This window comes from Aeromonas sp. R6-1 (assembly GCF_040908165.1).
In the GTDB taxonomy this organism is placed as follows: Bacteria; Pseudomonadota; Gammaproteobacteria; order Enterobacterales; family Aeromonadaceae; genus Aeromonas; species Aeromonas caviae.
In genome coordinates, this window is record NZ_JBFODF010000046.1 from 113821 (window position 1) to 171166 (window position 57346).

The 57346-nt window shown below is 62.1% G+C and carries 53 protein-coding genes and 1 other RNA gene (2 of these 54 running past the window's edge); 12 read left to right on the plus strand and 42 right to left on the minus strand.

Translation table 11 applies throughout. The features are described 5' to 3' along the window. The 9 genes from fdx to AB5Y68_RS15585 form a co-directional block, all read right to left on the minus strand. On the minus strand, positions 1-298 hold the 5' portion of the coding sequence (gene fdx, locus AB5Y68_RS15545; protein WP_005299781.1) for an ISC system 2Fe-2S type ferredoxin. Its footprint begins 41 nt before the window's first position; the window shows 298 of its 339 coding nt (coding positions 1-298); its start codon is at positions 296-298; its stop codon lies off the left edge, out of view. Between the two features lies 1 nt (position 299). Then, positions 300-2147: a Fe-S protein assembly chaperone HscA gene (gene hscA / locus AB5Y68_RS15550; RefSeq protein ID WP_039038728.1), complete on the minus strand. Its 1848-nt coding sequence runs from the start codon at positions 2145-2147 to the stop codon at positions 300-302. A 28-nt stretch (positions 2148-2175) separates the two neighbouring features. Further along, positions 2176-2694: a co-chaperone HscB gene (hscB, locus tag AB5Y68_RS15555; RefSeq protein ID WP_039038729.1), complete on the minus strand. Its 519-nt coding sequence runs from the start codon at positions 2692-2694 to the stop codon at positions 2176-2178. Positions 2695-2884: 190 nt separating this feature from the next. After that, on the minus strand, positions 2885-3208 hold the full coding sequence (gene iscA / locus AB5Y68_RS15560; RefSeq protein WP_039038730.1) for an iron-sulfur cluster assembly protein IscA: 324 nt from the start codon (positions 3206-3208) through the stop codon (positions 2885-2887). A gap of 15 nt (positions 3209-3223) precedes the next feature. Beyond that, entirely contained in the window at positions 3224-3607 is a 384-nt protein-coding gene (iscU, locus tag AB5Y68_RS15565; RefSeq protein ID WP_010675059.1) for a Fe-S cluster assembly scaffold IscU, read from the minus strand. Between the two features lie 54 nt (positions 3608-3661). Further along, on the minus strand, positions 3662-4876 hold the full coding sequence (locus AB5Y68_RS15570) for an IscS subfamily cysteine desulfurase (protein WP_010675060.1): 1215 nt from the start codon (positions 4874-4876) through the stop codon (positions 3662-3664). Between the two features lie 52 nt (positions 4877-4928). Beyond that, the gene (gene iscR, locus AB5Y68_RS15575; RefSeq protein ID WP_025327241.1) at positions 4929-5432 is read right to left on the minus strand and encodes a Fe-S cluster assembly transcriptional regulator IscR; all 504 of its coding nucleotides are present in this window, start codon (positions 5430-5432) and stop codon (positions 4929-4931) included. 94 nt (positions 5433-5526) lie between these two features. Further along, on the minus strand, positions 5527-6252 hold the full coding sequence (gene trmJ / locus AB5Y68_RS15580) for a tRNA (cytosine(32)/uridine(32)-2'-O)-methyltransferase TrmJ (protein WP_039038731.1): 726 nt from the start codon (positions 6250-6252) through the stop codon (positions 5527-5529). Positions 6253-6442: 190 nt separating this feature from the next. Continuing rightward, positions 6443-6955: an SCP2 domain-containing protein gene (locus tag AB5Y68_RS15585; RefSeq protein WP_039038815.1), complete on the minus strand. Its 513-nt coding sequence runs from the start codon at positions 6953-6955 to the stop codon at positions 6443-6445. 189 nt (positions 6956-7144) lie between these two features. Between AB5Y68_RS15585 and AB5Y68_RS15590 the strand changes: the two genes are divergently transcribed. Then, positions 7145-8140: a peptidase U32 family protein gene (locus AB5Y68_RS15590; protein ID WP_039038732.1), complete on the plus strand. Its 996-nt coding sequence runs from the start codon at positions 7145-7147 to the stop codon at positions 8138-8140. 12 nt (positions 8141-8152) lie between these two features. Then, entirely contained in the window at positions 8153-9025 is an 873-nt protein-coding gene (locus tag AB5Y68_RS15595) for a U32 family peptidase (RefSeq protein ID WP_039038733.1), read from the plus strand. Positions 9026-9100: 75 nt separating this feature from the next. On the opposite strand, the gene nlpI is transcribed toward AB5Y68_RS15595, so the two are convergent. The 7 genes from nlpI to queA form a co-directional block, all read right to left on the minus strand. Next, positions 9101-10033 (minus strand): lipoprotein NlpI, encoded by a 933-nt coding sequence (gene nlpI / locus AB5Y68_RS15600; protein WP_280520777.1) that lies wholly within the window; start codon positions 10031-10033, stop codon positions 9101-9103. Between the two features lie 90 nt (positions 10034-10123). Then, positions 10124-10492: a rhodanese-like domain-containing protein gene (locus AB5Y68_RS15605; RefSeq protein ID WP_368207328.1), complete on the minus strand. Its 369-nt coding sequence runs from the start codon at positions 10490-10492 to the stop codon at positions 10124-10126. 100 nt (positions 10493-10592) lie between these two features. After that, on the minus strand, positions 10593-11540 hold the full coding sequence (gene secF, locus AB5Y68_RS15610; RefSeq protein ID WP_039038736.1) for a protein translocase subunit SecF: 948 nt from the start codon (positions 11538-11540) through the stop codon (positions 10593-10595). A 9-nt stretch (positions 11541-11549) separates the two neighbouring features. Next, positions 11550-13403 (minus strand): protein translocase subunit SecD, encoded by a 1854-nt coding sequence (secD, locus tag AB5Y68_RS15615; protein WP_039038737.1) that lies wholly within the window; start codon positions 13401-13403, stop codon positions 11550-11552. 18 nt (positions 13404-13421) lie between these two features. Then, positions 13422-13757 carry a preprotein translocase subunit YajC gene (gene yajC / locus AB5Y68_RS15620; protein WP_010675070.1) on the minus strand — a complete coding sequence of 112 codons (336 nt, stop codon included), beginning with the start codon at positions 13755-13757 and terminating at the stop codon, positions 13422-13424. Positions 13758-13807: 50 nt separating this feature from the next. Beyond that, on the minus strand, positions 13808-14944 hold the full coding sequence (gene tgt / locus AB5Y68_RS15625; protein WP_010675071.1) for a tRNA guanosine(34) transglycosylase Tgt: 1137 nt from the start codon (positions 14942-14944) through the stop codon (positions 13808-13810). Between the two features lie 118 nt (positions 14945-15062). Continuing rightward, positions 15063-16130 (minus strand): tRNA preQ1(34) S-adenosylmethionine ribosyltransferase-isomerase QueA, encoded by a 1068-nt coding sequence (gene queA, locus AB5Y68_RS15630; protein WP_039038738.1) that lies wholly within the window; start codon positions 16128-16130, stop codon positions 15063-15065. A 211-nt stretch (positions 16131-16341) separates the two neighbouring features. Between queA and AB5Y68_RS15635 the strand changes: the two genes are divergently transcribed. From AB5Y68_RS15635 to ahpF, 3 genes are all read left to right on the plus strand, one after another. Beyond that, the gene (locus tag AB5Y68_RS15635; protein WP_010675073.1) at positions 16342-16788 is read left to right on the plus strand and encodes a CBS domain-containing protein; all 447 of its coding nucleotides are present in this window, start codon (positions 16342-16344) and stop codon (positions 16786-16788) included. Positions 16789-17417: 629 nt separating this feature from the next. Continuing rightward, a complete protein-coding gene (gene ahpC, locus AB5Y68_RS15640) occupies positions 17418-17984 on the plus strand; it encodes an alkyl hydroperoxide reductase subunit C (protein ID WP_010675074.1) in 567 nt (188 codons plus the stop codon). 142 nt (positions 17985-18126) lie between these two features. Further along, positions 18127-19713 carry an alkyl hydroperoxide reductase subunit F gene (gene ahpF, locus AB5Y68_RS15645; protein ID WP_039038739.1) on the plus strand — a complete coding sequence of 529 codons (1587 nt, stop codon included), beginning with the start codon at positions 18127-18129 and terminating at the stop codon, positions 19711-19713. A 68-nt stretch (positions 19714-19781) separates the two neighbouring features. Here the strand turns inward: ahpF and AB5Y68_RS15650 are convergent, their stop codons facing one another. Further along, positions 19782-21101, minus strand: coding sequence for an MFS transporter (locus tag AB5Y68_RS15650; protein ID WP_039038740.1), 1320 nt, complete (start codon positions 21099-21101; stop codon positions 19782-19784). Between the two features lie 115 nt (positions 21102-21216). On the opposite strand from AB5Y68_RS15650, the gene AB5Y68_RS15655 reads away from it, so the two are divergent. Further along, on the plus strand, positions 21217-21462 hold the full coding sequence (locus AB5Y68_RS15655) for a hypothetical protein (RefSeq protein WP_039038816.1): 246 nt from the start codon (positions 21217-21219) through the stop codon (positions 21460-21462). 124 nt (positions 21463-21586) lie between these two features. Here the strand turns inward: AB5Y68_RS15655 and AB5Y68_RS15660 are convergent, their stop codons facing one another. Next, positions 21587-22336 carry a class I SAM-dependent methyltransferase gene (locus tag AB5Y68_RS15660; protein WP_010675078.1) on the minus strand — a complete coding sequence of 250 codons (750 nt, stop codon included), beginning with the start codon at positions 22334-22336 and terminating at the stop codon, positions 21587-21589. 228 nt (positions 22337-22564) lie between these two features. On the opposite strand from AB5Y68_RS15660, the gene AB5Y68_RS15665 reads away from it, so the two are divergent. Then, complete coding sequence (locus AB5Y68_RS15665; RefSeq protein WP_039038741.1) at positions 22565-23050, plus strand: VOC family protein; 486 nt, start codon at positions 22565-22567, stop codon at positions 23048-23050. 87 nt (positions 23051-23137) lie between these two features. Here AB5Y68_RS15665 and gcvP read toward each other — a convergent pair whose 3' ends face one another. From gcvP to AB5Y68_RS15695, 6 genes are all read right to left on the minus strand, one after another. Next, complete coding sequence (gcvP, locus tag AB5Y68_RS15670; protein WP_039038742.1) at positions 23138-26014, minus strand: aminomethyl-transferring glycine dehydrogenase; 2877 nt, start codon at positions 26012-26014, stop codon at positions 23138-23140. A gap of 232 nt (positions 26015-26246) precedes the next feature. Next, entirely contained in the window at positions 26247-26636 is a 390-nt protein-coding gene (gene gcvH / locus AB5Y68_RS15675; RefSeq protein WP_010675081.1) for a glycine cleavage system protein GcvH, read from the minus strand. Between the two features lie 76 nt (positions 26637-26712). Continuing rightward, positions 26713-27810 carry a glycine cleavage system aminomethyltransferase GcvT gene (gene gcvT / locus AB5Y68_RS15680; RefSeq protein WP_010675082.1) on the minus strand — a complete coding sequence of 366 codons (1098 nt, stop codon included), beginning with the start codon at positions 27808-27810 and terminating at the stop codon, positions 26713-26715. A gap of 381 nt (positions 27811-28191) precedes the next feature. Beyond that, positions 28192-29412, minus strand: coding sequence for an FAD-dependent 2-octaprenylphenol hydroxylase (locus AB5Y68_RS15685; RefSeq protein ID WP_039038743.1), 1221 nt, complete (start codon positions 29410-29412; stop codon positions 28192-28194). A 100-nt stretch (positions 29413-29512) separates the two neighbouring features. Continuing rightward, positions 29513-30736: a 2-octaprenyl-6-methoxyphenyl hydroxylase gene (gene ubiH / locus AB5Y68_RS15690; RefSeq protein ID WP_039038744.1), complete on the minus strand. Its 1224-nt coding sequence runs from the start codon at positions 30734-30736 to the stop codon at positions 29513-29515. Positions 30737-30923: 187 nt separating this feature from the next. Next, positions 30924-31493: a UPF0149 family protein gene (locus AB5Y68_RS15695; RefSeq protein ID WP_039038745.1), complete on the minus strand. Its 570-nt coding sequence runs from the start codon at positions 31491-31493 to the stop codon at positions 30924-30926. Between the two features lie 173 nt (positions 31494-31666). Between AB5Y68_RS15695 and zapA the strand changes: the two genes are divergently transcribed. After that, the gene (zapA, locus tag AB5Y68_RS15700) at positions 31667-31999 is read left to right on the plus strand and encodes a cell division protein ZapA (RefSeq protein WP_010675086.1); all 333 of its coding nucleotides are present in this window, start codon (positions 31667-31669) and stop codon (positions 31997-31999) included. Between the two features lie 16 nt (positions 32000-32015). Further along, positions 32016-32198, plus strand: a non-coding RNA gene (gene ssrS / locus AB5Y68_RS15705) — 6S RNA. A 134-nt stretch (positions 32199-32332) separates the two neighbouring features. Here ssrS and emrD read toward each other — a convergent pair. The 8 genes from emrD to AB5Y68_RS15745 all read right to left on the minus strand — a co-directional run bounded on the left by emrD (position 32333) and on the right by AB5Y68_RS15745 (position 40598). Continuing rightward, a complete protein-coding gene (emrD, locus tag AB5Y68_RS15710; protein ID WP_039038746.1) occupies positions 32333-33532 on the minus strand; it encodes a multidrug efflux MFS transporter EmrD in 1200 nt (399 codons plus the stop codon). Positions 33533-33802: 270 nt separating this feature from the next. Continuing rightward, positions 33803-35233 carry an ABC transporter ATP-binding protein gene (locus AB5Y68_RS15715; RefSeq protein WP_368207332.1) on the minus strand — a complete coding sequence of 477 codons (1431 nt, stop codon included), beginning with the start codon at positions 35231-35233 and terminating at the stop codon, positions 33803-33805. Beyond that, positions 35230-36036: an ABC transporter permease gene (locus AB5Y68_RS15720; RefSeq protein ID WP_039038748.1), complete on the minus strand. Its 807-nt coding sequence runs from the start codon at positions 36034-36036 to the stop codon at positions 35230-35232. The genes AB5Y68_RS15715 and AB5Y68_RS15720 overlap by 4 nt, the downstream gene beginning before the upstream one ends. 2 nt (positions 36037-36038) lie before the next feature. Then, positions 36039-37001: an ABC transporter permease gene (locus AB5Y68_RS15725; protein ID WP_039038749.1), complete on the minus strand. Its 963-nt coding sequence runs from the start codon at positions 36999-37001 to the stop codon at positions 36039-36041. After that, a complete protein-coding gene (locus AB5Y68_RS15730; protein WP_039038750.1) occupies positions 36998-38524 on the minus strand; it encodes an ABC transporter substrate-binding protein in 1527 nt (508 codons plus the stop codon). The genes AB5Y68_RS15725 and AB5Y68_RS15730 overlap by 4 nt, the downstream gene beginning before the upstream one ends. A 195-nt stretch (positions 38525-38719) precedes the next feature. Further along, the gene (locus AB5Y68_RS15735; protein WP_039038751.1) at positions 38720-39382 is read right to left on the minus strand and encodes a glutathione S-transferase family protein; all 663 of its coding nucleotides are present in this window, start codon (positions 39380-39382) and stop codon (positions 38720-38722) included. A gap of 31 nt (positions 39383-39413) precedes the next feature. Then, a complete protein-coding gene (locus tag AB5Y68_RS15740; RefSeq protein WP_039038752.1) occupies positions 39414-40022 on the minus strand; it encodes a glutathione S-transferase family protein in 609 nt (202 codons plus the stop codon). Between the two features lie 120 nt (positions 40023-40142). Beyond that, a complete protein-coding gene (locus AB5Y68_RS15745) occupies positions 40143-40598 on the minus strand; it encodes a hypothetical protein (RefSeq protein WP_039038753.1) in 456 nt (151 codons plus the stop codon). Positions 40599-40798: 200 nt separating this feature from the next. Here AB5Y68_RS15745 and suhB point away from each other — a divergent pair, with 200 nt between their 5' ends. Further along, complete coding sequence (suhB, locus tag AB5Y68_RS15750) at positions 40799-41602, plus strand: inositol-1-monophosphatase (protein ID WP_039038754.1); 804 nt, start codon at positions 40799-40801, stop codon at positions 41600-41602. Positions 41603-41702: 100 nt separating this feature from the next. Here suhB and AB5Y68_RS15755 read toward each other — a convergent pair whose 3' ends face one another. Continuing rightward, positions 41703-42578, minus strand: a complete 876-nt coding sequence (locus tag AB5Y68_RS15755) for an OmpA family protein (protein ID WP_039038755.1) — start codon at positions 42576-42578, stop codon at positions 41703-41705. A 68-nt stretch (positions 42579-42646) separates the two neighbouring features. Continuing rightward, complete coding sequence (locus AB5Y68_RS15760; protein ID WP_039038756.1) at positions 42647-44620, minus strand: methyl-accepting chemotaxis protein; 1974 nt, start codon at positions 44618-44620, stop codon at positions 42647-42649. Positions 44621-44765: 145 nt separating this feature from the next. On the opposite strand from AB5Y68_RS15760, the gene rnt reads away from it, so the two are divergent. Both rnt and AB5Y68_RS15770 read left to right on the plus strand, forming a co-directional pair. After that, complete coding sequence (gene rnt / locus AB5Y68_RS15765) at positions 44766-45428, plus strand: ribonuclease T (RefSeq protein ID WP_010675098.1); 663 nt, start codon at positions 44766-44768, stop codon at positions 45426-45428. A gap of 226 nt (positions 45429-45654) precedes the next feature. Beyond that, positions 45655-46977 (plus strand): Na+/H+ antiporter family protein, encoded by a 1323-nt coding sequence (locus AB5Y68_RS15770; RefSeq protein WP_039038758.1) that lies wholly within the window; start codon positions 45655-45657, stop codon positions 46975-46977. Positions 46978-47040: 63 nt separating this feature from the next. Here AB5Y68_RS15770 and AB5Y68_RS15775 read toward each other — a convergent pair whose 3' ends face one another. The 8 genes from AB5Y68_RS15775 to AB5Y68_RS15810 form a co-directional block, all read right to left on the minus strand. Beyond that, positions 47041-48234 carry an MFS transporter gene (locus tag AB5Y68_RS15775; protein ID WP_039038817.1) on the minus strand — a complete coding sequence of 398 codons (1194 nt, stop codon included), beginning with the start codon at positions 48232-48234 and terminating at the stop codon, positions 47041-47043. Between the two features lie 104 nt (positions 48235-48338). Beyond that, positions 48339-49244 (minus strand): LysR family transcriptional regulator, encoded by a 906-nt coding sequence (locus AB5Y68_RS15780; protein WP_039038759.1) that lies wholly within the window; start codon positions 49242-49244, stop codon positions 48339-48341. Between the two features lie 208 nt (positions 49245-49452). Then, positions 49453-51369: a bifunctional diguanylate cyclase/phosphodiesterase gene (locus AB5Y68_RS15785; RefSeq protein WP_039038760.1), complete on the minus strand. Its 1917-nt coding sequence runs from the start codon at positions 51367-51369 to the stop codon at positions 49453-49455. Between the two features lies 1 nt (position 51370). Further along, positions 51371-51853 (minus strand): molybdopterin-binding oxidoreductase, encoded by a 483-nt coding sequence (locus AB5Y68_RS15790; RefSeq protein ID WP_039038761.1) that lies wholly within the window; start codon positions 51851-51853, stop codon positions 51371-51373. A gap of 329 nt (positions 51854-52182) precedes the next feature. Further along, complete coding sequence (locus AB5Y68_RS15795) at positions 52183-54081, minus strand: DEAD/DEAH box helicase (protein WP_029314717.1); 1899 nt, start codon at positions 54079-54081, stop codon at positions 52183-52185. A 180-nt stretch (positions 54082-54261) separates the two neighbouring features. Beyond that, positions 54262-54723 (minus strand): hotdog fold thioesterase, encoded by a 462-nt coding sequence (locus tag AB5Y68_RS15800; RefSeq protein ID WP_039038762.1) that lies wholly within the window; start codon positions 54721-54723, stop codon positions 54262-54264. Positions 54724-54849: 126 nt separating this feature from the next. Further along, positions 54850-55338 (minus strand): hypothetical protein, encoded by a 489-nt coding sequence (locus AB5Y68_RS15805; RefSeq protein WP_039038763.1) that lies wholly within the window; start codon positions 55336-55338, stop codon positions 54850-54852. Continuing rightward, positions 55338-57346: the 3' portion of an FAD-binding and (Fe-S)-binding domain-containing protein gene (locus AB5Y68_RS15810; protein WP_039038764.1), read on the minus strand. It continues 1048 nt past the right edge of the window; only the last 2009 of its 3057 coding nucleotides appear in the window; the start codon falls outside the window, past its right edge; the stop codon is at positions 55338-55340. The genes AB5Y68_RS15805 and AB5Y68_RS15810 overlap by 1 nt, the downstream gene beginning before the upstream one ends.

The window sequence follows — 57346 nt, forward strand, 5'->3', positions numbered from 1 at the left end:
GTTCCACCACCAGATCCTCGTCCGCCAGTCTGGCCTGGCAGCTGAGACGGGATTCCGGCTCCAGCCCCCACGCCTTGTCCAGCATGTCGTCTTCCAGCTCGTCGCTCGGCTCGAGGGAGTCGAACCCTTCCCGCACCACGCAGTGGCAGGTAGTACAAGCACAGGACTTCTCGCAGGCGTGCTCGATCTCGATGCCGTTGCGCAGCGCGATGTCCAGAATGGTTTCACCGGTCGCACCTTCGAGGGCCGCGCCGTCCGGACAGAGCTCGGGATGGGGCAGAATAATCAGTTTTGGCATATCACACCTTGTTGACGTTTTGTCCGGTCAGCACCTTGCGGATGGAGGCATCCATCCGGCGGGCTGCAAATTCGCCACTGGCAGCGTCCGCCGCCTCGATGGCCTCTTTGATCTGGTTGGTGGTGCCCGTGCTGCGCATGGTCAGCAGATGGGCGATGGCGGCATCCAGCTCGGCCCGCTCGGTGGGGCTCAATAAGGCCTCGCCATCGGCGGCCAGGGCGGCGTTGAGACTCTCGACCACCCGGTCGGCCTCGACCTGTTGCTCCGCCAACATGCGGGCGTCCATGTCCTGCTGGGCATTGGCGATGGAGGCGCTCAGCATGTTGAGGATGTCATCTTCCCTCAGCCCGTAGGAGGGCTTGACCTGGATCTCGGCCTGCACGCCGGAGGATTTCTCCATGGCGCTGACCGACAGCAGACCGTCCGCATCCACCTGGAAGGTGACGCGAATGTGGGCGGCGCCGGCCGCCATGGGCGGAATGCCGGTCAGGGTGAAGCGGGCCAGGGAGCGGCAATCCGCCACCAGCTCGCGCTCCCCCTGCACCACGTGGATGGCCATCGCGGTCTGGCCATCCTTGAAGGTGGTGAACTCCTGGGCGCGGGCCACCGGAATGGTGGTATTGCGCGGGATCACCTTCTCGGCGAGGCCGCCCATGGTCTCAAGACCGAGGGAAAGCGGGATGACGTCCAGCAGCAGCATCTCGGCGTCGGGCTTGTTGCCCACCAGGATGTCGGCCTGGATGGCGGCACCGATGGCCACCACCTTGTCAGGGTCAATGCTGGTCAAGGGGGTGCGGCCGAAGAACTCGCCCACCCGCTCGCGCACCAGCGGCACCCGGGTCGAGCCACCGACCATCACCACTTCCAGTACCTCTTCCTGCTCGAGACCCGCATCGCGCAGGGCGCGCCGACAGGCCTGCAGGGTGCGCTTGACCAGGGGCTGGATCAGCTCGTCAAACTGGCTGCGGGTGACGGTACCCTGCCAGCCGGCAAAGGTGCAGGCAACGGCATCGGCATCGGTGAGGCCGTGCTTGATGCTGGCCGCCGCATCCAGCAACTCGCGCTGGGTACGGGCATCGAGCTGACCGGACAACCCGGCTTGCTCTTTGAGCCAGTCCGCCAGCAGATGGTCGAAATCGTCACCACCGAGTGCCGAGTCGCCGCCGGTGGCCATCACCTCAAACACCCCGCGATGCAGGCGCAGGATGGAGATATCGAAGGTTCCGCCACCCAGGTCATAGACGGCGATCACCCCTTCCTGACCGGAGTCGAGGCCATAGGCGATCGCGGCCGCCGTGGGTTCGTTGAGCAACCGCAGCACATGCAGACCGGCCAGTCTGGCCGCGTCCTTGGTGCCCTGACGCTGGGCATCGTCAAAATAGGCGGGCACCGTGATGACCACGCCGTCGAGGTCTCCCCCGAGGGACGCGGCACCGCGCTCGGCCAGTTTTTTCAGGATCTCGGCCGAGACCTGCACCGGATTGACCAGCCCCTGGCGGGTCCGCAACTGAGGCATGCCGTTGTCGGCCGCCACGAATTGATAGGGTTGCTGGCGGGTATCGATGTCGGCCAGCGCCTTGCCCATCATCCGCTTGACCGAGACGATGGTGTTGTGGGGATCGAGGGCCGCCTCACGCTTGGCATCGAAGCCAACCCGGATGGTATCGGCCTGGTAATGGACCACGGAAGGCAGCAGATCACGCCCCTGCTCGTCACAGAGGGTGTCGGCCTGGCCGCTGCGCACGGCGGCGACCAGGGAGTTGGTGGTGCCAAGATCGATGCCGACGGCACGTTTATGCTGGTGAGGCGCGGCGCTCTGGCCTGGCTCGGCAATTTGCAGTAATGCCATGGGTAATCACAATTCCTGCGTTAGAGGGTCAAGACTCGAACAGCGAGTCTTCGAATCGTTCCAGCTCCTCGAGGAGCTTGTCGACAAATTTGAGCTTGCGAACGCAATCCGCCGCCTGCAGATCCTCACCCCTGGTGAGATAGTCGGTCAGCCGTTGCATCAACGCCTGGTGATCATGCCTGATCTCCTGGCGAAAATCCTTGATGGCCCCCTCAGGGTCGGCGTCGCCCTTGAGATCAGCCAGCCGCTCTCGCCACTCCAGCTGTTGCATCAGAAAGGCAGGATCTTGCAGTGTCTGCTGCTCGCCGCGAATATCGGTGCCCCGCAAGGAGAGCAGGTACTCGGCTCGGCGCAAGGGGGACTTGAGGGTGGTAAACGCATCGTTGATCTGGGCAGCACGCTGCACTGCAGCCAGCTGCTCCCGCTCGGGGGCAGTCGCAAAACGATCGGGATGGAACTGGGTCTGCAGCTGACGATAGGTGTCAGCCAGTTGGCGAGTATCGAGCTCGAAGCCCTCAGCCAGCCCGAACAGCTCGAAATGATTCATCCTTCGTCCTCAGACAATAGCGCTGGGAGTGCAACCACACTCGTCTTGAACTTGAAAGCAGCGGCATGGACTGGCGTCCACACCACTGTGTTGATGAGCAAGGTGTTGATCACAAGAAACTCGCCGCAACAGGGCTCACCCTTGGGGCTGCGAGGCGTTGCAAACATGGGCGATCGGTCAATCGAACCACTTACACGCTGAAGCTTTCGCCACAACCACATTCGCCCTTGGCATTCGGGTTGTTGAACTGGAAGCCCTCGTTGAGGCCTTCCTTCACGAAGTCCAGCTCGGTGCCATCCAGGTGGATCAGGCTCTTGGCATCCACGATGATCTTGACGCCTTTCTGCTCGAACACCTGATCCTCGGCAGCCAGCTCATCCACGAACTCGAGCACATAGGCAAGGCCAGAACAGCCGGTCGTCTTGACGCCGAGGCGCAGGCCGATGCCCTTGCCCCGGTTGTTCATGAAGGAGGAAACCCGCGCCGCTGCGGCATCTGTCATGGTTATGGCCATACTGCTCTCCAGACCTTAAAGACCTTTCTTCTGCTTGTAATCGGCGATGGCGGCCTTGATGGCATCCTCCGCCAGAATGGAGCAGTGGATCTTCACCGGCGGCAGCGCCAGCTCTTCGGCGATGTCGGTGTTCTTGATACCGGCCGCTTCGTCCAGGGTCTTGCCCTTGACCCATTCGGTCACCAGGGAGCTGGAGGCGATGGCGGAACCACAGCCGTAGGTCTTGAACTTGGCATCTTCGATGATGCCATCGTCGCTGATCTTCAGTTGCAGCTTCATGACGTCACCACAGGCCGGTGCACCGACCATGCCGGTGGCGACGCTGGGATCGTTCTTGTCAAAACCACCGACGTTGCGGGGATTCTCGTAGTGGTCGATTACTTTTTCACTGTAAGCCATATCTAACTCCTGCTAATTCCGTTGTTCACCAAACCCTTGCCATGCTGGCAAGGATCAGTGATGTGCCCATTCGACCGTGTTCAGATCGACGCCATCCTTGAACATCTCCCACAGGGGGGACATCTCGCGCAGACGACCGATGGAGTCGCAGATGAGCTTGATTGCGTAGTCGATCTCTTCTTCGGTGGTGAAGCGACCGATGCTGAAACGGATGGAGCTGTGTGCCAGCTCGTCGTTCAGGCCCAGGGCGCGCAGCACGTAGGAAGGTTCCAGGCTGGCCGAGGTACAGGCAGAACCGGAAGAGACCGCCAGATCCTTCAGTGCCATGATGAGGGATTCCCCTTCCACATAGGCGAAGCTGACGTTCAGGTTGCCCGGTACACGCTGGTCCAGATCCCCGTTGATATAGACTTCTTCGATGTTCTTAATGCCATCCCACAGACGCTGGCGCAGGGCCATGATGTGCTGGCTCTCACTCGCCATCTCTTCCTTGGCGATGCGGAAGGCTTCACCCATGCCGACGATCTGGTGGGTTGCCAGGGTGCCGGAGCGCATGCCGCGCTCGTGACCACCGCCGTGCATCTGGGCTTCCAGACGAACACGAGGCTTGCGGCGCACATACAGGGCGCCAATGCCTTTCGGGCCGTATACCTTGTGGGCGGACATGGAGAGCAGATCAACCTTGAGTGCTTCCACGTCGACCGGGATCTTGCCCACGCTCTGGACGGCGTCCACGTGCAGCAGGATCTTGCGGGAACGGCACAGCTCGCCGATGGCAGCGATGTCTTGCACCACCCCGATCTCGTTGTTGGCGTGCATGATGCTGACCAGGATGGTGTCATCACGCAGGGCGCCTTCGATCTGCTCAAGAGTGAACAGGCCGTTGGGCATGGGCTCGAGGTAGGTCACCTCATAGCCTTCACGCTCCAGTTGGCGGCAGGTATCCAGCACGGCTTTGTGCTCGGTCTTGGAGGTGACGATGTGCTTGCCCTTGCCGGCGTAGAAATGGGCAATGCCCTTGATGGCCAGGTTGTTGGACTCGGTCGCACCGGAGGTAAAGACGATCTCGCGCGGGTCCGCGCCGATCAGCTCTGCCACTTGATTACGGGCCAGATCCACCGCCTCTTCGGCCTGCCAGCCGAAACGGTGGGAACGGGAGGCTGGGTTGCCGAACAGGCCGTCCATGGTGAGGCACTGCATCATTTTTTCTGCGACACGCGGGTCCACCGGACAGGTTGCCGAATAATCAAGGTAAATAGGCAGTTTCATCTTTTTCTCCGTTACGACGGGGTCACACAGCGACTCGTCGTGGAAAGCACGTTTATAGTTGGACTTTCAAGCTCACATCACCGCGTTCGGCCCGATCAACCAGGGACAACACGGTCTTCATTTGTTCATCTTGCTTGCCGGCGATACGGCGCACATCGGCCTGACCAACCAGCTCGGCCAAGGTGATATCCCCCAGGAAGCTGGAGATTCGTTCGCTCAGATCCCGCCACAAGGAGTGGGTCAGGCACTGGGTACCACCGTGGCAGCCCCCTTTGCCGAGGCACTTGGTCGCATCGACCGATTCATCGACCGCGGTGATCACCTGACCGACCGAGATCTCGCCAGGGGCCAGACCGAGGCGATAACCGCCACCGGGGCCACGTACGCTGCTCACCAGACCATGCTTGCGCAGACGGGCAAACAGTTGTTCCAGATAGGACAAGGAGATGCCCTGGCGCTCTGAAATATCAGCCAGGGGCACGGGCCCCTGCTCTGCATGCAACGCCACGTCGAGCATGGCTGTCACCGCGTAACGTCCTTTTGAGGTCAGTCTCATATGCCTTACCGTCTTGCGAACCAATCAATATGTGGCATATGGTCACATACCCGACTAAATCAGTCAAGTATATGCTTGAGTAAATCAGTCGGGATTAATCCTGTGCCCTGGACTTCTGGACAGAGGTGAGAATGCCCCGCAAGATGTTCAACTCCACCGCTTCGGGTCTGGCCCGATTGAATAGACGACGCAGCTTGCTCATCACATGGCCTGGGTGGTCATCGGCAATGAATCCCGTCTTTTGCAACGTCTGCTCCAGATGCTGATAAAACCCTTCCAGTTGCTGGGCGCTGGGGTACTCGACCCGCTCATCCTCCGGCTCCTGGTTCTGTACTTCCAGCCAGCGCATCCGCACCTCGTAACAAAGGGTCTGCACTGCCATGGCCAGATTGAGGGAGCTGTATTCTGGATTGGCGGGAATGGCCACATGGAAGTGGCATTTTTGCAGTTCGTCATTGGTGAGGCCGGTACGTTCACGGCCAAACACCAACGCGACCGGGTGCTTCATGCCCTCGGCAACCAGCTTCTCGCCCGCTTCACGGGGATCCAGCATGGGCCAGCTCAAGGTGCGGGAACGGGCACTGGTGCCGATGACCAGACCACAGTCGGCAATGGCTTCATCCAGGGTCGGCACGATTCGGGCGCGAGCCAGGATATCGCTGGCCCCCGCCGCCAGGGCGACGGCCTCCTCATCCGGCTGGGCCTGGGGATCGACCAGCACCAGTTGAGTCAGTCCCATGGTCTTCATGGCCCGCGCCGCGGATCCCATGTTGCCGGTGTGAGAGGTGTTTACCAACACGATACGAATCTGATCCAACATGCCCAGTCAATCTTCAGTCAAAAATGGCGCGCAATTGTAACATAACCAATCGCTATTTTGGCACCGCTTCCGACCAGGCATTTCTGCACAAACAGACAGATGACGCCTCCCCACCCAGCGTGGTCACGCTGACAGTGGGGTACTGCGGCTCAAGTTCACCTGTTCCGCAGCACTCGGGCAAGAAAACGGCTCAGCTCATTGTCGCGGCAGTGGGCACGTGCGTCTCGCGGGCCCGCTCGATAAAGGTCGCCAGATCCATCAGGGGGTATTTCATCAATCCCAGCCCGTCCAGATCCAGGCTGTCCATCAGATTTTTCACCTCCAGGCCCAACTCTGTATCCCCCTCTATCTTCAGCCGGCGCTGGAAGAAGAGGGAATCCGGGTCTTCACGGCGCCCGGCGATCAGAACAAGATCCTGGCTATTGCCGCTGAAACAGACATCGGCGTGCTCACACTCCCTCGCCACTACCAATTTGCCCTCCTGCTCGCTGATAAACCAGCATAACCCCAGATCGCTGACTTCCACTTTCAGCCACTTGCCCGCAAGAAACGCAAATTCCCCCTCTTCGATGGCCTCCCGGAATACCCTGCCCAGCAGGGCCTCCATCAGGTTTTGTTGCAGCGGGAAGGGCACCAGCTTGAGGGGGTGGCGCAAGAGACGGGGTGCCTGTTCGACCAGGCGACGTTGCAGATGTTGAAACACGATAAACTCCCAGTTTTTTGCGCATTCAAGCACAGCCCCTTCGGCAAGATCCTGTTGAAAATCAAACTTGTGCCCACTTACCTCAAGAAGGGTAAAGCCACCTAAAGCTGCCTCAGGTCAAAAAGCGGGAGGGCAAGCATGCATACAATCGGGCCACTTTTGCATTTTTGCCCTCTCGGAGCGTACCCGATGGAATTACTCTGCCCGGCAGGCAGCCTGCCGGCACTGAAGACAGCCGTGGATAACGGGGCCGATGCGGTCTACATCGGCTTCAAGGATGACACCAATGCCCGCCACTTCGCCGGGCTCAACTTCACCGACAGCAAGCTGGAAAGAGCGGTTGACTATGTCCACCAGCATGGCCGCAAGCTGCACATCGCCATCAATACCTTTGCCCACCCGGGCTCCGATGCCCGCTGGAAGCAGGCCGTGGACAAAGGGGTGGCGCTCGGTGCCGATGCCCTGATCATCGCCGATCTCGCCGTGCTCGATTATGCAAGCCGTCGTCATCCCGACATGGAGCTGCATGTCTCGGTCCAGGCCAGCGCCACCAACGCCGCAGCCATCCGCTTCTACCAGCAGCACTTCAACGTCGGCCGGGTGGTGCTGCCGCGGGTGCTCTCCATGCATCAGGTCAGGCAGCTGGCCCGCGAGACTGACGTCGGCCTCGAGGTGTTCGCCTTCGGCAGCCTCTGCATCATGGCGGAGGGGCGCTGCTACCTCTCCTCCTACATGACCGGCGAGAGCCCCAACACCGTCGGCGCCTGCTCACCGGCCAAGTTCGTGCGCTGGGAAGAGACCCCGAGCGGCCTCGAATCCCGACTCAACGAGGTGCTGATCGATCGTTACGGCCCGGGGGAAAACGCCGGCTACCCGACCCTGTGCAAGGGGCGCTTCGAGGTGGATGGCCAGACCTATCACGCGCTGGAGGAGCCCACCAGCCTCAACACCCTCGGCCTCCTGCCCGAGCTGTTCCAGACCGGCATCCAGTCAGTCAAGATCGAGGGGCGCCAGCGCAGCCCCGCCTATGTGGAGCAGGTGACCCGGGTCTGGCGCGCCGCCATCGATGTCTATCAGGCCAACCCCGAGGCCTATCAGGTCAAGGCTGAGTGGGATGCCCAGCTCGCCCGCGTCTCCGAGGGGAGCCAGACCACCCTCGGTGCCTATCATCGCCAGTGGCAATAAGGAGCCCTGTTCATGAAATTCTCTCTCGGCCCCCTGCTCTTCTACTGGCCCAAGGCCGACACCCAGGCCTTCTATCAGGCGGCCGCCGCCAGCCAGGCCGACATCGTCTATCTGGGGGAAACCGTCTGCAGCAAGCGGCGTGAACTGAAAGTGGATGACTGGATTGCCCTCGCCCGTCAGGTGGCGGGCTCCGGCAAGCAGGCGGTGCTCTCCACGCTGGCGCTGATCTCTGCCCCCTCCGAGCTAAAGGAGGTCAAGCGACTGGTCGACAACGGCGAGCTGATGATCGAGGCCAACGATCTGGGGGCCGTCCAGCTCGCCAGTGAAGCCGGGCTGCCGTTCGTCTGCGGCCCCGCCATCAACGCCTACAACGCCGACGTGCTGCGCATGCTGCTTAAACAGGGGATGCAGCGCTGGGTGATGCCGGTGGAGCTCTCCCGCGACTGGCTGATGCAGCTCAATCAGGATCTGGGCAGGGAGCGCCAGCAATTCGAGGTGGAGGTGTTCGCCTATGGTCATCTGCCGCTCGCCTACTCGGCACGCTGCTTCACCGCCCGCTCCCTCGACCGGCCCAAGGACAACTGCGAACTGGCCTGCATCCACTACCCCACCGGGCGACTTGCCAGCAGTCGCGAAGGGCAGAAGGTGTTCAACCTCAACGGCATCCAGACCCAGTCCGGTTACTGCTACAACCTGGGTAACGAGCTCAAGGGGATGGAGGGCCTGGTGGATGTGGTGCGCCTATCGCCCGAAGGCATGGAGACCCTGACGATGCTGGAGCGCTTCAAGGCCAACGAACAGGGGATGGCCCCCCTGCCCTTGCTGCAGGAGCGGGACTGCAACGGTTACTGGCGCCAGATCCCCGGCATGAGCCTGGTGGAGTAGCAGTACACCCCGTGTCACCAGACAGCAAAAAGGCCTCGTCAAGAGGCCTTTTTCATGGGGATCAAACCCGTTTAGTCACGCTTTGCCGCTCTTGCCCTGGGCTCCGGGTGGCTGGGGCTTGCGCGCCATCAGTTCCAGCTCCAGCAAGGCATAGCGATGCTCGATGAAGTCATAGACGTTGTTGGCCAGCGCCAGCTTGAAGTAGCTGATGGCTTCCTTGCGGTTACCCTTGGCCAGCTCGAACTTGCCGAGGTAGAAGTAGGTCTCGCACAGGCGCTCGGCGAGCTCCCTGTTGTCCTTGACCCCTTTCACCACGTTGCTCATCAACTGGGTGGCATTGATGTCGCCCGTATAGAGGCGCACCAGATCCCAGTTCCAGGCGTCGTCGTCATACTTGTTGAGCCGCTCGCGCATCCGGCTCATGGCCGCCGGTCCGTTGAGCTTCTGCTCGGCCAGATAGAGCCAGATCACCCGATAAGGGTCTTCTGGTTGCGCCTCGTAGAAGCGCTTCATATCCGCCGCGGCAAGCTCGGGGCGATTGCCGTAATAGAGCGCGATTCCCCGGTTGAGATAGGCGTAGTCGTAATCCGGGGCGAGCTCCAGGGCGGAGTCGAACGCCTCATAGGCCTCGTCGTAGTTCTGCTGTTGAACCAGATAGACACCGATGAAGTTGTAGGCCTCGGCAAAATCCGGCTTCTCCCGCAGGGCGCGGTTGAAGTCGAGTCGCGCCAGGGAACGCAAGCCCACCCGGTCAAACACCACGGCACGCTCATAGAAGAGTTCTGCCCGCTGTTCGGTCGTCAATTCCATTTCACTGAGCATCTGCCCGAGTCGCGCCAACGCCAACTCGCTCTGGTAGGAGACCTGCAAGGGGGTCGCCAATACCAGTGAAGCGGGTTGCGGCTTGGGAACTTGAGGCGCTTTTACCTGACTGCTACTGCTGCAACCCCACAAGGGGAGCAACAACAGGATACCCGTGAGGTATCCAATCCCTATCCTGACGTTCAATGAACACTCCGACGCTTACGCTTGACCCCGCATATGGTAAAGATCACGGGGCCGTTTGTCATGTGGCGCAGCCCCTCTCCCTCAAATAAATCAGGATTCGACAGGGTATCCGGCATCGCTCCAGCTGCGAAAGCCTCCATCGACGCTGACGACCCGGGAATAACCCATCTTCTGCAGGTTATCCGCCACCAGGATGGAGCGAAATCCCCCACCACAATAGAGGTAGAGTTCGGTGTCGGGATCCGGATACCGGGTCTCGATGTCACGCTCTATCACCCCGCGCCCGAGATAGGTGGCCCCCGGCAGATGGCCCCTGGCCCACTCGCTCTCTTCGCGCACGTCGATCAGATGAAATGCTCGGCCCTCATCCTGCCAGCGCTTGATCTGATGCACATCGGTTTCCTGCACCTGCGGGCGGATGGCCTCTACCAGGGCCAGAAAACGGGGATTGTGTTGCATGGGCTTGCTCCTTGCTTTGGGTAATGGATGCTGGGTTGTGGGGAGCATCATGACTCACCCCGGCTACAAGAGAAAGGGCGCCTTGCGGCGCCCTTGTCTGTTACGGCAGGATCTCTTGCTGATCCGCGCCCTCTTTTTCCACCTGGGTCGGCAGCATGTGCTCCCGCTTGATCCCGAGGAACATGGCTGAGGCGCTCGCCACATAGATGGAGGAGTAGGTCCCGAAGGCCACCCCGATCACCATGGCGATGGAGAAACCGTGGATCAGAGGCCCGCCTTTGAGCAGCAGCGCCACTACCACCACGAAGGTCAACCCCGAGGTGATGATGGTCCGGCTCAGGGTCTCGGTCATGGAGAGATCCATGATCTCCGCGGTGTCCCCACGGCGTACCTTGCGGAAATTCTCCCGCACCCGGTCGAACACGACGATGGTGTCGTTCAGGGAGTACCCCACCAGCGTCATCAGCGCCGCCAGCACGGTCAGGTCGAACTCGTACTGGAAGTAGGCGAAGATGCCGAGGGTGATGATCACGTCGTGAGCCAGGGAGAGGATGCCCCCCGTGGCCAGACGCCACTCGAAGCGCACCGCCACGTAGATCAGGATACAGAGGATGGAGGCCAGCATGGCCAGGGCACCGTCGGTGGCCAGCTCGTCACCCACGGAGGGACCGACGAACTCGACACGCTTGAGCACGGCGCTCTCGTCCACCAGCTTGGCGGCCGCCAGGACCTCGTTGCCCTGCTGCTCGACCTTGACGCCCTCTTGCGGGGCCATGCGCACCAGCACATCACGGCTGGAGCCGAAGAACTGCAGGGTCGCCCCGTCAATCTTCTGCTGATCCAGCGCCTCGTGCATCTTGTCCAAGCTCACCGACTGCTGGAACCCCACCTCGATGGTGGTACCGCCGGTGAAGTCCAGCCCCCAGTTCAGGCCACGATCGTACAGAACGTAGAGGGCGAGCACCGTCACCAGAGCAGAGAGGACCATACCCAGCTTGGCGAAACGCATGAAGGGGATGGGCTTTTCAAAATGTAGAATTTGAAACATGTCTCTTCCTTAGATCGGCAGCTTGTCGATGCGCCGTCCACCCCAGGCCAGGTTGATGATGGCGCGGGATACCGTGATGGCAGTGAACATGGACGCCGTCAGGCCGATCCCGAGGGTCAGGGCGAAGCCCTTGATGGCACCGGTACCGATACCGAACAGGATCACGCAGGTGATGAGCGAGGTCACGTTGGAGTCGGCGATGGTGGAGAAGGCGCGATCAAAGCCCAGGTGAATGGCTTGCTGCACCCCGCGACCATTGCGGATCTCTTCACGAATACGCTCGTAGATCAGCACGTTCGCATCCACCGCCATGCCCAGCGTCAACACGATACCGGCGATGCCCGGCAGGGTCATGGTGGCCCCCGGGATCATCGACATGATACCGACGATGAGCACCAGGTTCATGGTCAGCGCCAGATTGGCCACCCAGCCGAAGGCACGGTAGTAGATCCCCATGAAGAGCACGATCACCAGCATGGCCCAGCCGATGGCTTCCATCCCGCTGTCGATGTTCTGCTGACCCAGGCTCGGGCCTATGGTGCGCTCTTCGACGATCTGGATCGGGGCAATCAGGGCACCGGCACGCAGCAGCAGCGCCAGGTTGTGGGCTTCGTTGGCGTTGTCGATCCCGGTGATGCGGAACTGGCTACCCAGGCGAGACTGGATGGTGGCGACGTTGATCACCTCCTCCTGCTTGCGGAACTTGCGCTTGCCGTCCGGACCAGGCTGACCCACCGGCTTGTACTCGATGAAGACGGTCGCCATGCCCTTGCCAACGTTGTCCTTGGTAAAGTTGGCCATCTTGTTGCCACCCTGACCATCGAGCTTGATGTTGACCTGGGGACGGCTGTATTCATCGAAACCGGACTGGGCACCCACGATGTGGTCACCAGTCAGGATCACGCGCTTTTGCAGTACCACGGGACGACCGTTGCGATCGTTGTAGACCTTGGAGCTCGGCGGCACGCGGCCTGCGGCAGCGGCCTGGATATCGGCAGCCTCATCGACCATGTGGAACTCCAGGGTCGCGGTGGCCCCCAGGATCTCCTTGGCACGGGCGGTGTCCTGGATCCCCGGCAGCTCGACGATGATACGCTCACCGCCCTGCTGCTGGACCAGCGGCTCGGCCACACCCAGTTCGTTCACCCGGTTGCGGATGATGGTGATGTTCTGCTCGAGGGCATACTTCTTCACCTCTTTGACCTTGGCTTCGCTCAGACTGGCCAGCAGGATGAAGTCATCCCCTTTCTGGTCTGTGGTGAAGACAAGATCCGCATTCTGGCGACGCAGGAAGGAGAGTGCCTTGGCCTGATCGGCCTCGTCACGGAAGACCACCTGCACCTGATCCCCGACCCGGCGTACACCGGAGTAGCGGATCTTCTGGGTGCGCAGCTCGGCGCGGAAATCCTGCACCATCTGTTCCTGCTGCTTGGCCAGCGCTTCGGCCATGTCCACTTCCATCAGGAAGTGCACACCGCCCCGCAGGTCAAGACCGAGCTTCAGGGGCGCCGCGCCGATGGCCTCAAGCCAGGCGGGGGTGGAGGGTGCCAGGTTGAGGGCGGTGATGAAATTGTCGCCCAGCTTGTTGGCCACGATGTCGCGCGCCTTGAGCTGGTCTTCGGTGTTGTTGAAACGGATCAGGATGAAGCCGTGCTCGAACGCCGCATGCTTGACCGGGATCTTCGCCTCGTCGAGGGTTTCCTTCACCTGATCGAGGGTTTCTAGTTTGACTTCGGCACCACGGCTGGCAGAGACCTGCAAGGCCGGGTCTTCGCCGTAAAGATTGGGGGCTGCATATAGAAAACCGATGGCGATCACGACGATCACCATCAGGTATTTCCACAGCGGATAGCGATTTAACACGCTGTGCTCCTCGGGAGATTAGAGGGACTGGATAGAACCCTTGGGCAGAACGGCAGAGACGAAGTCACGCTTGATGGTGACCTGGGTCTGATCGTTCAGGGCCAGCACAATGTAGTCGCTGTCGGCGGAAACCTTGGCGATCTTGCCGACCAGGCCACCGGAAGTGAGCACTTCGTCGCCCTTGGAGAGGGAGCTCATCAGATTGCGATGCTCCTTGGCACGCTTGGCCTGGGGACGGTAGATCATGAAGTAGAAGATGAGACCGAACACGGCCAGCATGATGATCATTTCCATGCCACCACCCTGTGCTGCCGGAGCCGCGCCTTCTGCATACGCCTTGGAGATAATGCTCATTTAACAACCTCTTATTGATGTAGATTTGAATACCAACTTATATGTCGTTGTTATTTCACGTCATTTTCAGCCAGTGGAGGCACAGGCTTCCCTTGCCGACGGTAAAACTCAGTTACAAAGTCGTCTAATTTACCCTGCTCGATCGCGTCCCGCAAACCCTGCATCACGCGCTGGTAATAACGCAGGTTGTGGATGGTATTCAGACGGGCACCGAGGATCTCGTTGCACTTGTCCAGATGGTACAGATAGCTGCGGGTGTAGTTCTTGCAGGTGTAGCAATCGCAGTCCGCATCCAGGGTGCTGGTGTCTTCCCGGTACTTGGCGTTGCGGATCTTGACCACCCCATCGGTGGTAAAGAGATGACCGTTGCGGGCGTTGCGGGTCGGCATCACGCAGTCGAACATGTCGATACCGCGGCGCACCCCTTCCACCAGATCCTCCGGCTTGCCCACCCCCATCAGGTAGCGCGGCTTGTCGGCCGGAATTTTCGGGCAGACATGGTCAAGGATGCGATGCATGTCCTCTTTGGGCTCACCCACGGCGAGACCGCCGACCGCGTAACCGTCGAAGCCGATCTCAAGGAGACCGTCCAGCGACACATCCCGCAGCGGTTCGTAGACAGAACCCTGGATGATGCCGAACAGGGCGTTCTTGTTGCCGAGCGCATCGAACTTGTCGCGGGAGCGCTTGGCCCAGCGCAGGGACATCTCCATGGACTTGCGCGCTTCCTCGTAGGTGGCCGGGTACGGGGTGCACTCGTCGAAGATCATCACGATGTCGGAACCCAGATCGTACTGGATCTCCATGGACTTCTCGGGGTCGAGGAAGATCTTCTCGCCGTTGATGGGATGACGGAAGTGCACCCCCTCCTCGGTGATCTTGCGGATGTGCCCCAGACTGAACACCTGGAAACCACCGGAGTCGGTCAGGATCGGCCCCTGCCAGTTCATGAAGTCGTGCAGATCGCCGTGGGCGCGCATCACTTCCTGACCCGGGCGCAGCCAGAGGTGGAAGGTGTTGCCAAGCAGGATCTGGGCACCGGTCTCACGTACCTCTTCCGGTGTCATCCCCTTGACGGTGCCGTAGGTGCCGACCGGCATGAAGGCCGGGGTCTGGACCACGCCACGCTCGAACACCAGTTGACCGCGACGGGCACGCCCATCGGTGGTTTTCAATTCAAATTTCATTGCTACCTCTATTCAGTCAGAGAAACAGTCTGACAACAAAGGGCCCGAGGGGCCCGGTAATATGAAGCCGGCCGGCATACTGACAAGCAGAGCCTGAACGACTTCTGAAGGGCAAGGCTTAACCCTGCACCCGGCGACGGGTGACGAACATGGCGTCCCCGTAGCTGAAGAAACGGTACTGTCCCGCCACGGCGGCCTGATAGGCGGCCATCACGTTGTCATAGCCGGCAAAGGCACTGACCAGCATGATCAGGGTGGATTCGGGCAGGTGGAAGTTGGTGATCATGGCATCGACCACCTGGAACTCGTAACCGGGGAAGATGAAGATGTCGGTGTCATTGAAGAAGGGCGCCAGCGGCTTGCCCTGGGCCAGGGTCGCCTCGGCCGCACTCTCGAGGGATCGTACCGACGTGGTCCCCACCGCAACCACCCGACCGCCGCGGGCGCGGGTCGCCGCGATGGCATCCACCACCTCCTGGGGCACTTCGGCGTATTCCGAGTGCATGTGGTGATCTTCAATCTTGTCGACGCGCACCGGCTGGAAGGTGCCCGCCCCCACGTGCAGGGTCACGAAGGCCATCTCCACACCCTTGGCACGGATCTGCTCGAGCAACGGCTCGTCGAAGTGCAGACCAGCGGTCGGCGCCGCCACGGCACCCGGCTTCTGGTTGTAAACGGTCTGGTAGCGCTCCTTGTCGGCATCCTCGTCGGGACGGTCGATGTAAGGAGGCAGCGGCATGTGGCCGATGGCATCCAGAATGGTCAGCACAGGGCGCGGGTCCAGGAAGTGGATCTCGAACAGAGCGTCGTGGCGGGCACGCATCTCGGCCTCGACGGGCACGCCGTCGGCACCGCCATCCAGAAGGAGACGGGTACCTGGCTTGGGGGACTTGGACGAGCGGACGTGCGCCAGCACGCTGTGCTCGTCCAGAATGCGCTCCACCAGCACCTCCAGCTTGCCGCCGCTGGCCTTCTGGCCAAACATGCGGGCCGGAATGACCCGGGTATTGTTGAACACCAGCAGATCGCCGGGGTTGAGCTGGTCAAGCACATCGACAAAATGACCGTGGCGCAGGGCGCCGGTTTGACCATCGAGCTGCAGCAGGCGGCTGGCGGTACGCTCCGCCATGGGATAGCGGGCAATCAGCTCGTCTGGCAGATCAAAATGAAAATCGGATACTTGCATCTTTCACCTCGGGGGAATCGGCGGCTAGTCTAGTTATCCCCCTCTTCCAAGGCAACCCAAAAGACTAAAAACCCAAGGAAGACAAGGGATAGCGGGCCATTTTGTGAGGCTGGGCCCGTTAAAAAACCTTTAAGGTTTTGTATTGACCCCGATCATGTTCTGGCGACGGGGGCTGGGCTAGGGTGGAAGCAGACACACAAGGAGGCCCACCATGATGACCCTCTCCGAGATCATGACTGAACACCCCTTTACCCTGGGTCCGGAAAACAGCGTCAAGCAGGCGATGGAGCTGATGCAGCAGGAGCGGATCCGTCACGTTCCCATCGTCGATGAACACCAGCATCTGCTCGGTCTGGTCACCCTCTCGGACATCCTGGCCACCCGTGAATCCAAGCTGCTGCTGATCAACCCCGAGCGGGAGGCAGAGTTCACCGACAGCGTCCAGCTCGACGAGATCATGACTCGTCAGGTGGCGAGCGTGGATCCCCACGCCGGCATCAAGGAGGCGGCCCTGTATCTGCAGCGCCACAAATATGGCTGTCTGCCGGTACTCAAGGGGCGCAAGCTGGTTGGCATCGTCACCGAGTCGGACTTCATCGCCGTGGCCATCAATCTGCTGGAGCTGATGGAGGAGCAGGAGCCCCCAACCGACTTTTGATCTTAAAATTCTGTAATTAAATTACAATAAAAGCGTTTTCAGCCTAATTTAACGGCTATTCAAGTGAAACACTTTCAATTTGACTGTAAAATTACACCACAAAACTTGCGTTGTGACATTCATCACACTATGATGCCGACCATGCAATGGTTGCCGAAGAGGAGATGAGGATTGTGCACCCGCCATCTTCTCTTCATATGTCTGCAAGTTTGCACACCCCGTAGTTAGTCTTTGCTGTAAAGCATATTTATCGCCATTCCTTGTTTGATGACCCGGCCCTGTCTGTGCGACGGCGCCGGGATTTTTTTATCCCTCTTTTTTCTACTGCGCCGCCTCGTCTGCCCCCTTCTCTGCTCACGCAATGAAAACAAATCCGGCCCAGCCCTTGAAAATGTGACATGCAGGACAGAAATTGAACTTCGACAATGAGTTATCTCCGAAGGCCTGAGATATTCATGTTAGGTACAGTTGTGATGGTCTATCTAATAAATAGATTTATGTGATTCAAAATTGTGGCTTTGACCGATTAGAAAAAGTCACTATGATGACTCCATCGAAAGTTAAGCGCCTCGTCTGGCACGACTCTTCAACACCAGACAGGCATATGTACATCACCAAGGAGCAAATACATGTCTACCTACATCAACACTGAAATCAAGCCGTTCAACGCCACCGCCTACCACAATGGCAAATTCGTTCAGGTGTCTGACGCTGACCTGAAAGGCAAGTGGTCCGTGGTGTTCTTCTACCCGGCTGATTTCACCTTCGTCTGCCCGACCGAGCTGGGCGACCTGGCCGACAACTACGCCGAATTCCAGAAGCTGGGCGTCGAGATCTACGCCGTCTCCACCGACACCCACTTCACCCACAAGGCCTGGCACGACACTTCTGACACCATCCAGAAGATCCAGTACCCGATGATCGGCGACCCCACCGGCACCATCACTCGCAACTTCGGCGTGATGATCGAAGAAGCTGGCCTGGCTGACCGCGGTACCTTCGTCATCGACCCGCAAGGCGTCATCCAGATCGTTGAAATCAACGCTGGCGGCATCGGCCGTGACGCACTGGAACTGCTGCGCAAGGTCAAGGCTGCCCAGTACGTTGCTTCCCACCCGGGTGAAGTGTGCCCGGCCAAGTGGAAAGAAGGCGACGCCACCCTGGCCCCGTCCCTGGATCTGGTAGGCAAAATCTAAGCCTCCCCGCTCTGAAGACCGGCCCGTTCAAGGGCCGGTCTTGTTTACGGCCCTCAGAAAATGCGCCGGTCTGCTGTGTGGACCTCTGTTTTCTGTATCCGGTCATCGTGCCGACCCGCATTCAGCAAGAAGGAATTCGACCATGTTAGATACCAACCTCAAACAACAACTCAACGGTTACTTGCAGTACATCGTCAATCCCATCGAGATCAGCGTGTCCGGCAATGACAGCGACAAATCCGCCGAACTCCTGGCATTGGCCAGCGAGATCGCCGAGATGTCCCCCAAAATTTCCCTGACCGATGGCACCAATGCCCGCAAGCCTTCCATGAGCATCGCGCCCCAGGGCCAGGCCCCGCGCGTGCACTTTGCCGGCATTCCCATGGGTCATGAATTCACCTCCCTGGTGCTCGCCCTGCTGCAAAGCGGCGGCCACCCCTCCAAGGCCGATCCGGCCGTGCTGGAGCAGGTGAAGAACCTCAAGGGCGAGTTCCACTTCGAGACCTATATTTCCCTCTCCTGCCACAACTGTCCGGACGTGGTACAGGCCCTGAACCTGATGTCCACCCTGAATCCCGGCATCACCCACACCATGATCGACGGTGCCCTGTTCCAGGATGAGGTGAACGAGCGTCAAATCATGGCGGTCCCGAACGTCTACCTGAACGGTCAGCCGTTCAGCCAGGGCCGTATTTCGCTGGAAGAGATCGTCGCCAAACTCGACACCGGCGCTGCCGAGCGCAAGGCGCAAGAGCTGAGCGAAAAAGCGCCTTATGACGTGCTGGTGGTGGGCGGTGGCCCGGCCGGCGCCGCCGCGGCCATCTATGCCGCCCGCAAAGGCATTCGCACCGCCATTGTCGCCGAACGTTTCGGTGGCCAGGTGATGGACACCGTCGGCATCGAGAACTTCATCTCCGTGCCCTACACCGAGGGCCCCAAGCTGGCCGCCAGCCTGGAGCAGCACGTCAAGCAGTACGGCGTGGAAGTGATCACCGAGCAGCGCGCCGCCGCCATCAGCAAGGATGGTTACGTCAACGTGGACCTCGCCTCCGGTGCCACCTTGAAGAGCCGCGCCGTGATCCTGGCGACCGGTGCCCGCTGGCGCGACCTGAACGTGCCGGGTGAACTCGAGTACCGTACCAAGGGTGTGGCCTACTGCCCCCACTGTGACGGCCCCTTCTTCAAGGGCAAGCGGGTTGCGGTGATCGGTGGCGGCAACTCCGGCATCGAGGCGGCCATCGATCTGGCCGGCATCGTCGAGCACGTCACCGTGGTGGAGTTCGCCGATACCCTGCGTGCCGACGACGTGTTGCAGAAGAAGGCCCGCTCCATGGGCAATATCGACATCATCATGAGCGCCCGCACCACCGAAGTGATCGGCGACGGCAGCAAGGTGGTGGGCATGGACTACGAAGATCGCACTACCGGCGAGATCAAGCACCTGGCTGTGGCCGGCATCTTCGTCCAGATAGGCCTGGTGCCGAACACCGAGTTCCTCAAGGGGAGCGAAGTGGCCCTGACCCGCTTTGGCGAAATCGAGATCGACACCAAGGGTGCCACCTCCCTGCCCGGCGTCTATGCCGCAGGGGATGCCACCACGGTACCGTTCAAGCAGATCATCATTTCCATGGGGGCAGGTGCCACCGCCGCCCTGGGTGCGTTTGATTACCTCATTCGCAACCCGGCGCCGGAAGCACAAGCTACCCAGGCCGATGCCGTGACCGCCTGATAACCGCCCAACAAAAAACCGACTCCCTGGAGTCGGTTTTTTTATCCCTGTCGTTGGGTCGGCAGCCTTCAACGTCCTTGCGGCGCGTCCCTCTCCTGCCCCTCTTCACTCACCGCTCTCTCTTCTGCGTCAGGCGCGGCATAGCTCGCCGGCACTGTCTCCCCTTCCAGATCCGTTCTTGGCTCCAGCTCCGCCGTCATGGGGGTGTTGGGGGGCACCGGCATGAAGACCTGATGCTCCGTCAACGGAATGGGGGCTCGCTTACGCCTGCGCCAGCCGAGATAGGCCGACAGCAGCAGACCGCACAGGGCAAAGTAGACGAACAGCCCCTGTGGTCCGAACGTCGCCATGGTAAAGGGGGCCAGCAGCGGACCCGTCATGGCTCCCAGGCTGTAGGCAAGCAGCAGCCCCTGGTTTGCCCCCAGCACCTGATCCGGGCGCAGTTCATCGCAAGCATGGCTGAGGCTCAAGGGATAGATGGAGAACGCCATGCCCCCCAGCAGGAAGACAAGAGTCCCCTCGATTGGCTCGCGCCAGGGCTCCGGCAGCAGCACCATCAGCAACGCGATCAGGGTCAGCAGGGCGCAGAGCAGCAGGATCACCAACCGTCTGTCGTAACGATCAGATGCACGCCCGATGGGATATTGCAGACACATCCCCCCCAGGATCACCAGCGCCATCATGTCCGCCACCTGGGAGAGGGAGGCGCCGCTGTCGGTGAAATAGAGCGGCAACAGCCCATAGATGGCCCCGAGGATGAGGCCCGAGGTAAAGCTGCTGCCCATCCCCGCCGGAGTGAGGCGCACCAGCTCCAGCACTCCCACCGGCTGGGGTGCCACCATGGCCGGCGTCGCCACTCGGGAGAGCGCCAGAGGCACCACGGAGAGAGTCGCCGCCATGGCGCACAGGGCGAACGGCGTCAGCACCATGGGGTCCACCTGCTTGAGCAGCAGCTGGCCCAGGGCAAGTGAACCGTACAGCAGGATCATGTAGAGGGACATCAACCGCCCCCGGTTCGCCGGGGTGCTTGAGACCAGCATCCAGGACTCCAGCACCACGAACAGGCCGCCGGTGGCAAACCCCCCGATCAGCCGCAGCGCCGCCCAGGTGACAGGCTCCACCACCATGCCGTGCAGCAGAAACAGAAAACAGAGCAGGGAGGCGTAAGCCGCATAGGCCCGGATATGACCCACCCGGATGATGAGGCGGGCATTGATGAAAGTCCCCAGCACCAGACCGCCGAAATAGGCAGCCGACACCAGACCGATGGCCTGGGCGGACACCTGCTCGGCGGAGAGACGCACCGTCAGCAGGGTGTTGAACAGACCGTGACCCAGAATGAAGATCACCAGACTGGTCAGGGGGGACAGCAACCTTGTCAGTGCCATGGAGCCTCCTCGCAACAAAAGGGTCATGGTAGCCCCTGCCTCCCGCCCCCTTCAACCCGAATGCCCTCCCCCTGCGGGCTATGCTTGACGGGAACCCCACATGGAGATCCGAAAGATGAGACTCATGCTGTTGTTGTCCGCCCTGCTCTTTTGCGGCAGCGCCCTCGCCTTCCACTGCCCCATGGACATGAAGAAGATAGACGACGCCCTGGCCGCAGGCCCCGCCCTCAGTGCCGAACAACTGGCCGAGGTGAAGCAGTTGAGGGCGGACGGAGAGACCTTGCACAACGCGGGCAAGCATCAGGAATCGGTCGATACACTGGCCAAGGCCATGGCCATTCTCGGCATCGATCAGGGCTGATACCGCCCCTTCGCCGCGCGACGGTCTCTTTCGCATCGCCCGGATACAGACCGCCAAAATGAAACAAGGCCCTCGCCATCACTGGCGGGGGCCTTTTCACTGCGGATGTCAGCGCTGAACGGTTCTACACCCGGCCACTGTAGACCAGGGTGCAATAGTTGAAGGCTATCTTGCCGTCAACGGCATGGCGAGCAAACTCGCGGCGAACGAGCGCCGTCATCTGATCGTGGGCCGGCGTGCCCGCCACAGGCGCATAGGAGGAGGAGTTGAGCCGTCCAAGCACCCCGTCAAGATCGAACAGCTGACTGTTCTCGAAGCGATCGAGCCGGTACTCCCCGGTGAAGAAGGCGCGAAAATCCGCCTCACCGAGGTTGCGATGATTGACCTCCTCGTAATCCCCCGAGTAGGCGTGCAGCCCCTCTTCATAGGCCTTGAGAAACGGGGTGTTCGTCAGCCTGTCATTCCAGATGAGGGCGACCTGGCCACCGGGCTTGAGCAGCCGCTGGCACTCCTGCCGAAAAGCCGCGCGATCGAACCAGTGAAACGCCTGGGCGACCGTCACCAGATCCATCGCCCCCGTGGGCAGGCCCGTGGCTTCCGCACTGCCGTGCAGCCAGCCGATGTTCCCCACCTGGGCGAGCAGCCGTTTGGCGGCTGCCCGCATATCGTCGTTGGGCTCCACCGCCCAGACCCGCGCGACCCGGGGGGCCAGCAGGGCGGTCAGGATGCCGGTGCCCGCGCCGATGTCCGCCACCTGGGCCTCTGGCCCCATGGCCAGCTCCCTTGCCAGAAAATCCAGCATGGCGGCGGGATAACCGGGTCGATATTTCACATAGGCCTCGACCCGGGTCGAGAATCGCTGGGTACTGTCCATGGCAGACTCCTCTCTTGCTGCGGCCTTCATGCCGGCTCCCGGCCTGGTGACCAGGATCCCCATGCCACTACACTTGACCCCATCATGCAAGCCCCAAGCGGGTGGCAAACGGTGTACAGGCTGGCTTGCCACCCAGCAAAACAGCAGGCGCTGCGGGCGGCAGGATACCCATCGGGGCGCCCGCTCACGGGCGTCGAAGGACAATCACCAGGATGGAGCTGCGACACAATGAGACCAATCAAGAACAGGATTTGCCTCTGGTATGACGGGGATGCCGAGGAGGCGGCACGGTTTTACGCAAGCACCTTCCCCGACTCCGCCGTCGGTGCCGTACACCGGGCCCCGGCCGACTATCCCGCCGGCAAGAAAGGGGACGTGCTGACGGTCGAGTTCAGGGTGATGGGGACCCCCTGCCTCGGCCTCAACGGCGGGCCCGGGGTCAGCCACAACTGGGCGTTCTCGTTTCAGGTGGCCACCCAGGACCAGGCCGAGACGGATCGTTACTGGCACGCCATCATCGACCATGGCGGCCGGGCGAGCGAGTGCGGCTGGTGTCAGGACAAGTGGGGCATCTCCTGGCAGATCACCCCTCAGGTCCTCATCGAGGCGATAAGCGATCCCGACCCCGAGGCAGCGAGACGCGCCTTTGAGGCCATGATGCAGATGGGCAAGATTGACATTGCCACCATCGAGGCGGCGCGCCGGGGCGAGTAGCCCGTTCGCACGGGCGCCACACACAACAAGGCCACCCCTGGGGGTGGCCTTGTGCATATTGGCTGTCAGCCCTTCACGGCGCCGCGATTACTTGGCGTAATCCTCGGTGGGCACGCAGGAGCAGAACAGGTTGCGATCGCCGTAGACGTCGTCGATGCGGTTCACCGACGGCCACAGCTTGCTGGCGCGCACGGCGTCGGACGGGAAGACCGCCTCGGCGCGGGTGTAGCCACGGTTCCACTCTGCATCCATCACGTCGTCCTGGGTGTGCGGCGCATGGACCAGGGGGTTGTCGGCAAGGCTCCAGTGGCCGTCCTGCACCCGGGCAATCTCGGCACGGATGGCGGTCATGGCTTCCACGAAGCGATCCAGCTCGCGCTTGGATTCGGATTCGGTCGGCTCGACCATCAGGGTGCCCGCTACCGGGAAGCTCATGGTCGGCGCGTGGAAGCCGTAGTCCATCAGGCGCTTGGCCACGTCCATCTCGCTGATGCCACTGGCTTCTTTGAGCGGGCGGATGTCCAGGATGCACTCGTGGGCCACCCGGCCGTTGCGACCTGTATAGAGCACGGGGAAGGACTCGCCGAGCTTCTTGGCCAGGTAGTTGGCGTTGAGGATGGCCACCTGGGTGGATTTCTTGAGCCCCTCGTCCCCCAGCATGGCGATGTACATCCAGCTGATGGGCAGGATGCTGGCCGAACCGAACGGAGCGGCAGACACGGCGCCGTTGTCACGGCTCGCCAGTTCGGTCTTGACCACGGCGTGACCGGCCACAAACGGTGCCAGGTGTTTCTTCACGCCGATGGGGCCCATGCCCGGACCACCACCGCCATGAGGAATGGCGAAGGTCTTGTGCAGGTTGAGGTGAGAGACGTCCGCGCCGATAAAGCCTGGCGCCGTCAGCCCGACCTGCGCGTTCATGTTGGCGCCGTCGAGGTACACCTGACCACCATACTGGTGAACGATGTCGCACACCTCCTTGATGGTCTCCTCGTACACCCCGTGGGTGGAGGGGTAGGTCACCATCAGGCAGGAGAGCTGGTCTCCGACCTCGGCGGCCTTGGCCCGCAGGTCGTCCAGATCCACGTTGCCGGCCTTGTCACAGGCAGTGACGATGACCTTGAGGCCCGCCATCTGGGCGGAAGCCGGGTTGGTGCCGTGGGCAGAGGCCGGGATGAGACAGACATCGCGATGCCCCTCGCCGCGGGACTCGTGGTACTTCTTGATGGCCAAGAGGCCCGCGTATTCGCCCTGAGCGCCGGAGTTGGGCTGCATGCAGACCGCATCGTAGCCGGTCACCTTCACCAGCCAGTCTTCCAGATCTGCCAGCAGCAGCTGGTAACCCTGGGTCTGCTTGAGCGGCGCGAAGGGGTGCAGCTTGCCGAATTCGGGCCAGGTCACCGGGATCATCTCGGCGGTGGCGTTGAGCTTCATGGTGCAGGAGCCCAAGGAGATCATGGCGTAGTTCAGGGCCAGATCTTTCGCTTCGAGACGGTGGATGTAGCGCAGCATCTCGGTCTCGGAGTGGTACTTGTTGAATACCTCGTGGGTCAGCACGGCGTCGGTGCGCAGCAGATCCTGCGGGATCGCCTGATGCGTCTGGGCGGCCTGGTCGAGGGCCTCCACATCGAGGCCGTGACCCGCCCCAAGGAACAGGTCGAACAGCTCGGCCACATCGCCTCGGGTGGTGGTTTCAGAGAGGGACACACCGACCGCACCATCGAGATCCGCACGCAGGTTGATGCCGAGCCCCTCGGCCTTGGCAATGAGTGCAGCCTTGTCCGACGTCAGTACTGTGAGGGTATCGAACCAGCTTCCGTGCTTGAGGGCCACGCCCTTGGCGGTAAGGCCGAGCGCCAGGATGGTGGTCAGACGGTGCACGCGGGAGGCGATGGTTTTCAGCCCCACCGGGCCGTGGTAAACGGCGTAGAAGCTCGCCATGTTGGCCAGCAGCACCTGGGCAGTACAGATGTTGGAGTTGGCCTTCTCGCGGCGGATGTGCTGCTCGCGGGTCTGCATGGCCATGCGCAGGGCGCTCTTGCCACGGGCATCCTTGGAGACGCCGATGATGCGACCCGGCATGGAGCGCTTGTAGGCGTCGCGGGTGGCGAAGAAGGCGGCGTGGGGGCCACCGTAACCCATGGGCACGCCGAAGCGCTGGGCACTGCCGAACACCACGTCGGCACCCAGTTCACCCGGGGATTTGAGCAGCAGCAGGGAGAGCATGTCGGTCCCGACGCAGGCCAGCCCCTTCTGGGCCTGGACGGCGGCAATGAGGGAACGCAGATCGGCCACATTGCCGGTGGTGCCCGGGTACTGGAACATGGCACCGAATACCTCTTCGCTCACGGCCTCGCCCGCAGGGCCGACCACCACATCGAAACCGAAGTGGACCGCGCGCTCCTTGACCACGTCGATCACCTGGGGGTGAACGTCGTCGGCCACGAAGAAGAGGTTGGATTTGGATTTGGCCATGCGCTTGGCCAGCGCCATGGCTTCAGCGGCGGCGGTGGCTTCATCGAGCAGGGAGGCGCTCGCCAGATCCATGCCAGTGAGATCCAGGGTGAGCTGCTGGAAGTTGAGCAGGGCTTCGAGACGGCCCTGGGCCAGCTCGGGCTGATAGGGGGTGTAGGCGGTGTACCAGCCCGGGTTTTCCAAGACGTTGCGCAGGATGACGTGGGGCACGTGGGTGTCATGGTAGCCCATGCCGATGTAGCTCTTGGCGATCTGGTTCTTGGCCGCATAGCCCTTGAGCTTGGCCAGGGCCTCCACTTCGGTCATGGGGGCGCCGATACCAAGCGGCCCCGGACGACGGATGGCGGCGGGGACCGTCTGCTCAATCAGATCGTCCAGGCTCTCGGCCCCCACGGTGGCGAGCAGGGCCCGCAGTTCTTCCTCACCCGGGCCGATGTGACGGCGGATGAAATCGGTTTTTTGCTCGAGTTCAAACAGTGACTGGGTCATTTCCCTATTTCCTGGTAATAGGTCCTGGCATGACATCCTGATAACCAAGACCTGATGTTCCTGTAGCCGGTCGATACCGGCTCCACTCATGTTCTGTGTCCGCCGCGGGCAGACGGGGAATGCGGCAAGGGCATCCCGAAGGCGCAAAGGCTGCGCCCATCCTGCAACCGCCATGGCCGCAGGATGGCTGTCATACAAGTGGGCCCTGCTGTGTTGGCAGGGCCCGGGGGCATTACTCTTCGTCCACCACGTTCTGGTAGCCTTCGGCATCCAGCAGGTTGGCGAGCTCGCCCGCGTCGTCCAGCTTGATGCGGAACAGCCAGCCGGCGCCGTAGGGGTCGGAGTTGACCAGCTCGGGGCTGCCTTCCAGCTCTTCGTTGACGGCCAGGATCTCGCCGCTCACCGGGCTGTAGATGTCGGAGGCGGCCTTGACGGACTCCGCCACGGCGCAATCTTCACCGGCGCTCACCTGCTTGCCCACTTCCGGCAGATCGACGAACACCATGTCCCCCAGCAGATCCTGGGCGTGCTCGGTGATGCCTACCACGGCTTCGCCGTTGGCTTCAACACGGACCCACTCGTGGGAGGTGGCATATTTCAGTTCGCTCGGGATATGGCTCATTTGTGCTTCCTTTATGCTCTTGGATCGCTTCAACAAAAATGGGGCGGCGAAGGTCAACCCTCGCCGCAATCAATGATTACACCAGCGGCTGGCCGTTGCGCACGAAGGCCGGCTTGGTGACTTTCACGGTGACCTGCTTCTTGCGGATCTCCACCTGGGCCTGCTCGCCGATATCACGGGGCACCCGCGCCAGGGCAATGCTGTAACCCAGAGTGGGCGAGAAGGAGCCGGAGGTGATCACCCCTTCCCGTGTCTCGCCGCTCTCGCTGGTGAAGGTGACCGGCATGCCGGCACGCAGCACGCCCTTTTCTTCCATCACCAGACCCACCAGCTTGGGCTGGTTGCCGGCGGCCTTCTGGGCTTCCAGGGCGGCGCGGCCGATGAATTGGCGGGAGGCAGGCTCCCAGGCCAGGGTCCAGGCCATGTTGGCGGCAAGCGGAGAGATTGACTCGTCCATGTCCTGACCGTAGAGGTTCATGCCCGCTTCCAGGCGCAGGGTATCACGGGCACCCAGGCCGCAAGGGGCCACGCCGTTGTCCAGCAGGGCCTGCCACAGATCGCACGCCTTCTCTTGGGGGACCACGATCTCGTAGCCATCTTCGCCGGTGTAGCCGGTGGTGGCGATGAAGAGATCCCCGGCCTGCACACCGAAGAAGGGCTTCATCCCTTCGACCGCCGCATTCTGCTCGGGGGTGAACACCTTGGCCGCCTTGGCCTTGGCGTGGGGGCCCTGCACTGCGATCATGGCAAGCTCGGGGCGCTCGGTCACGCTCACGGCAAAGTCGATGGCGTGATGGCGGATCCAGGCCAGATCCTTCTCGCGGGTGGCAGAGTTCACCACCAGGCGGTAGAAGGTATCGGTCAGGAAATAGGTGATGAGGTCATCGATGACGCCGCCTTCCGGATTGAGCATGCCGCTGTAGAGGGCCTTGCCGGGGACGGTGAGTTTGGCCACGTCGTTGGCCAGCAGGTGTTGCAGGAAGGCTTTGACCCGCTCGCCGGTCAAATCGACGATGGTCATGTGGGAGACATCGAACATGCCTGCATCGGTGCGCACCACATGGTGCTCTTCCAACTGGGAACCGTAGTTGATGGGCATCTCCCAACCGTGGAAGTCCACCATCTTGGCACCCGCTTCCAGGTGTTTCGGATGCAATACAGTAGTCTGGATCATCGCTGTGTTTCCTTAAGCGTTCGCGACAACACTCGCAATCCGCCCCGGCTCGTCGGGAACTACGGACCACAAGCTCTGTGCTCGTTCCCGCCCGGGCGGGCAGGAGTGATTCCTTGAACGGAGCGGATTATATGACAAGCGTGCCGGGGCACCGCTCAAAAAAAACTAATCCTCACCCAACTCACTGACACCAGACACTAAGGCAAAAACAGTGATAAAAACAGCCAAAACCGCGCCACTGCGGGATTTAATGTTGATTTTTACCGTCCCGTCACAATTTACAGAAAAACGTTTCGCTTCTCGCCAACATTAAAGGCTGACACCCCGAAGGGGCATCTCGCCCTGTCAGATTAGTTTTTTTGTTAAAACCCCGGGGTAATATTAGATTTTTTCACCTTTGGCCAGGGTGGGCAGCTCCCCATCCAGCCCCATGGCGGCCCGGATCATGCCCTGCTTGAGGGGACCAAGACCGTCGACGGCGCGAAGCCCCACCCCGCGCACCAGCTTCTTGAGGGGGTTGCTGCCCGCAAACAGTCGCTTGAGCCCCTCCATGGCCGCCAGCATGCGCGCCGCCTCGCTCTTGCGCCAGCGCTCGTAGCCCCGCAGGTTGGCGAGCAGGCCGATGTCCGCGCCCTTGCCGTGATGAATGAGGATCTGCTCCGCCAGGGCGGCGGCATCCAGCAAGCCCAGATTCACCCCCTGCCCCGCCAGCGGGTGGATGGTGTGGGCCGCATCCCCCACCAGCACCAGGCGCTCGCGGGCAAAGTCGCGGGCGTAGCGGGCGGTGAGCGGAATGGCGCTGCGAGCCCCCTCCACCTTGCACAGCCCGAGGCGCCCATCAAAGGCGGCGGTGAGCTGGCGGTTGAAGCCGTCGTCATCCAGGGCGCAGAGCGCCTCGGCGCGGGCCGCGGGCACAGACCACACGATGGAGCAGAGGTCGGGCTGCCACAGGGGCAGGAAGGCGAGCGGCCCCTGAGGGGTGAAGATCTGGCGCGCCACCGCCTCATGGAGCTCGGCACAACGCACCGTCGCCACCAGGGCGTGATGACCGTAATCCCAGCTGGTGAGGGGAATGTCTGCCTGACGGCGCACCCAGGAGTGGGCGCCGTCGGCGGCCACCAGCAGCTTGGTCGAGAGGGCCTGGCCATCTTCCAGCAGCAGCGGGGCGCCCGCTGGCCCGCACTGCAGGCTGGTGGCCCGGGCCGGGGTCAGCATCTGGATATTGCTGGCCCCCGCGATGGCGTCCAGCAGCGCAAGCTGGATCACCCGGTTCTCGACGATGTGGCCAAGGGCCCCCTGACGCAGGCTGGCGGCATCGAAATCGATGTGGCCGAAACTGTCCTGCTCCCACACCTGCATCTTCTCGTAGGGCTGCAGGCGGCGCGCCACTATGCCGTCCCAGGCGCCGACCCCTTGCAGGATGTGCTGACTCGCGAGGCTCAGGGCACTGACCCTGTTGTCCGGCGTCTCACCGAGCGTTGCATCGGGCAGCCGGCCTTCCACGATGGCCACCTTGATCGCCCGGTTCTTGAGGGCGGCAGCGAGCCCCAGGCCCACCATGCCCCCCCCCACGATCACCACATCCACATCTTGCATCTGCATTCTCTTGTGTCCTTTCCGGGCGAGTCGCCAGGATCTGCGAGGCGACGCCCACAGGCGTGCCTCTTGCTCGAAATCGTCTTTGCCGCCGGGGCGACAGCGCTTATTGGCCGCACACCTCGCCCACGAATCCCAGGGTGCGGGAGGCGAGCGGTGCCTTGATCCAGGGCACTCTGCCCATCAGGGAGAGCGCCAGATTGCGGCCCACCACCAGGGGAGCGTGATGGTTTGAGAAGAGCTGGGCCAGGGAGGACGTGAGCCAGACGGTCTGGGCCTGATCGTCCCGCCGCTGCTGCCAGTAGCCGCTTAGCACCTCAAAGCCGCCGATGTCTTCCCCCGCCGCGAGTGCACGGGCCAGGGTCCGGGTCAGCACGTCCAGATCCCGCATGCCGAGGTTGAACCCCTGACCGGCGATGGGGTGCAGCAGGTGAGCGGCGTTGCCCACCAGCACGGTACGCTGGGCCAGGGGATAGTCGGCCACCGTCAGCACCAGGGGGTAGAGGTTGCGCGCCCCTGTGCGCACGAAGCGCCCGAGGCGCCAGCCAAAGGCCTGCTGCAGACGGGCGAGAAAGGCGGCATCATCCAGCGCCATCAGGGCCTGTGCCTCGTCCCGCGGGACGCTCCACACCAGGGAGGAGAGGCCGTCCTGCATGGGCAGCAGGGCCAGCGGCCCTCCGTCGGTGAAGCGCTCGAAGGCCCGTCCGGCGGGATCCTCGGCGGTCTTGACGGTGGCGATGATGGCGCTCTGGCCATAATCGTGGCGACTGACCGGCATCTTGAAATGCTGGCGCACGAAGGAGTGGCCCCCGTCGGCCGCCACCAGCAGCCGGGTGCGGTAGCGCGCGCCGCCCTCCAGGGCGAGCGTCACTCCCCCCTCGTCGGGGTCGATGGCCTCAAGCCTGGCCGGGCACAACATACGGATCTGCGGGCTGGCGGCGATCGCCTCTTGCAGCACGATGCCCGCCGCCGACAGCTCGATCACCTGACCGAGGGCGGGCAGACCATACTCCGCCCCCGACAGCCGGGTCTGGCCACAGTGGCCCCGATCCGACACATGGATATGGGTGATGGGGGAGCAGTGGGGTACCAGGTGCGGCCAGAGGCCGTGACGGGCCAGCGCCTCGCAGGTACCGGCGGAAAGCGCGATGGCACGGGCATCGAAACCGGGATGAGCATTGAGCTCGGGCGCACTCGCCTCCAGCAGCAGGATCTGCAGGGGGGCGCCATCCTGTCCTTTCAGGGCGGCAAGGGAGAGGGCCAGCACGGCACCGCTCATACCACCGCCGACGATAGCCACGTCGACGTGAACCAGATCAGATTGAGACATGAGAAGAGGGCATAGGCGAAAAAACGTGGGCCAATCCTACCACAAAGGTGGCGGACGGGATGCGAAGCCACGGGCAAAAAACCGCTTTGGCACCATGGGTTAGCAGGGTACCTCCCCTGCTCTCGCCCCTTGTGAAACAGAAAGAGCGCCGTGATGCGCTCTTTCATTGACCCGCTGGGCGGGCAGATCAGTGCAGGGTCGGCGGCGTGCTCGGCGCGGCCGGGCGCTTGCCAAACTCCTCGAACGCCATCATGACCCCGAGGCGCACGTGTTCGTAGAGCACCAGGAAGGAGGCTTCGTTCTCTTCATCTTCCTGATCGAACTCGGCAGAGACCTGGGTGATGCTGGCGATGTCCTGAATCATCTCCTGCAGCTCTTCGGATGCCTTGGAGAGCTCCTGTTGCACCACGCCAAAGCCGGCCAGGAAGGCCTGGGACCAGTCCACCAGCGAGTCGATGCGCTCATCGAGCGGCGCCTCGTCGCTTGGCAGCAACAACTCGACGCCCTTTTGTGCCATCAGGCTCTCGATCACCTCGTGATAGAGGTCGGTCATCACCTGGCGCACCGGTGCCGGCAGACCGAAACCGTCGTTGATCAGATCATTGAAATGGGGCTGCCAGCTTTTGTCGTCCAGGGCCACGCCACCGCACACCAGGCCGCAGATCACGCCATGGGCCTCGACGGCCGTCGCCATGAGGTCGTGCTGTGCCATCAGGTCCGCCACGGCGGCGTATTTCAGGGGGGTTGTTTTGCTCATCTAGGATCCGCTCAAAGTTCAGGCAAATATGCAGAATTTATGGCCGAGATCCTAGCATTCTCCCCCTGCCAGAGCCAGCAAGGCCTTGAAACTTCTGCATCTGCGCTATATAGTCCCGCCCAGTTGTCCACGTGGATAAAGGCGGAAATCAGCCCCGCCGTATTGAGGAAGGCATGAGCATAGAGGCCGTAGAAATCGTCATTCTGGGACGTCCCTACAAGGTGTCCTGTCCCCTGGGACAACAAGATGCCCTGCGCCAGGCCGCCGACCAGCTGACCGACAAGCTCATCGAGCTTCGTCAACGTTCCAAGGTCTCCAGCAACGAACAGCTGGCCGTCATGGCAGCGCTCAATTTCTGTCATGAGCTCTGCCTTGAAAAAGAGAAAAACCACCAATACTCTGAGACCATGGACAAGCGGATCAAGATGCTGCAACGCACCATCGAAGCCGCCTTGATCGAGCACGGACAATACGGTGAATCCAGCGAAGAGGCGCAACAGCCCTAATCGCACCGAGTTTTGAAATTCCCTGGAGTGTTTGTCAGCCGGTTCAAGTCCCCGAGCCGATATTCATACCAAACAGGGGGTCTGCCTTCTGGCTATTGAGCATGCTCGGCCCGACCGAGAAGCCTGCGGCCAGATTAGATCTCCGCCTTGAACCGACGGTTCAAGGGCCCAAACCGGCAACGGCATCTCCGGGGTACCTACCCAAAAAAGCCCGTCATCACGACGGGCTTTTTCTTTGCCTGCGCGGTCCCCCCCCTTCCACTCCCCTGCGGCGTCTCGCCACCCGGCAGGAGGCAGTAAAAAGCCCGCCAACGGGGCGGGCTCTTGGCCGTGTCAGACGGCCATCTGCTCGTGGGGCGCGCCGTGGTGGCGCAGCCACACAAAGCTCAAGGCCACGATCAGCACCATCACCGTCATGATGGCCCCCAGGGTCACCTGCCCCGTCATCGGGAAGCTGGCGGCCAGCAGGGTTACCACGCCAGCCCCCAGATTCTGCATGCCCCCGAGCACGGCTCCCGCGGTGCCCGCCTGGCCCGGGAAGGGCTCGATGGCACAGGAGGTGGCGGTCGGATAGAGAATGCCGCTGCCAATGAAGTAGACCGCAGCCCCGCCCACCAGGGAGGCAGCGCTCACCATGCCGAGCAGCCCGGGTACCAGGATGATGAGCGACCCCAGGGCCAGAAAGGCAATGCCAAGGCGCATCAGCTTGCCCTGGCTCAGGCGAAAACTCAGTCTGGCGGAGAGCCAGGCGCCGAACAGATAACCGGGCAGCGGCAGCACGAACAACACGCTGACGGTGCGGGCACTCAGCTTGAGCACGTCCCCCAGCAACACCCCGGCCGCCGCCTCGAACACCGCGAGGCCAGCAAAGGTGGCCATCAGACAGAGCAGGTTGCCTTGAAAGCGCGGGTTGCCGAGCACATGACGATAGGCGGCGCCCACCCGCAGCGAATGCTGGCGGGCGGATGCTGGCAGCGTCTCCCCAAACCAGGCCAGCAGCGCCAGGGTGGTCAGGGCACCAAAACCGAACAAGAACCAGTAGCCGGCACGCCAGTTGAACAGCTCGGTGAGCCAGCCGCCCAGCACAGGTGCCAGCAGGGGGGAGAAGATGACCCCCATGCTCACCAGGCTGTTGGCACGGTTGAGCTCGGCGCCACTGTAACGGTCGCGCATCACGGTCCGGCTCATGGCGCCCCCTGCCCCGGTGCCCAGCCCCTGGATCAGGCTGCCTGCCAGCAGGGCGGTGAAGCTCGGGATCAGCTGGATGGTGAGGGTGCCGACCAGGAAGATCATCATGCCGATGATGAGCACAGGGCGACGACCGATGCGATCCGACAAGGGGCCATAAACGAACTGGGAGAGGCCGTAGGGAATGAGGTAGCAGGCCATCACCGCCTGCAGCTGGCCGGAGGCCACATGGAAGTCCCCCGCCATCATGGGAATGGAGGGCACATAGAGGGTCTGGGTCATCTGACCCACGGCGACCATCAGAATGGTCAGGAAAAACAGGGGATAGAAGCTGTGCCGATACATATCTCGTCCGAAAAAGATCAAAAAACCGCCACCCTCCGGGCAGGGATCTGCAGGAGGTGTCTGACAAAGGTCGTTGAAGAGGAACAAGGCGGAGGACCCGCACCCGCCAGCAGCAGGACGCTCTCTGGCTTACGACAATCTTAGTGATTCATATCACAAAAAACGAACGAAACTTTATAATCTGCTTACCCAAGTTTTTCTAATGCGACGGGGCCCAAGGCCCCGTCACTGTCATCTCATCATGAGGGAAGGATTCATCCTGTCCCCTCTTTACCCCACTCTTCTCACCTCGGCCGACGCGCCTTCGAACATGGGGGAACCTACCTCCCCCAGTCTCAGACAACGAGGAGCAACCTTGCCGGCCAGCCCCTCGTCATGGGTCACCAGCAGCAGGGCGCAGCCTATCTCTCCCAATTCCTCCAGCAGACAGGCGATGGTCTGTTGCTGGCTCAAGGGATCGAGCCGGGACGTGGGCTCATCGGCGAACAGCAGCACAGGGCGCAGCAACAGGGCCCGGATAAGCGACAGCCGCTGCAGCTCCCCTCCCGAGACCTGGTTTGGCAGGCGCGTCAGCAGCCGTTCATCCAGCCCCAACCCGGCCAGATAGTCGACAAGCCGATGGCGAGGCAGCCTGTGCAGACGCAGCACATCATCGAACTGGGTGGCGAGGCGCACCCGACTTGCAAAGGCCTGCACCGGATCCTGATAGAGCTTCTGCCAGCGGCAGGGGGCAACCCCTTCCCGGCGCAGCACCTCCCCTTGCAGGGGGTGTTGCAGCCCCAGCAGCACGTTGCCGAGGGTGCTCTTGCCCGCGCCGCTCGGCGCCATGATGGCCATTCGCTCCCCTTGCGCCAGGGCAAGGTCGAGCCCCGTGAACAGGGGTTGATCCCCATATCCCATGGCAAGCCCCTTCCCGCGGATGAGCCAGTCACCGGTGGGAGGGATGGTCGCCTCGGGCCAGGCGGAGGGCTCCGCCGCCAGCAGGGCCCGGGTATAGGCATGGGATGGCGTGTGCAGCACACGCTCGGCGGGCCCCTGCTCCACGATCTCTCCTCCCTTGACCACCAGCACCCAGCCCCCCAATGCGCGAGCCAGGGAGAGATCATGGGTGATGGTCAGCAGATGGCGTCCACGGGCCAGGTAGCCCAGCAACAAGGCACCCAGCCTGGCTGCGGCCTGGCTGTCGAGCCCCTTGGTGGGCTCGTCGGCCACCAGCAGACGGGCCTCCCCCAGGGTGGCGGCGGCAAAGGCCGCGCGCTGGGCCATGCCTCCCGAGAGCTGGTGTACAAAAGCGCCCTCCCGCCCGGCCAGTCCAAGCCGCTCGAGGGCGGCGCGGGCCCGCGATCGGGCCTCCTTGCCCCCTGGCAGCCACCCCTCCTCCACCTGGGCAAGCAACCCCATGGTGGGATCCAGCGCCAGCACCGGCTCCTGGGGCAGCATCGCCAGCTCCCGCCCCCAGAGAGTGCGCAGACGAGGCGTGTCGGCCAGGTTGTGATGGCGGCCACCCGACACCATCTCGCCCCGGCCTGTCAGGGGGGCTGGCAAGGTCCCCATCAGGGCATGAGCCAACAGGGATTTGCCCGAACCGCTCTCCCCGATCAGGGTCAGGGCGGTGCCGGGATGAATGGTGAAATCCAGCGCCTGCAACAGGGTTTTCTGGCCATCATCGACCTGCAACCCCTTGATATGAATGGCCGTCATGAGGTGGCTCCTTGTGAAGATGGCATGTCAAGGCCGCGCGTCTGATGAAGCAGCACCAGGGCCAGCAACATCAGCCCCATGACAAGAATGGGGGCCAGTAACAGACGGGGAGCCTCCTGATAGTGGGGCAGCGCCTCCGTCATCATCAGCCCCAGCTCGGGCGTGGGCGGCTGAATGCCCACTCCGACAAAGCCCAGGGTAGAGAGGGTTAGAATGGCACCCGCTAGGCCGAAGGCCATCATGGTGAGCAACTGGGGGGCGAGCTCGGGCCAGAGATGGCGCCGCACCACATGGGCATGGCCGAATCCCAGCAAACGGGACGCCTCCACCTGGGGCGAGGCGAGCAGCCCCCGGCTGCGGGCACGCACCACCCGGTAATACTCCACCCACTGGGCCATGGCCAACCCGAGATAGAGGATGGCAAAGCCACCCTGGGCCATGGCGGAGAAGAGCAGCACCAGCAACAGGCCTGGCAGGGCCAGCAAGCCGTCGGCCAGGCTGCGCAGCAGACCGTCGACCCAGCCGCCGCGCCAGGCCGAGAGCCAGCCCAGCAATGAGCCCAGCAGCGCCGCCGTGATGACGCACAGCAGTCCCAGCAGCAGGGAGAGCCGGGTCGCCGCCGCGAGGCGCGCCATCAGGCTGCGCCCCATCTGATCCCGCCCGAGGGGCTCCTGCCAGGAGGGATCAGCCAGAAACTGTGCCAGATCCTGAGCCGCCGGATCGGGCCAGAGCACGGGGCCCAGCAGGGCAAACAGCACCACCAGCAGGAGCAGGCCCAGCCCCGTTTTGACAGACAACGACATGATCAGGACTCCTTGGGACCACGGGGGTCAATGGCAAGACAAAGCAGATCGGTGAGGGTATTGAGCAGCACGAAGAGCACCGCCAGCACCAGCACTGTCCCCTGAACCATGGGGATGTCGCGCCAGAAGATGGCGTGTACCAGCGCATGGCCGATCCCGGGCCAGGCAAACAGGCTCTCGACCACCACGACTCCCTCGATGAGCAGCACCAGCTGCACGCTGGTGTAGGCGATGATGCTGACCCCGGTGTTGCGCAGACCGTGACGCCAGAAAACCCGGGCCGGCGAAAGCCCCTTGGTGAGGGCAAATCGGTAATAACCGGACTGCACCACGGTGAGCACGCTTTCACGCACCACCCGGGAGAGCACGCCGGAGAGCCCCAATCCCAGGGTCAGGGCGGGCAGCAGCAGGTTGCTCCCCTCCCCGTGCCCTGCCGCACTGACCCAGCCCAGCTCCACCGAGAGCATCACCATGAGCACCAGGCCGAGCAAGAAGGGGGGCAACGCACGCATCAGCACGCTCCAGCCCAGGGTCAGGCGATCACACCATCCCCCCGGGCGCAGCGCACTCAGGCTGCCAAGCGGCAGCGCCACCACCAGCGCCAGCACCACGGAGGCGCTCGCGAGCGTCAGGGTGGCGCCCAGGTGATGACCCACGTCGGTGGCGACCGGTGCGCCCGTCACCAGGGAGCTGCCGAGATCCCCTTGCAGCAAGGCCCACAGCCAGTCGCCAAAACGGGCAAGGGCCGAGCCGGCCAGCCCCAGCTCGCTGCGCACCGCGTTGGCCGCCTCGGCGGTGACATAGTCATAGCCATAACGACCCGCCGCGATGCGAAAGGCGATGTCTCCGGGCAGGGACTGCACCATCAGAAAACAGAGTCCGGCCACCAGCAGGGCAACCACCAGCGCCTGCACCAGACGCTGACCCAGTATCCCCATGACGCGAGACAAGGGTGTCGCTGTCATCGTGCGCTCCATGTCAACTTGTCCAGGCCATAGCTGCGCTCCTGGGGATCGAGTTCAAACCCCTCCAGCCCCCGACTGACCGCCGCGCTCTGGCGGTACCAGGCGATGGGCAGGAGCGGCAACTCCTGTTGCAGTGTCGTGGCTATCTCCCGGCGAGCCGCAGCGGCGTCTGTGGGCGACAAGGCTTGCGTGGCAAGGCGGGTCAGTGTTTGCGTCATGGCCGGGGAGTGCCAGTTCATCACCCCCCAGTCCGCACCGGCAGGGGCCAAGTCCCCCAGCAAGGTGACCAGGGGATCCGGTACCAGGGCATAATTGCGGGCGTAGAGACCAAGCTGGAGCGAGCCGTCCTGATGGCCCGCCGGGATCTCGCTCGAGTTGCCCACCGCCACCTTGAGCTCCACCCCCACCGCCTTCCACTGCGCCTGCAGTGCCGTGGCGAGGAGCGGCAGCTCCGGACGGTCAGGGAAGGTACGCAGGGTCAGGGCGAAGCGCTCTTCCCCCTTGCGCAGCACACCGTCCTCCCCCGGCTGCCAGCCTGCCGCCGCGAAGGCCGCCCGGGCCGCCTTGATGTCATAGGCAAGCGGCGTCAACCCGAGCTGGTGCCACTCCCCCAGAGTGGGAGGAAAGAGCTGGGTTGCCGCCATCTCTGGATCCCGCAGCAGGGCGGCTGCCATACCACGACGATCGATGGCGAGACTCAGGGCACGGCGCACCACCGGATCGCTCAGACGGGGATCGGCGCCATTGAGCTTGAGCTGGATGGTCCGTGGCAGGGTGACCGAGGCGATGGAGACCCGTGACGCCTGCTGCAAGCGGCGGATGCTGACCGGATCCAGCCCCCAGGCGATGTCGGCCTGACCGCTCTCGGCCATCAGGGTGCGGCTCTCTGCACGCCCCACCGTCAGGTAGCTGACCTCCTCAATTGCGGGCCTGGCCCCCTGCCAGCCGTCGAAACGCACAGTCTCTATCCGCTGGGGTTGTTGCAGGCGGGTGATGCGGTAGGGGCCAGAGCCTATCACCTGGGTTACCTCCCCCTTGGCATCGTAGGCGGCCTTCGCCAGGATCTGGGTGCTGGGGTGGGCCAGCACGGCCGGCAGGGAGGCGAAGGGTTCGCTCAGGGTGACCTTCAAGACGCCATCGCCAGCCTCGATGGACGCAATGGGAGCGCTGGTCATCACGCCGGGCTTGCGCCAGGCCTGTTGCAGGGCAAAAGCGGCCTGCTCGGCGCTCACCTCGCTGCCATCGTGAAAACGGGCCCCGGGGCGCAACGTGAATCGCCACTGCAGACCGTCATCGCTACGCGACCACTCACTGGCAAGCCCGGGTTGCAGATTGCCTTTCCTATCGACATCTACCAGGGTCTCCGCCACCTGCATGCGAGTAAAGAAGACCCCGTTGCTGGCGGGGTCGACACTGTGGATCTCCCAGGGCCCCACCATGGCAAGCGGTTTGCCGTCGGCTGCAGTCGTTCCTGCCATCAGAGCCAGGGCGAACCACCCGGCTGCGGTGCATTTTTTTGTCATCCTTTCCATCCAAGCTTCATGTTCATCAACCAAAGAGATGGCGTTATAACATAACAATTAATCAGGAAGAATGACTTTTGATTTTTGATAAATGGCTTATTTGAAAGACAAAAAACGACTGCGATGCAGATCGTCAAACAACGGGGAGTCAAAGGGGAATAAAAAAAATGGCCCGTCAGGGCCATCATGATGGTGTCAGCGAGTCACCATCTGCTGCGCCCGCTTGACCTGATCCTCGGGGCTCTCATTGCGCGGTGGAATGGTGATGCCCTTCTGGCAGGCGGGCCTGGCTTCCATGCGTGCCATCCAGGCCTGCAAATGCACCAACCCCTCGATGGAGATACCACTCCAGTCGTGGATGCGCACCCAGGGCCAGGTAGCGATGTCGGCGATGCTGTACTCGTCCGCAAGATACTCATGGTGTGCCAGATGACCGTCGAGCACCTCGAACAGGCGTCGCCCCTCCTTCTGGTAACGCTCGATGGCGGCCGGGATCTTCTCGGGGAAATAGCGATAGAAGACGTTGGCCTGCCCCATCATGGGACCGACGCCCCCCATCTGGAACATCAGCCACTGGATGGCCTGGGAGCGACGCTTGGGATCCTGCGGCAGCAACTTGCCGGTTTTTTCCGCCAGATAGATAAGGATGGCGCCGGACTCGAACACTGCGAAGTCACCATTGTCCCGATCGACGATGGCCGGGATGCGGCCATTGGGGTTGATGGCCAGGAACTCGGGCTTCTTCTGCTCCATGGTCGCGAAATCAAGGGGAATGACCTTGTAGGGCAGCCCCAGCTCTTCGAGAGCAATCGACACCTTGAACCCGTTGGGCGTGGCGGCAGTGTACAACTCTATCATCTTGGACTCCTTGAACGTTCAGGGGAAAGGATCAGGCCTGGGCGCTGGACCGGGCACTCACCCGGTCATGCCAGTCCTGCAAATGGGGCTGTTCGGGGGTGATACGCAGGCCAACCACCTTGCCAAAATCAATGGTACAGAGGGCAAGAATGTCGGCGATGGTGAAGCGCTCCCCCGCAATATAGGGCACCTCGGCAAGACGGGCATCAAGCTTGTCAAACCAGATCTGAGCCTGTTGCTTGCACTCCTCCCCCCATTCGGGGAAGACCCGCTCCCGGTCTTTGTAAAAACCGGTGATATGACGAAACGCCATACCGGTCGGCAGCCAGAGGTTGAACTCGATGAAGCGACTCCACATCTCTATGGTGGCGCGCTCCAGCGCGGTGCTGCCAAACAGGTTCGGTTCGGGGTGAAGCTCTTCAAAATAGCGACAGATGGCCAGGGTTTCACTCAGACAGGTTCCGTCATCGAGTTCCAGCACAGGAATGCGCCCGGCCGGGTTCTTGGTCAAAAAAGCGGGCGCCAGGTTTTCCCCCGCCCCCAGATCGACCTGCTGATATTCCATCTCGATCCCCTTCTCCGCCAGAAACATTCTGACCCGACGGGCATTGGGGGCTCGTCTCAGCTCATAAACCTTCATGTCACCTCCGTCGACGAACACACGGTGAGCCGCTGCACAGGCCATAGCAAAGCGGCACAATGTCGGTCAGTTATGACAAATATTGTGCCCCTTGAACAGCCCGCATCGAGGGTGAGATGATTAGCTGCTCAGTACCCCTGGTTGGCGCTGGCGCAGCAAGATAAGACGGGAAAGCAGCGGGAAATAGGATTCAAACTTGCTTTGCAGCACCAGGCTGCAGGCAGGATCCGCCAGTTCGGCCTCATCCAGCAGAATACCGTTGGAGACGAAATAAAAATGCGGATCCCGAACATCCGGCCCCTGTGGAGGATGTTCATACTGTCGATGCACCAACAGGGGAAGCACCGGCAATCCCAGTGCACTGCCTCCTGCAGGCCAGAGCGGAGCAGGCCAGGCAGCTCCCTCTTCTTCCAGCAGCAGGATCGCCGCTTCATCCTTCGACGGTTGCCACTGCTGGGGCTGCGCCACCCGGACCTCGGTGACATAATCGCTCTCTTCGCTGGCGGCACGCAGTGCGGCCAACACACCCAGAGTCGTCGGCGACGACGGTTTCTGACTGACTAATGACAGATTCATGGCTCATATCCCTATGCTCACCACAGCCTGTTATCCGGCTGTCGCGATAAGACTAGTTGATTACAGGTCTTTATTGGAGCCGTCAGATCTGTCAGTCACCACCCTGACCGAATGAGGGCATAGCAGTTGCTATTCCCGAATATCTTGGTAAGATGTCGCGTCCTTTTATCCCCCGTTCTTTAACATCCAGTGGTGAACCTATGCATCCGATGCTGAATATCGCCGTGCGCGCTGCGCGCAACGCCGGTCAAGTAGTAGTAAAAGCCTTTTCTCAACCCGAGAATATCGAGGTTATCCAGAAAGGCAGCAATGACTTCGTGACCAACGTTGACCGTGACGCCGAAGCGGCCATCATTCACACCATCAAAAAATCTTACCCGGAACACAGCATCGTTGCTGAAGAGTCTGGCGAGATTGCCGGTACCAATCCGGACTACCAATGGATCATCGACCCACTGGATGGCACGACCAACCTGGTCAAAGGCATTCCGCACTTTGCCGTTTCCATCGCTCTGCGCGTCAAGGGCAAGACCGAACAAGCCGTTGTCTACGATCCCATCCGTGACGAGCTGTTCACTGCCACCCGTGGCAGCGGCGCCCAGCTGAACGGCTACCGCATCCGTGTCGGCAAGGCCAAAGAGCTCTCCGGCACTATCTTGGCCACCGGGTTCCCGTTCAAGCAGAAGCACCACATCGAACCCTACCTGAAGATGTTCCAGAGCATGTTCATCGAGTGCGCAGACATCCGTCGTGCTGGCTCCGCCGCGCTGGATCTCGCCTATGTGGCCGCTGGCCGCGTCGACGGTTTCTGGGAAATCGGCCTGAAACCCTGGGACACCGCCGCCGGTGAGCTGCTGGCCAAAGAAGCCGGCGCCATCGTCACCGACTTCGTCGGTGGTCACAACTACGAAAACTCCGGCAACATCGTGGTTGCCAACCCGCGCGTTCTTAAAGAGATGCTCGGCAAGATCCGTGAAAACCTGCCGGAATCCCTGGCCAAGTAATCCCGGATACCCGTGAAAAAAATGCCAGTCGGTTCGCCGACTGGCATTTTTTATTCCTGACTACAGCGAAAATCCCGCCCCTCTCGATGACTCAGCGGGATCAGATAGTGCCGTTGCGTCCCATGTTGATCACCACCCGGCGGTTCTTGGCTCGGCCAGCTTCCGTTTCGTTGGAGGCCACGTGCTGTTTCTCACCGTGCCCTTCCACCGAGATCTTGCCCTCCTCGATGCCGAGATCCACAAACACCTGCTTGATGGCATCCGCCCGCTTCTCGGAGAGCTTCTGGTTTGGCCAGCGGCCGCCATAGCTGTCGCTGTAGGCGTCGATCACCACCACATCGATGCTCTTGTCTGCCTTCACATAGTCACCGATCATCGCCAGCCGCCGCTTGGAGGCCGGTGACAACTGATCGCTGTTCTTGTCATAGGAGAGCACGCTGAAGGCGATGTCGTTGAAGCTGTAGGGCAGCAAGCCACTCAGGCAGTCCATGAACGCCTGGTACTTGACCCTGAAATTGACCGACGAAAGCGATACCCGCACCGGCCTGTCCTGACGATACCAATCGCGATACTGGAAAGTCGGCATACGCCCTCCTTCCAGCTCGTCCAGCATGGTCCAGGCGGTCTGCCCCGCCACCAGGCCGTCAAACTGCTGATAGAACTGCAACTGGCTGATCTGTCGCCCGGCCACCCCGGGACGCCAGCTGGGGGGCATGATCCCGAGGCTCACTGTCTGGGTACGCGCCTGGGGTCGCTGCCCCTTGAGCTCGAAATCCAGATTGATCTTGCGCCCGGCCCGGCTGACAAAGGCCCCGGTTCCCCAACGGGGAATAGGATGCTCCAGCCTGCACTCCACCTGGGTATCAGAGGTCAGGCGCCAGACGGATTGATCCAGACCGGCGCCAAATTCGGTCACGCCCGCCTGCAACTGCATACTCACTGATATGCTGATCAACCCCAACACCCAAGCATTCAACGGCTTGTCCTCCACACTATCTCGAATTATCTATCGGCAGCGGCAGGACAAGCTTTAGGTCAAAACGCTCAATGGGGGGAAGAAGGGGCCATCAACTTGAAGCTGGCGATGCGTCCCGCCAGATCCCGGGCCAGGGCATCCAGTTCGGCACTGTGTTGTTGCAAGGTATGGGAGTGCTGGCGATGGGCTTCATACACGTCACGGATGGTCATCACGTTTTGCTGGATGTCGTCGGTCACGTAACGCTGCTCCTCGGTGGCGGTGGCCACCTGGGCCGTCATGTCGCTCACCTTGCGCACCTCGTTGACGATGTCGGTCAGCTCGCTCCCCGCCCGCTTGGCCTCCGTCACGCTCAGACCCGCCTGTTCGGTGCCCGTGTGCATGGCAGCCACCGCCTCGTTGGCCCCCTGGCGCAAACGGCCCAGCATCCGCTCTATGTCGTCCGCCGCCTGCTGGGTACGGGAGGCAAGCGCTCTCACTTCGTCGGCCACCACCGCAAAGCCGCGCCCGGATTCACCGGCACGGGCCGCCTCGATGGCGGCATTGAGGGCCAGCAGGTTGGTTCTGTCCGAGATCTGCTTGATGAGGTTGAGCGCTTCGCCCACCGACTCGGTATCCTGATGCAGGCTGTCCACAAGTTGCTGGGTATCACTCAGGGTACCCGCCACCTGCTGGATGGTGTGGATGGTCTGATCCACCTCCTTGTCACCCTGCTTCGCCCGGCCGATGGCCTGCTGAGTCGCCTGGGAGGTCTGAGTGGCGTTGCGGGCAATCTCCGCGACAGTCGATGCCATCTCGGTGGCGGCAGTCGCCACCAGATCCACCTGCCCGCATCCCCTGACTACGCCGGCATTCACCTCGGCAATGACCTCGGCCGAGCTGGCGGCGCTGCGTATCAGCACGTCACAGGAGTGGCGCACAGCCAGCAGCAAACTCTCCAGGTGCCCGAGGAAATGGTTCAGATCCCGCGCCAGGGCCCCCAGCTCATCCCCGGATCGCCAGTCGACCCGCACGGTCAGGTCGTTCTCCTGCACCAGGCGCTTGAAGGTCTGGTGCAGGGCCATGAAGCCCAGATGCAGATCCCGCACCACCCGCCAGCAGACGAAGGTGGTCAGGACGATGCACAGCAACACGCCAGCCGCCCCCCACCAGAAGTCACTGGCACTCCCGACCCGCATCTGTTCAACTCGCTCGAAGAGCTGCTGATAGAGGCTGTCTTCTATCTCCTTGAGCAGGCCTATCTTGTCGGTACTCAAGGCAAACCAGGCCTCGGCATCGACGCCAAAACCGCCGCTTGCCGCCTTGTCCAGGGCCAGTTTCTCCATGGCGGCCACCTTGGCCACCACGGGTGAGGCGAGGCTGTCGTTCAGCAACTGACGCTGGGCGGGACTCGCCACCGCCTGGAAACGTTCGAGATAGGTGTTCTGGGCCGCCAGCAGGGAGATGAACTGCTGCAACAGCGCAGGCGTGAAGCTGTCACGGCCAAAGACGTTGCTGAGCGTCGCCCGCTCCAGCCCCGCACGTTCCTTGCTCTGCAGGAAGGCGGCGTAGGCATTGGTCTGCAGGGCGATGGTGGCATCCATGCTGTCGACGCTTATCTTGTCCACCACCGCCAGCAAGGCGGTCACGAGGCGGGTATAGAAGCCGACCTGTTCCGCCACCTCGACCCCCAGGGCGCTGACCCGCTCACGCATGGCGGTGAGTCCGGCCACTCCCTGTTGCACCTCGGTCAGCGCCAGCAAGGCAGGATCCTGATGAAAACGCTGCAACAGGCTGTCCACCACCTTGCGCTGGGCAGGCAGCGCATCGCGAAACTTGTTGCCGCCAGAGCCGAGGAAACCGGCAGACATGCCGCGCTCCCGTTGCAGCTCATGGGCCAGCTGCGCCGCCTCCTTCACCACCGCCAGCGCGACCAGGGCGCCGCTCATCTCCTGTTCGACCCGATAACGTTCATAGACGTACCGGCCGGAGAAAAACAGCAGGGCCAACAGCGGCAGACAGACCACCAACATCATCTTGTGTGCCAATCCCAGCTTCTTCATCGTCCTCTCCCTCCATGGTTGACGTCGCCCATTATAAGCACAGGTGTTTCAAAATGGTCCTCTTGCCGTCCCATGGCGGCAGATAAGGGACAAGGGCCCGCTTTTTTGCCATAATGCCGCCTCCTTTCACGCCGACCGAGATACCATGACCGACGCCGTTCACACCCTCAAGGGCCGTTTTCGCGGCTTTTACCCCGTCGTCATCGATGTTGAAACCGCCGGATTCAATGCCAAGACCGATGCCCTGCTGGAAATAGCCGCCCACACCCTCAAGATGGATGAGCAGGGCTGGCTCGTCCCTGACCAGATCTTCCATTTTCATGTCCAGCCCTTTGAGGGCGCCAATCTGGAGAAAGCGGCGCTGGAGTTCACCGGCATCGACCCTTTCAACCCGCTGCGGGGCGCGGTGGACGAGAAGGAAGCACTCACCGAGATCTTCAAGGGGGTGCGCAAGGGCATGAAGGAGCAGGATTGTGGTCGCGCCATCATAGTGGCCCACAACGCCACCTTCGACCACGGCTTCGTAATGGCCGCCGCCGAGCGGGCCGGCCTCAAGCGCAATCCGTTCCACCCCTTCGCCACCTTCGACACCGCCGCCCTCTCGGGTCTTGCCCTGGGACAGACGGTGCTGGCCAAGGCCTGTCAGAGCGCCAATATCCCCTTTGACAACAAAGAGGCCCACTCGGCCCTCTACGATACCGAGCGCACCACAGAGCTCTTCTGCCACATCGTCAATCGCTGGAAGAGCCTGGGAGGCTGGCCTCTGGCCAACCCGGATGAAACGACGGACACCGAAGACGAGGGCTGAACACTCCCAGCCCCTGCCCAGACAGGCTGCCCATGGCAGCCTGTCTGCATGAGGGGACCTGTCTGGGCAACGAAGAAGGGCCATTTTCCCGGTTCCCGTTCACCGCCAGCAGAAGATGCGTCCCTTGGCCGGGATCTGCCGATTTTTTTCTCGACATTTAGCCTGTTTTTCGCAAACTAGCTGGCTTTCACACGACTGACAGCAACACAATCCATAAGGAAATCAAATGAATCCTGTTGTTATCGCGGTGGCGCTGATGCTGGTGCTCAGCCTGCTGCGGATCAATGTGGTGGTCTCCCTCGCCATCGGTGCCATCGTGGGTGGCCTGCTCGGCGGACTCTCCCTCGAGCAGACCCTCAGCACCTTCACCGGCGGCCTGGGCGGCGGTGCAGAAATCGCCCTCTCCTACGCCATGCTGGGGGCTTTCGCGGTAGCCATCTCCCGCTCCGGCATCACCGATCTGCTGGCCCGCAAGGTCATCAACCAGCTCGGCAAGGATGCCAGCAGCACCCGCATTCTCTGGGTCAAGAGCCTGCTGCTCACCTCGGTGCTCGCGGTCTCCATCTCCTCCCAGAACCTGATCCCGGTGCACATCGCCTTCATTCCCATCCTGATCCCGCCGCTGCTGCATGTCATGGCCCAGATGCAGATCGACCGCCGTCAGGTGGCCTGCGTCATCACCTTCGGCCTGACCGCTACCTACATGCTGCTGCCGGTGGGCTTTGGCGGCATCTTCCTGAACAACATCCTGGCCAAGAATCTCGTCGACAACGGCGTACCGGTGGAATTCAGCCAGTTGCCCCTGGCGATGGCCATCCCGGTATTCGGCATGTTCCTCGGCCTGCTCATCGCCGTCTTCTTCAGCTACCGCAAGCCGCGTCAGTATGATCTGGAGAAGATCCTGGCCGCCGAACCCGAGACGGTCGAGCTCAATCTCAACCACATCTGGGTCGCCCTGCTGGCCATCGCCGTGGCACTCGGTCTGCAACTGATGACCAACAGCATCGTGCTGGGGGCGCTCGCAGGCTTCATCATCTTCACCTGCGGCGGCGTCATCAAATTCCGCGAGAGCCAGGATGCCTTCACCCAGGGTGTGCGCATGATGTCCCTCATCGGCTTTATCATGATCTCGGCCGCAGGCTTCGCCGCCGTCATGAAGGAGACCCACGGGGTGGAGAGTCTGGTGCAGTCCGTCTCCAGCATGATGGCAGGTCACAAGGGATTGGCGGCCTTCCTGATGCTGCTGGTGGGCCTGCTCATCACCATGGGGATCGGCTCCTCCTTCTCCACCGTGCCCATCATCGCCACCATCTATGTGCCCCTGTGCATCCACCTCGGCTTCTCGCCCATGGCGACCATCGCCCTGGTGGGCACCGCGGGCGCGCTGGGGGACGCGGGTTCCCCCGCCTCCGACTCGACGCTCGGCCCCACATCGGGCCTCAATGCCGACGGTCAGCACGACCACATCTGGGACAGCGTGGTGCCAACCTTCATCCACTACAACATCCCCCTGGTGATCTTCGGCTGGATTGCCGCCATGGTGCTCTGAGTCCATCCCGAGCAGACAGACAAAAGGCGACCCCGGGGTCGCCTTTCTTGTCTTGCACATGCCTCAGATGGCCGGTTGCAGCCCCCGCCTGCCGGCCAGGGCGCAGAGACAGGCAACCAGGGCCAACCCCATGCCGGCTGCTCCCACCCCGAGCCAGTGTCCCTGTTGCCAGACCAGCATCCCCAGGCTGGAGCCGAGGGTTCCCCCCAGGAACATGCCGGTCATGAAGAGGGTATTGATGCGCCCCCTGGCCTCAGGTCTCAGACCATAGATGCGCTGCTGATGGGCGATGAGTGCGCTCTGCACTCCGAGATCCAGCAAGATGACCCCGCACGCCAGCCCGGCCAGAGAGAGCCACAGCTCGAAACAGATCCAGGCAAGCACCACCAGCACGGCACCGGCCAATACCACTGGTCTGGCCCCCAACCGATCCGCCATCCGGCCTGCCAGAGGGGCCGCCACCACCCCAGCCACCCCGATGACGCCGAACAGACCCGCCATGTCGGCCCCCAACCCATAGGCAGGTTCGGCCAGGTAGAACGCCAGCACGGTCCAGAAGGCGCTGAAGGAGGCAAACAGCAAGGCCTGGGTCAGGGTCGCGCGGCGCAAGGCGGGCTCCTCGCGCCACAGACCGACCAGAGAGTGAAGCAGACGGCCATAACCGAGGGGAGAGCGCGGCAATCCGGACGGTATCATCCTGGCCATCAGCAGGGCCCCCGACAGGGCCAGGGGAATGGCCAGCCAGAACATGGCGCGCCAACTGCCATAGGCGGTGACCAGACCGGCGACCGTTCGGCTGAGCAGTATCCCGGCCAGCAGGCCGCTCATCACGCTGCCGACCACTGCACCCCGGCGGGCGGGATCTGCCAGGGTCGCCGCCACCGGAACTATCTGCTGGGCCGCCGTGGCCCCGATGCCGAGCAGGACGGAGGCCAGCATCAAGGTGGTGGCACTCGTGGCCGTGGCCGCCAGCAGGGAAGCCAGCGCGATCAGTGCAAACTGCCCCGGAATGAGCCAGCGGCGCTCGAGCACATCGCCAAGCGGCACCAGCAAAAGCAGACCCATGGCATAGCCGAGCTGGGTCAGCATGGCGATCAATGGCATGCCCGAGTGCCCGGGAAAGTCCTGCGCCATCACCGCCAGCATGGGCTGGTTGTAGTAGATGTTGGCAACTGCCAGGCCGCATGACAGGGCCATGGCGAAGAGCAGGGAGGGGCCGGGGGTTGCGGCCCCTCCGGCAGAAGGCGATGTACTCATGATCTTCTCCTCGTGGTAGAAGGGCTCCCGCCAGGATACGGGCCCCATGCGCACAGCCTACCCGGGGAGCGTCGCCACCAGTAGAGCGGTGGGGACCATAACAGTTATTCCGCTGGTGCATGCCCCACGCCGGGCAGGCCGGTCACGAATGCCAGAAAGGCGCTCGCCTTGGCACCAGGCTGGCGACCTGCCGGGAGCAGGGTCCAGAGCTCCTGCATGGGCAGTTGCCACTCGGGCAGCACCGCCACCACCTCGCCGCGGGCAAGCTCGGGGGCAAACATCCACTCCGAGGCGATACCGAGCCCCAGTCCTGCCAGCACGGCGGCGCGCATGCCTTCGGCCGCCGAGACCGTCAGCCTGCCTTCTCCGGAAACCACCTTCTCTTCGACGCCGCGGCGAAATCGCCACTGCTGCCCCACTCCGGGCCGTGGACTGTAAAGCACCAGATCATGCTGTTGCAGAGCCTGAGGGGTCTCAGGCTCTCCTTTGGCGGCCAGATAGGCCGGCGTCGCCAGCACCCGCATGTCGCTTCGGGCGAGACAGCGGGCGACCAGCGACGAGTCGGCCTGTTTGCCGATCCGCAGAGCCACCTCGATGCCCGCCGAAATGAGATCCACATTGCCGTCATCCAGCAGGATCTCCAGATCCAGTCCCGGGTGAGCCGCCAGAAAACCGGCAAGATGGGGAATGATATGCAGGCGGGCGAAGGTGACGGGAGCGCTCACCCGCAGACGCCCGCTCAGGCCCGCCCGGCATTGCTGCACCATGGCATCGGCCTCGTGGACCTGGGCCAGGATCTCTCTCGCCCGCAGATAGTAGGCCTCTCCGGCCTCGGTGGGCGCCAGCCCCCGGGTCGAACGCAGCAACAGGCGGCTACCAAGGTGCGCCTCAAGCTGGGCAATCAATCTGGAAACCGTGGGTTGCCCCATCCCCAGTCGGCGGGCCACCGCCGAAAACGAGCCGGTCTCCACCGCCAGCACGAACACCTCCATCACCCCCAAGCGATCCATTTATGGCTCCTCTGTCCTGTGGCACTGTTCGTGGCACAAGGTAGCACCGGGCCTGTCCTCTCGCACCCTCGTTCTGGCAGGAGGCACAATAAAGCCGCGTCATGGGAGGTCCTGCCATGGGAGAAAGGTGTCGGGATGAAATATCAACCAGGAACGATCGAACAGAGGGACTCGAAGACAAGGCTACAGGAGCTCGATTGCCCCAAGGCTACCCCAGTGCCACTTCCTGAATGGCGGCGCTGTGGGCGAAATAGCGGTGACAGAACTGCATGAACTCCGGCAGCGGCAAGGGACGCGAGTAGAAATAACCCTGGATCTCATCCACCCCTATGGTGAGCACCGCCTTGAGCTCATCGCTGTTTTCCACCCCTTCTGCCACGACACGCACCCCCAACTGATGAGAGAGGGTGGTGATGGTCTCGACGAAGAGCGCCTGCCGGGTGTCACTGTCGATCGCGGTGATAAAGGATCTGTCTATCTTGAGCTTGTCGAAATAGAGTTCACGCAGGTAAGAGAACGAGGACCAGCCGGTCCCGAAGTCATCGAGGGCCACCCGCACCCCAATCTGGCGCAGGGAGTGAATGATCTGCTTGCTCAGGGCGATGTCATCGAGGGCGATGGTTTCGGTCAGCTCCACTATTAACTGGTGCAATCCCAACGGACCATCACCCATCTTCTCTTCAATCTCCCTGGCCAACCCCATGTTGAACATGGAGTTGGAGAGGTTGATGGAGATCTCGAGCGGTGCTAGTACCTCCTTCGGGAAGCCGGACAGATCGAGCTGCATGCGCCGGATGATCCAGCCCCCGAGCGCCTCGCCCAACCCGTTCTCTTCTGCCAGCGAGATGATGTCGAGGGGGGCAATAAAGCCATATTCCGGATGATGCCAGCGGATCAGCGCCTCGGCCCCCAGCCTCACCACACTCTGGCCGCGCACGATGGGCTGATAGTAAAGGGCCAGTTGCGGGCATTGCGGGCAGTGGATAAGCTCCCGCAGCTCGGTCGACAGCCGGCGTTTGCGCTGATAGTGCTGATACATGCTGCTGGAGAAGAGCACATTGCGATTCAGCCGTTTGCGCTTGGCGCTGTCGAGGGCGATATCGGCAAACAGCAGCATCTCTTCCGGTGAATGATCCGGTTTCACGTACTGGCTGGTGCCCATGAAGACCCGCACCCGGTGCGCCGGATCGGCAGCAAACACCAGATCCGCCAGCTCGCTGCGCAGTTGCTCCAGAAACGGGAAGCGCAGATAGGTGGGCATGGTGCCGGTGATGATGAGGGTGAACTCGTCACTGCCGGTTCGGGCAACGAAGATCCCCTGGCCAGAGGCGGCCTTGATCCGCGCCGCAAGCCGTTTGAGCAAGGCGTCCCCCACTTCGTAACCCAGACTGTCATTGACCTCCCTGAAATGCCCCAGATCCATGAGGCAGACTGTGATGCTGCTGCGCCGACCGGGATGGCTGGTCCACTGTTGGAGGTGCTTGATGAGCGCCGCCCGGTTGGGGAGACGGGTGAGAGGGTCGTTCCACGCCAGAAAATGCTGGCGACGCACTTCGCGAAACAGCACCATCAACATCACCATGGTCGCCAGCATCAGAAATCCCAGGATGAAGAAGTTCTGGGTTTTCGACTCGTTGAGCAGCTCGCGCTGGGCGATGGCAGAGGGCCCGGTGAAGTTTTTCACCATCACGTCCCGCACCCCGCGCATCTCGTCATCGAGCGCGGCCGTGAACATCTTGAGTGCGGGGGAATCCGGCTCCCCATGCACCACATCCTGCTCATAATGTTCGAAGAGAGCGAGGATCTTGCCGACCGCCTTGTCCGCACCGAATCGGGCCCTGACCGACTTTGCCTCCTCCCCGTGCAGGAAGACATCGAGCCGGTTCCAGGCAATGTCAAAGCGCTTGTTCATCTCCTCCCGGCTGGCGGCACCGGCACGATAGAGCTGCAAGCCCTCCTCGAAGGCGTGGATCTCCAGCTCGAGCTGGGCCAATGCCCAGGCGGAGAGCTGGGTGTAGCGCGTCACCGCATTGAACGCGCGGTCATAGTTCCAGACCGACCAGAGGGTCACCCCCAAAAAGGTGGTCACCATCAGAATCAGGCTCAAGAACTTGCCGCGCAGCATCTTATTTGCTCTCCAGCGCCGTCAGCTGCCACACCATTCGGCTGTGATAGAGCTCCTTGTTGAGTTCGGGATGGTCGGTGAGGGGATAAATGACCCAGAGCGGCCCCTTGTTGCGCAGAGTCAGCGCCTTGCCATCCTGCTTCTCGGCCACCAGCACCGGGTACTTCTCCCCGTCTTCCAGCGGCAGTGCGGCCCAGTATTCATTGACCGCGAGGGCCTTGACCTCCTGGCTCTTGAGACCGTAGATCCTGACCAGGTCCCGCAGCAACACCCCGCGATAGAGGTGCTCCCCCTCGGTCCAGGGCGTCCCTGTCTTAACCTCCGTCTGCGGCAAGGCCTCAAACTCTGCACGGGTCAGCACCACCTCCCCCTTGCCATTGCAGCACCCCGCCCCCGCAATTCTGAAGAAGGGCTCCTCCGCCAACACCATACCCGACACGAGCCATCCAGATATCAGCAACACCTTGCCAAGCCACTTGCCCATCACGCACCTCCCTGTCATACGGTTTATTTATTCATCTCACTCTGCTGACTCATATGCAAACAACAGAATGCACCTTCAGACCAAAGTCGCAGTCGTTTGCAACCAGCAACTATCTCTGCCCCTTCCAAAAGTACCCAATCGCTTCCCAAAGAATGACACCAGGCGCCACCCCCAGGCAAATGGATTGCACCAATTTCTTTTCACTGGCTCCTCATAAAGCCAGGTGCCCACCCCGGCCGGAAAAGGTGACAATCTTCGCTAGGCATCTGAAAAACAGACACAAAAAAGGCCGCTCCATGGAGCGGCCTTCTCATCAGTGCAGTCAGGGTTTAGCTGTCGCGGCGCTTGTTGCCACCGAATTTGCGACCCTTGTCGAAACCGCCTTCACGGCGATCCTTGTTGAAGGGACGGTCACCCTGGGGACGGCGATCCTTGTTGAAAGGACGGTCGCCACGGAACGGACGATCACCACGGGGCGGACGGGGAGCAGTGTTGCCACCGGCCGGCACTTCGGTGTAACGGGTGATCTGCAGCGGACGCTGGCAGACACGGGCCTTCTTGATCACTTCCAGCACCTCGGCGCTCATGCCCTTGGGCAGATCGACGGTGGAGAAGTCATCGGCGATGTCGATGTTGCCGATGAAGCGGCTCTCGATGTTCGCTTCGTTGGCGATGGCACCCACGATCTGGCCCGGCTTGACGCCGTGATGGGCGCCCACGTCGACACGGTAACGCTCCATCTCCACGTCCGGGTTGTCTTTCAGCGGACGCGGTTCGAGGGACGGCATGCGACGGGCCGGACGATCGCCACGGTCACCGAAGTCACGACCGCCACGGTCGTTGAACTCACGACGCTCGAAACCACCGCGATCGTTGCCAGCGTTGAACACCGGATCCGGAATGGAGTCATCCAGCAGCAGCGGTTGATCGCCCTGTACCAGCTTGGCCAGTGCGGCAGCCAGCTCCAGCGGATCGGCAGAATCTTCTTCGATCAGCTCGTTCACCAGGTTGTGGTAGATCTCGAGCTCTTCACCCATCATGGTTTCGCGGATGCGCTCCTTGAACTTGGCCAGACGGTGCTGGTTGATGTCCTCGGTGCTCGGCATCTTCATCGGCTCGATGGCTTGACGAGTGGCGTGCTCGATGGCACGCAGCATGCGACGCTCGCGCGGCGCCACGAACAGGATGGCTTCACCCTTGCGACCGGCACGGCCGGTACGGCCGATACGGTGAACGTAGGATTCGGTGTCGTAGGGAATGTCGTAGTTCACTACGTGGGTGATGCGCTCAACGTCCAGACCGCGGGCGACCACGTCGGTGGCGATCAGGATGTCCAGCTGGCCCTGACGCAGCTTGTCAACGGTACGCTCACGCAGTTTCTGCGGGATGTCACCGTGCAGCGCTTCACAGGCGTGACCACGGGCAGCCAGCTTGCCTGCCAGCTCTTCGGCGGCGTTCTTGGTACGCACGAACACCAGCAGGGCTTCGTAGGATTCCACTTCCAGCAGACGGGTCATGGCGTCCAGCTTGTGCAGACCGGTCACCTGCCAGTAACGCTGGCGAATGGTGGTGGCGGTCGCGGTCTTGGAGGCGATCTTGATCTCTTTGGGCTGCTTCAGGTGCTTCTGGGCAACACGACGGATCTGCTCCGGCATGGTGGCAGAGAACAGGGCAACCTGACGACCGGCCGGGCACTGATCCATGATCCAGTCCACGTCGTCGATGAAGCCCATGCGCAGCATTTCGTCCGCTTCATCCAGCACCAGGGCTTTCAGACCGGAGAGGTCCAGGTTCTTGCGACGGATCAGGTCCATCACGCGGCCCGGGGTACCCACGACAACCTGGGCACCGCGACGCAGGGCGCGGGTCTGGGTTTCGTAGGAAGCGCCGCCGTAGATGGGCAGCACGTGGAAATCGGGCATGTGGTGGGCATAGCGTTGGCACGCCTCTGCCACCTGCAGGGCCAGCTCGCGGGTCGGGGCCAGCACCAGGATCTGGGTGTTGCGGTTACCAGCTTCCAGACGAGACAACAGAGGCAAGGCAAAAGCAGCGGTCTTCCCTGTACCGGTTTGTGCCTGCCCCAGCAGATCATGTCCCGCCATCAGGTGGGGAATTGCTGCGGCCTGGATGGGAGACGGGCGCTCATAGCCCACGTCCTGCAGCGCTTTCAATACGGGCGCGGCCAGTCCAAGCTCACTAAAAAGGGGCAGTTGTTCGGTATCAGACATAGATTCTTCCAGATTAAGGCAGGCGGCTAACACCGCGGAATAGCAAAAAGGCGGCGATTATAGCGCCACTTTGTTCTGCTGTCTTGAAAAATGTGATAGGTGTCTCAAGACGTTGGCAATTATAGAGGGATCTCGCGACTATGGCTTGCTTATTTTTCACTCATGATGCGTTATTGCCGATCACGCTTCGCCAGAGTCCTTGTCCCGCTTGTGCTTGAGCACCGCCATGGTCAATCGGCTGGTGCACAATAAACGACCACGTTCATCGCGAATCTCGATCTGCCACACCTGAGTCGTCGCCCCCAGATGCAGCGGTGCGCAGCGCCCCGTCACCACCCCTTCTCGCTTGGCCCGTAGGTGATTGGCATTGACCTCCAGCCCCACGCAATAACTCTCCTCCCCCACCGCCATGTTGGCCGCAAGCGATCCCAGCGTTTCCGCCAGCACCACGGAGGCGCCGCCGTGCAGCATGCCGAGCGGTTGATGGGTGCGGTGATCCACCGGCATGGTGGCCTCCAGCCAGTCGGGGCCAAAGGCGGTGTAGACGATGTCGAGGTGGGCCATCAGGGTGTTGCGGGAGCTGGCATTGAGCCCCTCCAGGCTCATGGGTTTGCGCCAGATGGGGCTGCTTTCTTGACTCATGGTGAGCGGACTCCTTGCGTGATCAACGGGTTATCGCTGCGCTGTAGCGGTAAGCCAGCAGTGTCAGCGAAAAAGGAACAAAAAAAAAGATGCCCACGCCGGGGCATCTTGCATCGAGATTGACCCTCACCAGGGATAGGTCACCCCTGGCCACTCGGCCCAGATGCCGTCCCGCCCCGGCAGACGCGGCTCGGACCAGCGCCATACCTTGCCGAGCCAGGCGCGCAGTTCGGCTTCGAGTTCGCTGTCAGTGAGCGGCGCCTCGGCCACCTTCCAGAAGAAGAGCTCCACCTGCACCTCCGGCAGCACCGACGGATAGAGGTAAACCCCGCCCCAGAAGCGGGGCTCCCTGTCCGGGCTCCAGAGGCCATAGGCAAAGGAGCGCTTGGCCAGGAACTCGGAACGTTGCCACTCCAGATCGGCCTCGTGTTGGCTCAGGCTGAAATGGGCGGAGGGCCACACATCGTCCGGGCGAAACAGCTGATGGAGCTGCTCCCGCTCGCGCAGGATGGCGACAAACTCCACCACGGCCTGGGACGGCGTGGTGGGGAGCAACAGAAAATGCGGGTGCCGATAGGCCTTTGGCACCCGGAATCCCTTGGGAAAGTGGAGCATCAGAGCAGTTCCAGCAGGGCCTGCAGCGGGTGCTTGAGCTTCTCCCCCTCCATCCGCTTGACCTGGCTGCGGCACGAATAGCCGGTGGCCAGGCAGCGAGCCTTGGGCAGGCGTTCAAGAGGCTCGGCCCAGCTCAGACCGTAGATCCCCTTGGAGTTCTCCACCTGTTTGGCGTCGTGACCATAGGTGCCCGCCATGCCGCAGCAACCCACCGACACCGGCTGCAAACGCGCACCGAAGCGGCCGAACAGGGTGCTCCAGTCACCGTGGGTGGTGGGCTTGGCGGTCTTCTCGGTGCAGTGGGCAAACAGATACCAGGGGTCGGTGCCAGCCTCTTCCCGCAGCGGCAGCGCCTCGTCAGGCAGGGAGAGCAGCCACTCCTGGGGCAGCAGCACCTGGAAATCACCGCGGGCGGGGCCAAGCGCCTTCACGTACTCGTCCCGGTAGCAGAGCACCAGAGAGGGGTCCACCCCCACCATGGGGATGCCGAGGGCCGCCACCTTGTTGAGGAACTGGGCGCTGCTGGCAGCGGTACGGGCGAAGGCCCGCAGGAATCCCTTCACGTGCTGAGGCTTGCCGTTGGGTTTGAACGGCAGCAGGTAGGGCTGATAGCCCAGCTTGCTGGCCAGCTTCACCAGGTCACGCACCACGGGGGCGTCGTAGTAGCTGGTGAAGGGATCCTGCACGATGAGCACCACTTTTTGGCGCTGCTCGGGGTTCATGGCCTCGAGGCCCGGCAGATCGAAATAGCGGGCGCGGTGATCCCGCAGCTCCTCGGCCAGGGTCGGTACGGAGAGCAGCGGCACATCCACCATGCCGATGCTCTTCTCGGTCGCCTTCTGGGCCCACTCTTTTTCGAGGAAGAAGTTGACCAGTTTCGGCGCCTTGGCCAGCAGGGGCGCATAGCTCTCTACCGTGCCCACGAAGTAATCCTTGGGGCCGCGCAGATAGCGGCTGTGATAGAGCTGCATGAAGCGGGCGCGGAAGGTGGGTACATCCACCTTGATGGGGCACTGGCTGGTGCATGCCTTGCACGCAAGGCACCCCTCCATCGCCTCCATCACCTCGTGGGAGAAGTCATACTCGCCGCGGGCGCGGGCCACCGTATTGCGGAACTTGTCGACGATCTGCTTGAAGCGCAGACCGCCGCTTTGCAGCGCCACCTCTTCGGCAAGGGGATCGAAGCCCTGCTCCGACAATTGGCGCAGCCATTCACGCATCAGGCCAGCCCGCCCCTTGGGGGAGTGACGGCGGTCTCGGCTGATCTTGACCGAGGGGCACATGGGGGAGTCGGTCTCGAAGGTGAAGCAGAGACCATTGCCGTTGCAATCGAGGGCCCGGGTATAGCTCTCGCGCACGGCAATCGGGATCTGGCGGTCGAACTTGCCGCGCTTGGGCCCGTCCACCGAGACAAGCGAAGCGCCGCTGCCATAAGGCATGCAGATCTTGCCCGGGTTGATGCGATTGGCCGGGTCGAACGCCCCCTTGACCCGTTGCAGCTCCTCCCACAGCTCGCCGAAGAAGGCGGGGCTGTATTCGGAGCGAAAGCCCTTGCCGTGCTCCCCCCACATCAGGCCGCCGTATTTGGCGGTGAGCGCCACCACCTGATCGGAGATGCGCCGCAGCAGCACCTCCTGCTCCGGATCGCACAAGTCCAGCGCCGGGCGCACGTGCAGCACCCCGGCATCGACGTGGCCGAACATGCCGTAGTCAAGGCCATGGGCGTCCAGCAGGGCACGAAACTCCATGATGAAGTCCGCCAGGGATTCCGGCGGCACGGCGGTGTCTTCGGTGAAGGCCACCGGCTTCTTGCGCCCCTCGGCGTTGCCGAGCAGCCCCACCGACTTCTTGCGCATGCCATAGATGGTCTCGATGCTCGGCAGGTGGTCGCACACCTGATAGCCAATGACCCCGGCCTCACCACGCGCCAGCAGACCGTCGATGCGCCGGCACAGCTCCGCCACCTTGGCCTTGTGCTCGGCCTCGTCGGTATCCGCAAACTCGACGA

Bases quoted from the DNA above. Each gene is read 5' to 3' on its own strand.
- queA (WP_039038738.1), bottom strand. From the start codon at position 16,130: ATGCAAGTATCCGATTTTCATTTTGATCTGCCAGACGAGCTGATTGCC.
- ubiH (WP_039038744.1), bottom strand. From the start codon at position 30,736: ATGTCTCAATCTGATCTGGTTCACGTCGACGTGGCTATCGTCGGCGGT.
- AB5Y68_RS15660 (WP_010675078.1), bottom strand. From the start codon at position 22,336: ATGGACAGTACCCAGCGATTCTCGACCCGGGTCGAGGCCTATGTGAAA.
- AB5Y68_RS15605 (WP_368207328.1), bottom strand. From the start codon at position 10,492: ATGCAACACAATCCCCGTTTTCTGGCCCTGGTAGAGGCCATCCGCCCG.
- gcvT (WP_010675082.1), bottom strand. From the start codon at position 27,810: ATGATCCAGACTACTGTATTGCATCCGAAACACCTGGAAGCGGGTGCC.
- rnt (WP_010675098.1), top strand. From the start codon at position 44,766: ATGACCGACGCCGTTCACACCCTCAAGGGCCGTTTTCGCGGCTTTTAC.
- AB5Y68_RS15720 (WP_039038748.1), bottom strand. From the start codon at position 36,036: ATGTCGTTGTCTGTCAAAACGGGGCTGGGCCTGCTCCTGCTGGTGGTG.
- AB5Y68_RS15780 (WP_039038759.1), bottom strand. From the start codon at position 49,244: ATGGATCGCTTGGGGGTGATGGAGGTGTTCGTGCTGGCGGTGGAGACC.
- AB5Y68_RS15735 (WP_039038751.1), bottom strand. From the start codon at position 39,382: ATGATAGAGTTGTACACTGCCGCCACGCCCAACGGGTTCAAGGTGTCG.
- AB5Y68_RS15570 (WP_010675060.1), bottom strand. From the start codon at position 4,876: ATGAAACTGCCTATTTACCTTGATTATTCGGCAACCTGTCCGGTGGAC.
- AB5Y68_RS15775 (WP_039038817.1), bottom strand. From the start codon at position 48,234: ATGAGTACATCGCCTTCTGCCGGAGGGGCCGCAACCCCCGGCCCCTCC.
- AB5Y68_RS15760 (WP_039038756.1), bottom strand. From the start codon at position 44,620: ATGAAGAAGCTGGGATTGGCACACAAGATGATGTTGGTGGTCTGTCTG.
- ahpF (WP_039038739.1), top strand. From the start codon at position 18,127: ATGTTAGATACCAACCTCAAACAACAACTCAACGGTTACTTGCAGTAC.
- AB5Y68_RS15725 (WP_039038749.1), bottom strand. From the start codon at position 37,001: ATGACAGCGACACCCTTGTCTCGCGTCATGGGGATACTGGGTCAGCGT.
- suhB (WP_039038754.1), top strand. From the start codon at position 40,799: ATGCATCCGATGCTGAATATCGCCGTGCGCGCTGCGCGCAACGCCGGT.
- trmJ (WP_039038731.1), bottom strand. From the start codon at position 6,252: ATGTTGGATCAGATTCGTATCGTGTTGGTAAACACCTCTCACACCGGC.
- AB5Y68_RS15795 (WP_029314717.1), bottom strand. From the start codon at position 54,081: ATGTCTGATACCGAACAACTGCCCCTTTTTAGTGAGCTTGGACTGGCC.
- AB5Y68_RS15650 (WP_039038740.1), bottom strand. From the start codon at position 21,101: ATGGCACTGACAAGGTTGCTGTCCCCCCTGACCAGTCTGGTGATCTTC.
- AB5Y68_RS15745 (WP_039038753.1), bottom strand. From the start codon at position 40,598: ATGAATCTGTCATTAGTCAGTCAGAAACCGTCGTCGCCGACGACTCTG.
- iscU (WP_010675059.1), bottom strand. From the start codon at position 3,607: ATGGCTTACAGTGAAAAAGTAATCGACCACTACGAGAATCCCCGCAAC.
- AB5Y68_RS15715 (WP_368207332.1), bottom strand. From the start codon at position 35,233: ATGACGGCCATTCATATCAAGGGGTTGCAGGTCGATGATGGCCAGAAA.
- iscA (WP_039038730.1), bottom strand. From the start codon at position 3,208: ATGGCCATAACCATGACAGATGCCGCAGCGGCGCGGGTTTCCTCCTTC.
- hscA (WP_039038728.1), bottom strand. From the start codon at position 2,147: ATGGCATTACTGCAAATTGCCGAGCCAGGCCAGAGCGCCGCGCCTCAC.
- AB5Y68_RS15770 (WP_039038758.1), top strand. From the start codon at position 45,655: ATGAATCCTGTTGTTATCGCGGTGGCGCTGATGCTGGTGCTCAGCCTG.
- AB5Y68_RS15790 (WP_039038761.1), bottom strand. From the start codon at position 51,853: ATGGGCAAGTGGCTTGGCAAGGTGTTGCTGATATCTGGATGGCTCGTG.
- AB5Y68_RS15655 (WP_039038816.1), top strand. From the start codon at position 21,217: ATGAGACTCATGCTGTTGTTGTCCGCCCTGCTCTTTTGCGGCAGCGCC.
- AB5Y68_RS15730 (WP_039038750.1), bottom strand. From the start codon at position 38,524: ATGACAAAAAAATGCACCGCAGCCGGGTGGTTCGCCCTGGCTCTGATG.
- gcvH (WP_010675081.1), bottom strand. From the start codon at position 26,636: ATGAGCCATATCCCGAGCGAACTGAAATATGCCACCTCCCACGAGTGG.
- AB5Y68_RS15635 (WP_010675073.1), top strand. From the start codon at position 16,342: ATGATGACCCTCTCCGAGATCATGACTGAACACCCCTTTACCCTGGGT.
- AB5Y68_RS15590 (WP_039038732.1), top strand. From the start codon at position 7,145: ATGGAATTACTCTGCCCGGCAGGCAGCCTGCCGGCACTGAAGACAGCC.
- tgt (WP_010675071.1), bottom strand. From the start codon at position 14,944: ATGAAATTTGAATTGAAAACCACCGATGGGCGTGCCCGTCGCGGTCAA.
- hscB (WP_039038729.1), bottom strand. From the start codon at position 2,694: ATGAATCATTTCGAGCTGTTCGGGCTGGCTGAGGGCTTCGAGCTCGAT.
- AB5Y68_RS15695 (WP_039038745.1), bottom strand. From the start codon at position 31,493: ATGAGCAAAACAACCCCCCTGAAATACGCCGCCGTGGCGGACCTGATG.
- secF (WP_039038736.1), bottom strand. From the start codon at position 11,540: ATGTTTCAAATTCTACATTTTGAAAAGCCCATCCCCTTCATGCGTTTC.
- iscR (WP_025327241.1), bottom strand. From the start codon at position 5,432: ATGAGACTGACCTCAAAAGGACGTTACGCGGTGACAGCCATGCTCGAC.
- zapA (WP_010675086.1), top strand. From the start codon at position 31,667: ATGAGCATAGAGGCCGTAGAAATCGTCATTCTGGGACGTCCCTACAAG.
- AB5Y68_RS15595 (WP_039038733.1), top strand. From the start codon at position 8,153: ATGAAATTCTCTCTCGGCCCCCTGCTCTTCTACTGGCCCAAGGCCGAC.
- emrD (WP_039038746.1), bottom strand. From the start codon at position 33,532: ATGTATCGGCACAGCTTCTATCCCCTGTTTTTCCTGACCATTCTGATG.
- AB5Y68_RS15800 (WP_039038762.1), bottom strand. From the start codon at position 54,723: ATGAGTCAAGAAAGCAGCCCCATCTGGCGCAAACCCATGAGCCTGGAG.
- AB5Y68_RS15785 (WP_039038760.1), bottom strand. From the start codon at position 51,369: ATGCTGCGCGGCAAGTTCTTGAGCCTGATTCTGATGGTGACCACCTTT.
- AB5Y68_RS15740 (WP_039038752.1), bottom strand. From the start codon at position 40,022: ATGAAGGTTTATGAGCTGAGACGAGCCCCCAATGCCCGTCGGGTCAGA.
- AB5Y68_RS15805 (WP_039038763.1), bottom strand. From the start codon at position 55,338: ATGCTCCACTTTCCCAAGGGATTCCGGGTGCCAAAGGCCTATCGGCAC.
- AB5Y68_RS15665 (WP_039038741.1), top strand. From the start codon at position 22,565: ATGAGACCAATCAAGAACAGGATTTGCCTCTGGTATGACGGGGATGCC.
- ahpC (WP_010675074.1), top strand. From the start codon at position 17,418: ATGTCTACCTACATCAACACTGAAATCAAGCCGTTCAACGCCACCGCC.
- AB5Y68_RS15685 (WP_039038743.1), bottom strand. From the start codon at position 29,412: ATGCAGATGCAAGATGTGGATGTGGTGATCGTGGGGGGGGGCATGGTG.
- yajC (WP_010675070.1), bottom strand. From the start codon at position 13,757: ATGAGCATTATCTCCAAGGCGTATGCAGAAGGCGCGGCTCCGGCAGCA.
- gcvP (WP_039038742.1), bottom strand. From the start codon at position 26,014: ATGACCCAGTCACTGTTTGAACTCGAGCAAAAAACCGATTTCATCCGC.